The sequence below is a fragment of the Streptomyces sp. AP-93 genome (genome assembly GCF_022808175.1).
Taxonomy (GTDB): Bacteria; Actinomycetota; Actinomycetes; order Streptomycetales; family Streptomycetaceae; genus Streptomyces.
Window position 1 is genome coordinate 305,121 of the sequence record NZ_JALGBX010000003.1, and the last position, 57,671, is coordinate 362,791.

Annotated in this window: 41 protein-coding genes and 1 pseudogene (2 of these 42 cut by a window edge); 8 read left to right on the forward strand and 34 right to left on the reverse strand. The window is 71.6% G+C overall.

Annotated elements, in window-relative coordinates:
• On the forward strand, positions 1–2,163 hold the 3' portion of the coding sequence (locus MTF69_RS07265; protein WP_243331722.1) for a DNA topoisomerase (ATP-hydrolyzing) subunit A. Its footprint begins 294 nt before the window's first position; 2,163 of the gene's 2,457 nt are visible here — the last part of the coding sequence; its start codon lies beyond the left edge, outside the window; it ends in the stop codon at positions 2,161–2,163.
• 105 nt (positions 2,164–2,268) lie between these two features.
• Positions 2,269–4,365 carry a restriction endonuclease gene (locus tag MTF69_RS07270; RefSeq protein WP_243331724.1) on the forward strand — a complete coding sequence of 699 codons (2,097 nt, stop codon included), beginning with the start codon at positions 2,269–2,271 and terminating at the stop codon, positions 4,363–4,365.
• A 16-nt stretch (positions 4,366–4,381) separates the two neighbouring features.
• Here the strand turns inward: MTF69_RS07270 and MTF69_RS07275 are convergent, their stop codons facing one another.
• Together MTF69_RS07275 and MTF69_RS07280 are read right to left on the reverse strand one after the other, a co-directional pair.
• Positions 4,382–5,500, reverse strand: coding sequence for a GTP-binding protein (locus MTF69_RS07275; protein WP_374322407.1), 1,119 nt, complete (start codon positions 5,498–5,500; stop codon positions 4,382–4,384).
• Between the two features lie 11 nt (positions 5,501–5,511).
• Positions 5,512–6,690, reverse strand: a complete 1,179-nt coding sequence (locus tag MTF69_RS07280; RefSeq protein ID WP_243331727.1) for a citrate synthase — start codon at positions 6,688–6,690, stop codon at positions 5,512–5,514.
• Positions 6,691–6,759: 69 nt separating this feature from the next.
• On the opposite strand from MTF69_RS07280, the gene MTF69_RS07285 reads away from it, so the two are divergent.
• A complete protein-coding gene (locus tag MTF69_RS07285; RefSeq protein ID WP_243331728.1) occupies positions 6,760–8,013 on the forward strand; it encodes a citrate synthase in 1,254 nt (417 codons plus the stop codon).
• Positions 8,014–8,059: 46 nt separating this feature from the next.
• Here the strand turns inward: MTF69_RS07285 and MTF69_RS07290 are convergent, their stop codons facing one another.
• The 6 genes from MTF69_RS07290 to MTF69_RS07315 all read right to left on the reverse strand — a co-directional run bounded on the left by MTF69_RS07290 (position 8,060) and on the right by MTF69_RS07315 (position 18,799).
• Positions 8,060–9,667, reverse strand: coding sequence for an alpha-amylase family glycosyl hydrolase (locus MTF69_RS07290; RefSeq protein WP_243331729.1), 1,608 nt, complete (start codon positions 9,665–9,667; stop codon positions 8,060–8,062).
• Positions 9,668–9,748: 81 nt separating this feature from the next.
• A complete protein-coding gene (locus MTF69_RS07295) occupies positions 9,749–10,624 on the reverse strand; it encodes a carbohydrate ABC transporter permease (protein WP_243331730.1) in 876 nt (291 codons plus the stop codon).
• A 14-nt stretch (positions 10,625–10,638) separates the two neighbouring features.
• Positions 10,639–11,547, reverse strand: coding sequence for a carbohydrate ABC transporter permease (locus MTF69_RS07300; protein ID WP_243331731.1), 909 nt, complete (start codon positions 11,545–11,547; stop codon positions 10,639–10,641).
• A 121-nt stretch (positions 11,548–11,668) separates the two neighbouring features.
• Complete coding sequence (locus MTF69_RS07305) at positions 11,669–13,069, reverse strand: ABC transporter substrate-binding protein (RefSeq protein WP_243331732.1); 1,401 nt, start codon at positions 13,067–13,069, stop codon at positions 11,669–11,671.
• Positions 13,070–13,304: 235 nt separating this feature from the next.
• Positions 13,305–14,324 carry a LacI family DNA-binding transcriptional regulator gene (locus tag MTF69_RS07310; protein WP_243331733.1) on the reverse strand — a complete coding sequence of 340 codons (1,020 nt, stop codon included), beginning with the start codon at positions 14,322–14,324 and terminating at the stop codon, positions 13,305–13,307.
• A gap of 182 nt (positions 14,325–14,506) precedes the next feature.
• A complete protein-coding gene (locus MTF69_RS07315) occupies positions 14,507–18,799 on the reverse strand; it encodes a discoidin domain-containing protein (RefSeq protein WP_243331735.1) in 4,293 nt (1,430 codons plus the stop codon).
• A 213-nt stretch (positions 18,800–19,012) separates the two neighbouring features.
• On the opposite strand from MTF69_RS07315, the gene MTF69_RS07320 reads away from it, so the two are divergent.
• Both MTF69_RS07320 and MTF69_RS07325 read left to right on the forward strand, forming a co-directional pair.
• Entirely contained in the window at positions 19,013–20,635 is a 1,623-nt protein-coding gene (locus MTF69_RS07320; protein WP_243331736.1) for a sensor histidine kinase, read from the forward strand.
• Between the two features lie 68 nt (positions 20,636–20,703).
• Positions 20,704–21,396, forward strand: a complete 693-nt coding sequence (locus tag MTF69_RS07325) for a response regulator (protein WP_243331737.1) — start codon at positions 20,704–20,706, stop codon at positions 21,394–21,396.
• Between the two features lie 48 nt (positions 21,397–21,444).
• On the opposite strand, the gene MTF69_RS07330 is transcribed toward MTF69_RS07325, so the two are convergent.
• The 3 genes from MTF69_RS07330 to MTF69_RS07340 all read right to left on the reverse strand — a co-directional run bounded on the left by MTF69_RS07330 (position 21,445) and on the right by MTF69_RS07340 (position 25,867).
• Positions 21,445–23,037 (reverse strand): cation acetate symporter, encoded by a 1,593-nt coding sequence (locus MTF69_RS07330; RefSeq protein ID WP_243331739.1) that lies wholly within the window; start codon positions 23,035–23,037, stop codon positions 21,445–21,447.
• A complete protein-coding gene (locus MTF69_RS07335; RefSeq protein WP_243331741.1) occupies positions 23,034–23,570 on the reverse strand; it encodes a DUF485 domain-containing protein in 537 nt (178 codons plus the stop codon). The genes MTF69_RS07330 and MTF69_RS07335 overlap by 4 nt, the downstream gene beginning before the upstream one ends.
• Before the next feature lie 176 nt (positions 23,571–23,746).
• Positions 23,747–25,867 carry a type IIA DNA topoisomerase subunit B gene (locus MTF69_RS07340; protein ID WP_243331744.1) on the reverse strand — a complete coding sequence of 707 codons (2,121 nt, stop codon included), beginning with the start codon at positions 25,865–25,867 and terminating at the stop codon, positions 23,747–23,749.
• A gap of 446 nt (positions 25,868–26,313) precedes the next feature.
• Here MTF69_RS07340 and MTF69_RS07345 point away from each other — a divergent pair, with 446 nt between their 5' ends.
• Positions 26,314–26,550: a hypothetical protein gene (locus MTF69_RS07345; protein ID WP_112449103.1), complete on the forward strand. Its 237-nt coding sequence runs from the start codon at positions 26,314–26,316 to the stop codon at positions 26,548–26,550.
• Positions 26,551–26,657: 107 nt separating this feature from the next.
• On the opposite strand, the gene MTF69_RS07350 is transcribed toward MTF69_RS07345, so the two are convergent.
• From MTF69_RS07350 to MTF69_RS07415, 14 genes are all read right to left on the reverse strand, one after another.
• The gene (locus tag MTF69_RS07350) at positions 26,658–27,638 is read right to left on the reverse strand and encodes a serine protease (protein ID WP_243331747.1); all 981 of its coding nucleotides are present in this window, start codon (positions 27,636–27,638) and stop codon (positions 26,658–26,660) included.
• A gap of 130 nt (positions 27,639–27,768) precedes the next feature.
• Complete coding sequence (locus MTF69_RS07355; RefSeq protein ID WP_279345467.1) at positions 27,769–29,373, reverse strand: RNA polymerase sigma factor; 1,605 nt, start codon at positions 29,371–29,373, stop codon at positions 27,769–27,771.
• Between the two features lie 483 nt (positions 29,374–29,856).
• Complete coding sequence (locus MTF69_RS07360; protein ID WP_308401371.1) at positions 29,857–30,798, reverse strand: FadR/GntR family transcriptional regulator; 942 nt, start codon at positions 30,796–30,798, stop codon at positions 29,857–29,859.
• Positions 30,799–30,948: 150 nt separating this feature from the next.
• Positions 30,949–32,745 carry an ATP-binding cassette domain-containing protein gene (locus MTF69_RS07365; protein ID WP_243331752.1) on the reverse strand — a complete coding sequence of 599 codons (1,797 nt, stop codon included), beginning with the start codon at positions 32,743–32,745 and terminating at the stop codon, positions 30,949–30,951.
• A 206-nt stretch (positions 32,746–32,951) separates the two neighbouring features.
• Positions 32,952–33,698, reverse strand: coding sequence for an NUDIX domain-containing protein (locus MTF69_RS07370; RefSeq protein ID WP_243331754.1), 747 nt, complete (start codon positions 33,696–33,698; stop codon positions 32,952–32,954).
• A 117-nt stretch (positions 33,699–33,815) separates the two neighbouring features.
• A complete protein-coding gene (locus MTF69_RS07375) occupies positions 33,816–35,801 on the reverse strand; it encodes a glycogen debranching N-terminal domain-containing protein (protein WP_243331756.1) in 1,986 nt (661 codons plus the stop codon).
• A gap of 371 nt (positions 35,802–36,172) precedes the next feature.
• The gene (locus MTF69_RS07380; protein WP_243331758.1) at positions 36,173–37,462 is read right to left on the reverse strand and encodes a DUF4192 domain-containing protein; all 1,290 of its coding nucleotides are present in this window, start codon (positions 37,460–37,462) and stop codon (positions 36,173–36,175) included.
• Positions 37,463–37,604: 142 nt separating this feature from the next.
• A complete protein-coding gene (locus tag MTF69_RS07385) occupies positions 37,605–38,780 on the reverse strand; it encodes a hydroxymethylglutaryl-CoA synthase (protein ID WP_243331761.1) in 1,176 nt (391 codons plus the stop codon).
• A 2-nt stretch (positions 38,781–38,782) separates the two neighbouring features.
• Positions 38,783–39,844: a hydroxymethylglutaryl-CoA reductase gene (locus MTF69_RS07390; protein WP_279345468.1), complete on the reverse strand. Its 1,062-nt coding sequence runs from the start codon at positions 39,842–39,844 to the stop codon at positions 38,783–38,785.
• A complete protein-coding gene (locus MTF69_RS43340) occupies positions 39,841–40,443 on the reverse strand; it encodes an alpha-hydroxy-acid oxidizing protein (protein ID WP_374322410.1) in 603 nt (200 codons plus the stop codon). Before MTF69_RS43340 ends, MTF69_RS07390 begins: the two co-directional genes overlap by 4 nt.
• Positions 40,444–40,944: 501 nt before the next feature.
• Positions 40,945–42,045 (reverse strand): phosphomevalonate kinase, encoded by a 1,101-nt coding sequence (locus tag MTF69_RS07400; protein ID WP_243331765.1) that lies wholly within the window; start codon positions 42,043–42,045, stop codon positions 40,945–40,947.
• 14 nt (positions 42,046–42,059) lie between these two features.
• Positions 42,060–43,118: a diphosphomevalonate decarboxylase gene (gene mvaD / locus MTF69_RS07405; protein WP_243331767.1), complete on the reverse strand. Its 1,059-nt coding sequence runs from the start codon at positions 43,116–43,118 to the stop codon at positions 42,060–42,062.
• The gene (gene mvk, locus MTF69_RS07410; RefSeq protein ID WP_308401375.1) at positions 43,108–44,136 is read right to left on the reverse strand and encodes a mevalonate kinase; all 1,029 of its coding nucleotides are present in this window, start codon (positions 44,134–44,136) and stop codon (positions 43,108–43,110) included. Before mvk ends, mvaD begins: the two co-directional genes overlap by 11 nt.
• Positions 44,137–44,222: 86 nt before the next feature.
• Entirely contained in the window at positions 44,223–45,314 is a 1,092-nt protein-coding gene (locus tag MTF69_RS07415) for a polyprenyl synthetase family protein (RefSeq protein ID WP_243331769.1), read from the reverse strand.
• 353 nt (positions 45,315–45,667) lie between these two features.
• Here MTF69_RS07415 and MTF69_RS07420 point away from each other — a divergent pair, with 353 nt between their 5' ends.
• Positions 45,668–46,774 (forward strand): 3-oxoacyl-ACP synthase III family protein, encoded by a 1,107-nt coding sequence (locus tag MTF69_RS07420; protein ID WP_243331771.1) that lies wholly within the window; start codon positions 45,668–45,670, stop codon positions 46,772–46,774.
• A gap of 38 nt (positions 46,775–46,812) precedes the next feature.
• Here the strand turns inward: MTF69_RS07420 and MTF69_RS43345 are convergent, their stop codons facing one another.
• From MTF69_RS43345 to MTF69_RS07435, 3 genes are all read right to left on the reverse strand, one after another.
• Positions 46,813–47,901: a helix-turn-helix transcriptional regulator gene (locus MTF69_RS43345; RefSeq protein WP_243331774.1), complete on the reverse strand. Its 1,089-nt coding sequence runs from the start codon at positions 47,899–47,901 to the stop codon at positions 46,813–46,815.
• A complete protein-coding gene (locus MTF69_RS07430; RefSeq protein ID WP_243331776.1) occupies positions 47,796–48,818 on the reverse strand; it encodes a hypothetical protein in 1,023 nt (340 codons plus the stop codon). Before MTF69_RS07430 ends, MTF69_RS43345 begins: the two co-directional genes overlap by 106 nt.
• A gap of 152 nt (positions 48,819–48,970) precedes the next feature.
• Positions 48,971–51,121: a RecQ family ATP-dependent DNA helicase gene (locus MTF69_RS07435; protein ID WP_243331778.1), complete on the reverse strand. Its 2,151-nt coding sequence runs from the start codon at positions 51,119–51,121 to the stop codon at positions 48,971–48,973.
• Between the two features lie 362 nt (positions 51,122–51,483).
• Between MTF69_RS07435 and MTF69_RS07440 the strand changes: the two genes are divergently transcribed.
• The gene (locus tag MTF69_RS07440) at positions 51,484–52,113 is read left to right on the forward strand and encodes a hypothetical protein (RefSeq protein ID WP_243331779.1); all 630 of its coding nucleotides are present in this window, start codon (positions 51,484–51,486) and stop codon (positions 52,111–52,113) included.
• A gap of 192 nt (positions 52,114–52,305) precedes the next feature.
• Here the strand turns inward: MTF69_RS07440 and MTF69_RS07445 are convergent, their stop codons facing one another.
• The 6 genes and pseudogenes from MTF69_RS07445 to MTF69_RS07475 all read right to left on the reverse strand — a co-directional run.
• Positions 52,306–52,902, reverse strand: a complete 597-nt coding sequence (locus MTF69_RS07445; RefSeq protein WP_243331781.1) for a hypothetical protein — start codon at positions 52,900–52,902, stop codon at positions 52,306–52,308.
• Between the two features lie 59 nt (positions 52,903–52,961).
• Positions 52,962–53,672: a ribonuclease HII gene (locus MTF69_RS07450; protein WP_243331783.1), complete on the reverse strand. Its 711-nt coding sequence runs from the start codon at positions 53,670–53,672 to the stop codon at positions 52,962–52,964.
• Between the two features lie 123 nt (positions 53,673–53,795).
• A pseudogene (locus MTF69_RS07455) lies at positions 53,796–54,331 on the reverse strand (TetR/AcrR family transcriptional regulator).
• A 329-nt stretch (positions 54,332–54,660) separates the two neighbouring features.
• On the reverse strand, positions 54,661–56,385 hold the full coding sequence (locus MTF69_RS07465; protein ID WP_243331784.1) for a DUF4173 domain-containing protein: 1,725 nt from the start codon (positions 56,383–56,385) through the stop codon (positions 54,661–54,663).
• 173 nt (positions 56,386–56,558) lie between these two features.
• Entirely contained in the window at positions 56,559–57,473 is a 915-nt protein-coding gene (locus tag MTF69_RS07470; RefSeq protein WP_243331786.1) for an ADP-ribosylglycohydrolase family protein, read from the reverse strand.
• A gap of 11 nt (positions 57,474–57,484) precedes the next feature.
• Positions 57,485–57,671, reverse strand: the 3' portion of a protein-coding gene (locus MTF69_RS07475; RefSeq protein ID WP_243331788.1) for a histidine phosphatase family protein. 473 nt of this gene lie beyond the right edge of the window; the window shows 187 of its 660 coding nt (coding positions 474–660); the start codon falls outside the window, past its right edge; it ends in the stop codon at positions 57,485–57,487.

Consider the following 57,671-nt stretch of genomic DNA (forward strand, 5'->3'; position numbering starts at 1 on the left):
CTCGTGCGCATGGCGCAGCCCTTCTCCATGCGGCTCCCGCTGGTCGACGGCCACGGCAACTTCGGCTCCCTCGGCAACGACGACCCGCCGGCCGCGATGCGGTACACCGAGTCGAAGATGGCCGACGCCGCCTCGCTGATGACGGACGGGATCGACGAGAACACCGTCGACTTCGCCGCGAACTACGACGGCCAGGAGCGGGAACCGGTCGTCCTGCCCGCGGCGTACCCCAACCTGCTGGTCAACGGCGCGTCCGGGATCGCGGTGGGCATGGCCACCAACATGGCCCCGCACAACCTCGGAGAGGTCATCGCGGCCGCCCGCCACCTGATCCGCTACCCGGACGCGGACCTGGAAGCGCTGATGCGCTTCGTACCGGGTCCCGACCTGCCCACCGGCGGCCGGATCGTGGGCCTCTCGGGCATCAAGGACGCCTACGAGAACGGCCGCGGCACCTTCCGGATCCGTGCCACGGTGGCCCTGGAGGACGTGACCCCGCGCCGCAAGGGGCTGGTCGTCACCGAACTGCCCTTCACGGTCGGTCCCGAAAAGGTCATCGCGAAGATCAAGGACCTGGTCGGCTCGAAGAAGCTCCAGGGCATCGCGGACGTCAAGGACCTCACGGACCGCTCGCACGGCCTGCGCCTGGTCATCGAGATCAAGAACGGCTTCCACCCCGAGGCCGTGCTGGAGCAGCTGTACAAGCTGACGCCGATGGAGGAGACCTTCGGCATCAACAACGTCGCGCTGGTCGACGGGCAGCCGCTGACGCTGGGCCTCAAGGAGCTGCTGGAGGTCTACCTCGACCACCGCTTCGAGGTCGTGCGCCGCCGCAGCGAGTTCCGCCGCGGCAAGCGGCGCGATCGGCTGCACCTGGTCGAGGGCCTGCTCGTGGCGCTGCTCGACATCGACGAGGTCATCCGGATCATCCGGGACAGCGACAACTCCGCACAGGCCAAGGAGCGCCTGATGGAGCTCTTCTCGCTGAGCGAGATCCAGACCCAGTACATCCTGGACACCCCGCTGCGCCGCCTCACCCGCTTCGACCGGATCGAGCTGGAGTCCGAGCGCGACCGGCTGGCCGGCGAGATCGACGAGCTGACCGGGATCCTCGACTCCGACAGCGAGCTGCGCAAGCTGGTCTCGGCGGAACTGGCCGCGGTGTCGAAGAAGTTCGGCACGGAGCGCCGTACGGTGCTGCTGGAGTCGGCGGGGACGCCGGTCGCGGCGGTCCCGCTGGAGGTCGAGGACACCCCGTGCCGGGTTCTCTTGTCCTCCACCGGGCTGCTCGCGCGCACGCCGAACGCCGAGCCGCTCCCCGAGGAGGAGGGCGGCGCCCGTGCCAAGCACGACCTGATCGTCTCGCAGGTCGTGGCGACCGCGCGGGCGGAAGTCGGCGTGGTCACCTCGTACGGGCGGCTCCTGCGGCTGTCGGTCATCGACCTGCCGCAACTGCCCGACACCCACGCCGCGCCGAACCTGGCGGGCGGCGCCCCGGTCACGGAGTTCCTCTCCGCGCTGGAGGCCGACGAGAAGGTCGTCTGCCTGACCTCGCTGGACGAGTCCGGACAGGGTCTGGCGCTCGGCACCGAGCAGGGCGTGGTCAAGCGGGTCGTGCCGGACTATCCGGCCAACAAGGACGAGCTGGAGGTCATCACCCTCAAGGACGGTGACCGGATCGTCGGCGCGGTCGAGCTGCGCACGGGCGAGGAGGACCTCGTCTTCATCACCGACGACGCCCAGCTGCTGCGCTACCCGGCGGGCCAGGTCCGTCCTCAGGGCCGCCCGGCGGGCGGTATGGCGGGCATCAAGCTCGCGGACGGCGCCAAGGTGATCCACTTCTCTGCGGTGGATCCGGCGCGCGAGGCCGTGGTGTTCACGGTGGCGGGCTCGCACGGGACGCTGGACGACTCGATGCAGTCCGGGAAGCTGACCCCGTTCGACCAGTACCCGCGCAAGGGCCGGGCCACCGGCGGCGTGCGCTGCCAGCGGTTCCTGAAGGGCGAGGACGTCCTGCTGCTGGCCTGGGCGGGCGCATCCCCGGTCCGCGCGGCGGCGGCGAACGGCACTCCGGCCCTGCTGCCGGCCGCCGACCCGCGCCGTGACGGCTCGGGCACGGCGCTGCCGGCCGTGGTCGCGGCGCTGGCGGGGGCCGCGCTGTAGGACGTTCGAGGCGGTTCGGGTGGTACGTCCGAGGGACGTACCACCCGAATGGCGACTAGTGTTTTCCCTCTTGGCACTGGTGGGTGGGGCGGGAGAACAGAGCTGATGAGCCGTCGATCGAGCAACGGACTGATCGGGACCTGGGCGGAGGCGCAGCGCCGGGAGCAGCGGACGCAGCTGATCCAGCAGCGGGAGGCTGCAAGCCGACAGCGGGCGTACGAACGGGACGTGGCCCGGGGTCAGCGCGAGCAGCAGGCCGCCTACAAGCAGCACCGCGAGGCCGAGGCACGGCGGGCCACCGAGCAGCTCGACGCCCGGGTCGCCGCCCTGCAGGGGCTGTTGACGGCGGGCTGCCGGGCCCCGGCGTTCCGGATGGCCGCCCTGGTCCGGCCCGAGCGGCTCGAACCCTTCGACCCGGGGACCCTGGCGCACCCCGTGCCGCTGCCTCAGCTGCACCATTTCCAGCAGCAGAGCAGCGGCTGGACGCTGGGCTCGAACCGGCGAGCGCAGGCGGAACGGGAGGCGCACGCCCGGTACACGCAGGCCTGGCAGACGGCGCAGGCCGCGGAGCAGCAGCGGCGGCAGCAGCTGGCGGAGTACCGGCAGCAGTACGACCGCTGGGCGGCGGAGCAGCTCGCCGCGATCCGCGGACACAACGGCGGGCTCACCGAGCTGGCCGGGGCGCTTCGCGCGGGCGACGCGGAGGCCGCGGTGGAGTACTTCTCGGCGGCCCTGTACGCCTCGGCCGGCTGGCCGCAGGACCTGCCGCGGCAGGTGTCGGCGGCGTACGACCCCGCGCGGCGCCAGCTGGTACTGGACTGGGAGCTGCCCGGGTACGAGGTGGTGCCGGAGGCCAAGTCGGTTCGGTACGTGCCGAGTACGGACCAGGACAAGGAGACCGCCCGCCCGGCCACGCAGCGGCGGGCGGTCTACCGGGACCTGCTGGCGCAGTGCGTGCTGCTGGTGGTGCGCGATCTGTACGCGGCGGACGAGTTCGACGTGCTGGAGTCGGTCGTCGTCAACGGTTTCGTGGACGCCCACGATCCGGTGACGGGGCAGGAGGCGCAGCTCGTGCTCACCTCGGTGTCGGCGGCGCGGCCGGCTTTCGCCGGGCTGCGGCTGGAGCTGGTGAGCGCGGTGGACTGTCTGGTGGAGGGGTTGGGCGGGCAGTTGTCCGCACGGCCGGACCAGCTGGCCGTCGTCCGCCCCGAGCGTCGGCCCGGTGAGGTCGGCGGCGTCGTCCGTCACGGCGGGCACGCGGGCCGCGACGAGGACGAGGACGAGCCGGACCTCTTCGCGATGGACCCGATCGCCTTCGAGAATCTGGTGGCGGAGCTCTTCCGGGCGATGGGCATGGAGGCGGTGACCACGCAGAGGTCGGGCGACGGCGGGGTGGACATCGAGGCGAACGACCCGTCCCCGATCACGGGCGGGCGGATCGTGGTACAGGTCAAGCGCTACCGCAACACCGTGTCCCCCACGGCGGTCCGGGATCTTTACGGCACGGTGCAGGACAAGGGAGCGAACAAGGGGGTGCTGGTCACCACCGCGACCTTCGGGCCCACGTCCTACACCTTCGCCAACGGCAAGCCGCTGGAGCTGGTTCCCGGCGCCGCGCTCGTGGACCTGCTGCACCGGCACGGACTGCGTGGCCGCCTCGGCCCGGGCGCGGCGCCCTCGATCCCGGCCCAGCGGACGGCCGAGCCGGAGCCCGCCGCGGACCACAACGTGCTCGGCATGTCCTGGGCTGGGCCGGTCGCGCTGGACGTGTGCGCGCTGGTCTGCGAGGGCGGCCGGGTGCTGAGCGAGGACCACTTCGTGTTCTTCAACAACCCGAACACCCCGGACGGTTCGGTACGGACCCACGCGCACGCGGCGCCGGACAAGGCGGCGCTCCTGGTCGCCTTCGAGGCGTTGCCGCCGCGGGCCGACCGGCTGGTCCTCGTCGCCGCGATCGACCCCGAGGTCAATCCGAACGCCGACCTGGCGGGCTTCACCGACGCCCGGATCCGGCTGCTGGGGGCGGGCGGCGAGGAGCTGGGCCGGCTGGAGGTCTCCGACGGCCGCGCCGGCGAGACGGCCCTGGTCCTGGGCTCCTTCCGGCGTCGCGCGGGCGGCGACTGGGACTTCGTCGTCGGCGGCAAGGGGTACCCGGGCGGACTGGAGCCCCTGCTGGGCGACTTCGGCATCGAGGTCGCCTGAGCGGCACCGGCTGCGCTCAGAAGTCCTCGGGGTCGGCGTCCGGGTCCGGGTCCGGGTCCTGCTCCGAGGCCGACGCCGACGGGCGGTGTACGTAGCGCAGGACGCCCCACATGCTCTCCGGGGTCCCGCGCCACGGCTCGGGTTCCCGGCAGCTCTCCAGCTCGCGGAGCAGGGCCGGGCCGTCGGTGCCCGAGCCGATCAGGACGAGCTGCGTCAGGCGCGCCTCGCCCCGTCCCCAGGGGTGCGGGGCGAAGCGGAGGAAGCGGCCGACCGCGTGGACTTCGTAGCGCTCCTCGTGGCCGGGGACGCCGAAGTAGACGGAGCCCTTGATCCGGTAGAGGCCGGACGGGCGGCGGTCGAGGAACTCGATGAACCGGCGTGGGCCGAGGGCCTGCTCGGACACGAACTCCGTGCTCGCGTAGGCGGCATGGATGTGACCGGTGTGATCACCGTCGTGGTCGTGGTCGTGGTGATCGTGTGCCTGGGCCAGCAGGTCCTCGAAGGAGAGCTGGCCGCGCGTCTCGGTCCACGGGCGGCGGTCGAAGAGCAGTTCCGGGTCGATCCGCCCGTGGTCGGCGCCGACGACCGGGATCCCCGGTGCGCAGAGCTCGGCGAGCGCGGTCTCGATCCGGGTGCGTTCGGCGGCGTCGATCCGGTCGGTCTTGTTGAGCACCACCAGGTCGGCGACGGCGAGGTGCCGGTCGGTCTCGGGGTGCCTGGCCCGGGTAGCGTCGAACTCCGCCGCGTCGACGACGTGCACCATGCCGCCGTAGCGGACGGCCGGATTCTCGTTGGCGACGAGCATCCGGACCATCTCCTGCGGCTCCGCCAGCCCGCTCGCCTCGATGACGATCACGTCGATGCGGTGGACGGGGTCGGCGAGCTTCTCGAGGTACGCGTCCAGCTCGCTGCCGTCCACGGCGCAGCACAGGCAGCCGCCGCCGAGGGAGACCATCGAGTCGCCGACCTGGCCGGCCACCGACATCGCGTCGACCTCGATGGAGCCGAAGTCGTTGACGACGACCCCGATCCGGGTGCCGCCCCGGTTGCCGAGGAGGTGGTTGAGGGCGGTCGTCTTGCCGGATCCGAGGAATCCGGCGAGGACGATGACGGGGATGCTGTTCACCCGGTCGATCGTAGCCAGCGTCAGCCGAGGGCGGGGACCGGCTGGGGCGGGGTCGGACCGGTGTAGCGGGCGGCCGGCCGGATGATCTTCGAGTCGGCGGCCTGCTCCAGGACGTTCGCGCTCCAGCCGACCACCCGGGCCGCGCAGAAGGTCGGCGTGAACATCTCGCGCGGCAGCCCGCACAGCTCCATGACCACGCCCGCGTAGAACTCCACGTTGGTGTGCAGTTCCCGGCCCGGCTTGAGCTCGGCGAGGATCTCCTCGACGTGCCGCTCGACCTCCACGGCGAAGTCCACGAGCGGGCCGCCGAACTGCAGGGCGATCCCGCGCAGCATCCGCGAGCGCGGGTCCTCGGTGCGGTAGACGGGGTGTCCGAAGCCCATGATCCGGTCTCCCGCGAGGACTCGCTCGCGGATCCAGGGGTCGATCCGGTCCGCCGTACCGATGGCGTCCAGGGTGTCCAGGGCCCTGCTGGGGGCGCCGCCGTGCAGCGGGCCGGAGAGCGCGCCGATCGCCCCGGTGAGGCAGGCCGCGACGTCGGCGCCGGTGGAGGCGATCACGCGGGCGGTGAAGGTGGAGGCGTTGAAGCCGTGGTCGATCGTGGAGATCAGGTACCGCTCGACCGCGCGGGCCCTGACCGGCTCGGGTTCTCCTCCGGTCAGCATGTAGAGGTAGTTGGCGGCGTACGGGAGGTCGTCCCGCGGCTCCACCGGTTCCAGGCCGTGGCCGAGCCGGTACAGGGCGGTGAGCAGGGTCGGTACGGCGGCGCAGGCGGCCAGTGCGTCGGCGGCCCGGCGTTCGGGGGTCAGGTCGTAGACCGGGCGGAAGCCGGCGGAGGCGCCGAGCAGCGAGAGCGCCGTGCGCAGTCCGGCGAGCGGGCCGGAGAGGGCGGTGGCGCGGGCCAGGGCGGGCAGGGCGTCCCGCACCTCGGCGGGGAGCCTGCGCAGCGGGGCGATCTCGGCCGCGAAGGCGGCCCGTTCGGCGGCGTCGGCGGGTAGGGCCCCGCGGAACATCAGGTGCCACACGTCCTCGAAGGTGCGGGTCCCGGCGAGCTCGACGGCGGAGTACTGGCGGTAGTGGTAGAAGCCCTCACGGCCTCGGACGTCACCGAGCTGGGTCTCGGTGACCACGACTCCCGCGAGTCCGCGGGGGCTTTCGGCGGGTCCGGGTGCGGGTGCGGGTGCGACGGTGGTGTTCATGGATCGACCATCCACGATGACTCAATCACTGTCAATGTTGATCGACTCAACATATGTAGGGTGTGTGTCATGAACGACGAGCCCGGTGAGCGAAGGATCGGCACCCAGGAGGCGGCCCGGCTGCTGGGGGTGAAGCCCGCGACCGTGTACGCGTACGTCAGCCGCGGCCAGCTCACGAGCCGCCGCGACCCGGTCGGACGCGGCAGCAGTTTCGACGCGCGCGAGGTGGAGGCCCTGGCCCGGCGCAGCCGGCGCGAGGCGGCGGGGCCCTCCGGCGCCGCCGCCTCCGCCGGGGAGCTCTCCGTACGCACCGCGCTCACCCTCATCGAGGCCGACCGGTACTACTTCCGCGGCGTGGACGCCGTGGAGCTGGCCTCGCGGTACCGCTACGAGGAGGTCGCCGAGTGGCTCTGGACGGGGACCCTGGTGCGCGGGGCCCGGTTCACCGCTCCCCCGGAGTCCCTCGCCGCGGCCCGGCGGGCGGTCGCCGCGCTGCCCGAGCACAGCGGTCCGATCGACCGGCTGCGGGTGGCCGTCGCCGCCGCGGCGGTCGCGGACCCGCTGCGCTTCGACCTGTCCGGGCCGTCCGTACTGGGCTCCGCGCGCTCCCTGATCCCCACCCTGGTCGGCGCCCTGCCCGAGGTGGGCCCGGCGCAGTGGGGCGGGGACGGCCGCCTCTCCCGGCAGCTGTGGCCCCGGCTCTCCGCCCTGGACCCCGATCCGGACGCGCTGGCCGTGCTGGACCTGGCCCTGGCCCTGCTGACCGACCACGATCTGGCCGCCTCGACCCTGGCCGTACGGGTGGCCGCGTCGGCGCGCGCGCATCCGTACGCGGTGGTCTCGGCCGGGCTCGGGGCGCTCGAAGGCCCCCTGCACGGCGCGGCCGGGCGGCTCGCGCACCGGATGCTCGTGGAGGTGCTGGAGCGGGGCGGCGCGGCCCCGGTGGTGGCGGAGTACCTGCGGGCCGGGCGCCGGGTGCCCGGGCTCGGGCACCGGCTGTACGCGGCCGAGGATCCGCGGGCGACGGCGCTGTTCGCGCGGCTGGAGCCGCTGGCGCAGGCCGGTCCGGCGCTGGGTGCGGCGCGCGAGGTGGCAGGGGTGATGGCCCGGCACGGCGGCGGCCTGTACCCCAACGTGGACCTGGCGCTGGCGGTGCTGACGGTCTCCTGCGGGATGGCCCCGGAAGCCGGGGAGACCGTCTTCGCGGTGGCCCGTACGGCCGGGTGGATCGCGCACGCCCTGGAGGAGTACGAGGAGCGCCCGCTGCGGATGCGACCGAGCGGGCAGTACCACGGGCCCCGCCCGCCACAGCCGTTGCCGTGACGGGCGGGATGGCCGTTTGGTTGGTTGGGGCGGTCCGGCTGCGGCGTCAGGTCCGCAGCCAGACCGCCGTGTCCTGCCCGAGCAGCCCGTCCGCATCCAGGGCGGAGCTGCTCAGCAGGAGGCTCGTGTGGGCCGGCAGCGGGACCGGCTCCGGGGACAGGTTGGCCACGCAGACCAGTCCGTCGGGGCGGCTGAAGGCGAGCACCCCGGCCGGCGCGGGCAGCCAGTCCAGCGATCCGCCGCCGAAGCCGGCCGCGGCGCGGCGCAGCCGCAGGGCCGTCCGGTAGAGGGTGAGCATCGAGGCCGGGTCCCCGTCCTGCCGGTCCGCGGCGTACTGCGGCCAGCTCGCCGGCTGGGGCAGCCAGGGCTCGTTCCAGGGCTCGGCGGTCCACGGCAGCGGGACCCTGCACCCGTCCCGTCCGGGGTCGGTGCCACCGGACCGGAAGTGCATGGGGTCCTGGATCCGGCCGAGCGGGATGTCGGCCTCCGGAAGCCCCAGTTCCTCGCCCTGGTACACGTAGACGGCGCCGGGCAGGGCGAGGGTCAGCAGCGCGGCGGCGCGGGCCCGGCGGGTGCCCAGCGCCAGGTCGGCGGGGGTCCCGAAGGCCTTGGTGGCGAAGTCGAAGCCGGTGTCGGCGCGCCCGTAGCGGGTGACCGTACGGGTCACGTCGTGGTTGCACAGCACCCAGGTGGCGGGGGCTCCGACGGGGGCGTGCTCGGCGAGGGTCTCCTCGATGGAGGTGCGCAGCCGGCCGGCGTCCCACGGGCAGCTGAGGAAGGAGAAGTTGAAGGCGGTGTGCAGCTCGTCGGGGCGCAGGTAGCGGGCGAAGCGCTCGGAGTCCGGCAGCCAGACCTCGCCGACGAAGATGGCCCCGTACTCGTCGGCGATGGCCCGCCACGAGCGGTAGACGGTGTGCAGGTCGTCGCGGTCGATGTACGGGTGGACCTCGCCGGGCCACGGCTCGGGCGGGCGGCCGGCCAGGTCGGGCAGGGCCGGGTCCTTGGCGAGCAGGGCGGCGGAGTCGATCCGTACGCCGGAGACTCCGCGTTCGAACCAGAACCGCAGGACTTCCTCGTGTTCCCGGCGGACGGCGGGGTGGTCCCAGTTGAGGTCGGGCTGCTCGGGGGTGAAGAGGTGCAGGTACCACTCCCCGTCCGGTACCCGCGTCCAGGTGGCCGCTCCGTTGAACTGCGAGGGCCAGTCGCCCGGCGGCAGTTCGCCGTTCTCGCCGCGGCCGGGCCGGAAGTGGAAGAGCTCCCGCTCGGGGCTGCCGGGGCCGGCGGCGAGGGCGGCCTTGAACCAGGCGTGCTGGTCGGACACGTGGTTCGGGACGATGTCGACAATGGTGCGGATGCCCAGCTCTCGGGCTTCGGCGATGAGCTTCTCGGCTTCGGCGAGGGTGCCGAAGGCGGGGTCGATGGTGCGGTAGTCGGCGACGTCGTAGCCGCCGTCGGCGAGCGGGGAGAGGTACCAGGGGGTGAACCACAGGGCGTCGACGCCCAGTTCGGCGAGGTAGGGGAGGCGGGCCCGGACGCCCACCAGGTCACCGGTGCCGTCCCCATCGCCGTCGGCGAAGCTCCGTACGTACACCTGGTAGATGGCGGCCGAGCGCCACCAGTCGGAGGCGTTTTCGGGCAGGGGAAAGCCAGCCACGGAGGGGTCCTTTCACTGCGGTCTTTTCACTGCGGTCTTTCACAGAGGGCGGCCGGGCAGGGCGGCGGTGCGGGGTGGTGCTCACCCCTTGAGGGAGCCTGCCGTCAGGCCGCTCATGATGTTGCGCTGGAAGATCAGGAAGATGATGAGCGTGGGCGCCGAGGCCATCGCGAGCGCGGCGACGAGATGGTTCTCGGGCACTCCCCTGGCGAGCGAGTAGATGCCGACGTTGAGCGTCTGCAGGGCCGGGTCGGGGAGGGTGAGCATGGGCCAGAGGAAGTCTTTCCAGACTCCGACGATGGCGAAGATCGACACGACGCCGAGGACGGGCCGGGACATCGGCAGGACCACGGAGCGCAGGGTGTGCAGGGAGGAGGATCCGTCGATGGCGGCGGCATCGAGGATCTCGCCGGGGATGGAGTCGAAGAATCGTTTCAGAAGGAAGATGTTGAAGGCGTTCGTGACCGAGGGCAGCCAGATCACCCAGGGCGTGTTGAGCAGGTTCCGTTCGATGAGCGGCATGTCCAGGACCGTGAGGTACTGCGGGACGACGAGGACGGTGGCCGGGATCATCAGCGTCGCCAGCATCATGCCGAGGACGGCCTTGCCGAAGACCGGGCGGAGCTTGGACAGCGAGTAGGCGGCGGCCACGTCCAGGACGAGCTGGAAGGCCAGGGCGCCGAAGGCGTAGTAGAGGGTGTTGAACAGCAGTCTGGCGAGGTCCATGACCTTCCAGGCCGCCGAGTAGTTCGCGGCGTGCAGGGAGTCCGGCACCACGGTCGGCGGGACCTGGGTGAACTCCGCGGTGCTCTTGAGGCCATTGACGACCATCCAGTAGAGGGGCCCGAGGAAGACGACCGTGAAGCCGATCACGACCACGGCCAGGGCGGTCCAGTAGGCGATCTTGCCCCGGGTGCGGCCGAGCTGGGCCGGCGATATGAGCGTGCGCTCTGACATGTGAGGTGCTCCCGTCAGTTCTCGTTGTCGCGGCTCAGCCGGACGTACACGGCGGAGAAGCCGGCGAGCAGGACGAGCAGGCACAGGCCCAGGGCCGCGGCGCCGCCGTACTGGTTGAAGCTGAAGGCGTACTGGTAGATGAGGACGACGACGGTGGTGGTCGATCCTTCGGGGCCGGCGCCGCCCGTGAGCATGAACGGTTCGACGAACACCTGCATCGTCGCGATGATCTGCATGAGCAGCATCAGCGAGAGGATGAGCTTGGTCTGCGGGATCGTGACGTGCCAGATCTTGCGCAGCAGCCCGGCTCCGTCGAGCTCCGCCGCTTCGTAGAGCTCCCCGGGGACGCCCTGGAGGGCTGCCAGGTAGATCAGGGTCGCGCCGCCCATGTTCATCCAGGTGGAAGCGATGACTACGGAGAGCATCGCGGTATCGGTGGATTGCAGCCAGTCTTGCGCCGGCAAGTGCAGGAATTCCAGAATCCTGTTGAAGACCCCGTAACCGGGGTCGTAGAAGTACTTGAAGAGCAGGATCGAGGCCACCGGCGGCATCATCACCGGGAGGTAGACCAGCAGGCGCAAGTAACCCTGCGCGTGCCGGAATTCGTTGAGCACGATCGAGACCACGAACGGGACGGCGAAGCCGAGGACCAGCGCGAGCCCGCTGAAGAGCAGGGTGTTGCGCCAGGCCTGCCAGAACGCCGGGTCGTTGAAGACGTAGCGGAAATTGTCCCAGCCGACCCAGTGGACGGCTCCGCCCTCGGTCTTCTGGAAGGCCAGCAGGAACTCCCGGACCATCGGGTACCAGGAGAAGAAGGAGAAGCAGAGGACGGCGCCGATCAGAAAGCCGTGGGCCGAGAGGTTCCGCTTGAACGCCCGGGTGAATTCCTCGCGGGAGGTACCGGACAGGGTGGGAGCCGACATCGCCGCTCGCTCCTTGGTGGGTGGGTCGTCGCCATCGATGTGCGGGGTACGGGGCCTGCGGGCGGGTCCGGGCCGGGGAGGCCGCCCGGACCTCCCCCGGCCAAGACGCGCCCCGGGACCGCTACTGGTTGGCCAGTACCTGGTTGACGGCCTTCTCGGCTTCCGCGAGGAGCTGCGCCGAGTCGGCGTCCTTGTTGGTCAGGACTCCCGACATCACCTTGTCGAGGACCTTGTAGACCTCCTGGGCCTTCGCCGGCTCGGCCTTGCCGGCCACCGGGTTGTCCAGGAAGGACTTGAAGTTGGCGACCGGCATCGTGGCGCTGGCGGCCTTGAGCTCGTCGTCCTTGGCCTTGCTGGCGCCGGTGAAGAAGGCGGGCTGCGGAAGCCCGACCGGCAGGCCGTCGGCCTTGGAACGGTCGTACTGGAACTGCCCCTTGCCGACGGAGAGGGTCTTGAAGTTCAGCCAGGCGATCGCGGCCTTGACCTTGTCCGGCGAGCTGCCCTTCTTGATCATGTATCCGTTGCCGCCGGCCAGCGTCGCGGCGCCGCCGGGGATGGGGCCCATGCCGAAGTTCTCGTACTTGCCGGCGAGCTGCTGGACCATGTAGGTGATGTCGTCGGGCGCGGCGAGGAACATGCCGAGCTTGTCCGAGGCCATCTGCTTCTGCAGGTCACCCCACTTGAGCAGCTGGGTCTTGCCCATGCTGTCGTCCTCCCAGCGCATGGCGTGGAGGTTGTCCACGAGCTGCTTGCCGGTCGGGTTGTTGAAGGCCGCCTTGCCGTCGGCTCCGACGACGTCGCCGCCCATGCCGTACATCGCGGCCGTGAAGTGCCAGCCGCCGGTGTTCTCGACGCTGTACTCGCCGTAGCCGGCGGTGCCGTTGCCGAGTGCCGCGATCTTCTTGGCGGCCGCGCGGACCTCGTCCCAGGTGCGCGGGGGCTGGTCGGGGTTGAGGCCCGCCTGCTGGAAGAGCTTGCGGTTGATCAGAAGGCCCATCGTGTAGTTGCTGGTGGGCAGCCCGTAGAGCTTGCCATCCTGCTTCAGGGTGTTGACGACGTTCTTGTCGATGTCGTCGATGCCCGGAACGGTCTTGGCCCTGACGTACGCCGAGATGTCCTCGGCGCCGTCGTTGTCCAGGACCTGCTTGAGGTCGGTGAAGTAGGCGTAGAAGACGTCCGGCTGGGACTTGGCCTTGAGCATCGCCGTGAACCGCGGGGGCTCCAGGCACTGGCCGGGGGTGGAGCGGCCGTCGATCGTGACGTTCGGGTAGGTCTTGTTGAACCCCGCCACGTCCTCCTTCCACTGCTTGAGCTCGGCGGCCTTCGCCGCCGGCGGCATGCAGTCGATGGAGAGGGTGACCTTGGTCTTCGGGTCGAGCGGCGCGGAGGCGTCCGTGGAACCGCCGGACGGCTGGTTCTTGGTGTCGTCCCCGCTGCTGCTCGTGCCACAGGCCGCGAGGGCGGTGACGGCGAGCGCCGAGACGAGGGCGGTCGCGGTGGTGCGGCGGATGTTGGTTCTCATCGGTGGTCCCCTTCGAGCATCGAGCAGGAGGCTTGGGGCGTGTAAGGAGGCGAGCGCGGCACACTCAACCACCACCTACAGATGAACGCAATATCTCGCGCAGATTTCGCAAGAGATTGGCAGCAGAGCGCCGGACGGCTCGGATGGGGAACGCAAAACAGGGCCCCGAAACGTCAGCGGGACGTTTCGGGGCCCTGTGGCTGGGGGCCGGACTCGGTGGGAGCCCGGCGGGGCGCTACGCCGGACGGGGGCGCGGCACCTGCGCGGTGGAGCCCCGCACGACGAGCTCGGGCTCGAAGAGCAGCTCTCCGGGCTGTACGGCGGCCCCCTGGATCTGCGCGGTGAGCAGCTCCACGGCAGCCCGGCCCATGGCCTCGATGGGCTGCCGGACAGTGGTCAGCGGGGGCTCGGTGCAGTTCATGAAGGCCGAGTCGTCGTACCCGACGACGGAGACCTCGCGGGGCACGTCCAGCCCGCGGCGGCGGGCCGCCCGGATGGCCCCCAGGGCCAGGGGATCGCTCGCGCAGATGATGCCGGTCACCCCGCGGTCCAGCAGCCTCGAGGTGGCCGCGTGGCCGCCCTCAAGGGAGAACAGCGCCCGCTCCACGTGTGCGGCGGGCAGCTCGGTGCCGGCCGCCGCGGCGACCGCCTGGGCGGCCACCAGCTTGCGCAGGGAGGGGATGTGGTCGGGCGGGCCCAGCACCAGGCCGATGCGCTCGTGGCCGAGGGAGGCCAAGTGGCGCCAGGCCTGTTCGACCGCGACGGCGTCGTCGCAGGAGACGCACGGGAAGCCGAGGTCCTCTATCGAGGCGTTGATGAGCACCACCGGGACCTTGCGGTCGTGGAGCAGCCGGTAGTGCTCGTGCGGGGCGTCGGCCTGCGCGAAGAGCCCGCCGGCGAAGACGACGCCGGACACCTGCTGCTGGAGCAGGAGCTCGACGTAGTCGGCCTCGGAGACCCCGCCGGTGGTCTGCGTGCAGAGCACCGGGGTCAGCCCCTGCTGGGCCAGCGCGCCGCCGATCACCTCGGCGAAGGCCGGGAAGATCGGGTTCTGGAGTTCCGGCAGGACCAGGCCGACCAGCCGGGCGCGTTCGCCGCGCAGCTGGGTGGGGCGCTCGTAGCCGAGGACGTCCAGGGCGGTGAGCACGGACTGGCGGGTCGCCTCCGAGACACCCGGCTTGCCGTTGAGCACCCGGCTGACCGTTGCCTCGCTGACCCCCACCTTCTTCGCCACTTGAGCAAGTCGTCGCGTCATGAGCGCAAGAGTAGCGCAAACAATGCAAGTTCCTTGCAGTTCGATTACGGCCAGTTTGGCCCATCGGAAACCGGCGCGGAACCCCCCGCGCCCCACCGGTCCCATCGGGCCCCGGGGCGGCGAGCGGCGGGGCACCCCGAAGGGATGCCCCGCCGCCCTCGTGCCCTGCGGTACGCCGCCCGCTACGGCAGCTGGTTGATCCTGAACGTCGAGGTCGTGTTCCGCACGTCCACGGCGTTGTCGCTCATCCGCAGGTTGTGGAACGTGACCTCACCGACCGCCGGGCCCTGTCCCGCCTCGGGCATCTCGTTGGCCCAGAGACCGAAGCCGGACTTGGCGTCGAAGGCGTCACCGCTCTTCTTCGCCCCCGTGATGGTGATGTCGCGCAGGATGGTGTCCTTGATGGGATTGACCGGCTGGCCTCCGATGTACTGCGTCTGGAACATGATTCCGCTGTACGTCGGATCGACAATGTCCACGTTGTTGATGCGGATTCCCTGGAACACCTTGGACGCGGAGAAGATCCAGATTCCCGGGAAGGTCTGCGCCCCCCAGAAATGGCCTCCGGCCCGGACGATCGAGATGTTCTCGAAGAGCGTCGGGTCGGTCCCGAATCCGTTCATCGGATACCCGAAGTCCAGCGAGCTGATGGTGATGCCCGAGTAGACGAGGATGTCGGCGATGTAGATGTTGCGGAAGGTGTTGTTGAAGCCGCCGTAGACGGCGACACCGGCCGCGCGCCAGGTGAGGATCGCGCTCAGGTTCTCGTAGACGTTGTTCTTCATGTCCGCGCCGCCCGCGTCGATCGCGGAGAACAGCGCGAAGCTGTCGTCACCCGTGGAACGCGCCTCGATGTTGGTCACGAGGTTGTCCGTGCTGCCGTTGGTCATGTTGATGCCGTCGGCGAAGGTGTCGCGGATCCGCGAGTTCTTGATGGTGATCCGGTCGGTGTTGGCGCCCCAGTAGAGGCACACCTGGTGTTCGTTCCAGATGTTGTCGATGGTCATGTCGGTCACGTTGGAGAAGTCGAAGACCTTGCCCGGACCGTCGATGCGCGAGGTGTAGTTGCCGAAGTAGGCGAAGCCCGTGAAGGACGAGCCCTTCGCGGTGCCCTCCGCGCGCCAGCCGTTGTCGGTGTTGTCCTGCGAGGACGGGGCGTGGAAGCGGGTGAACCACGGTCCGGCTCCGACGACCTGCACGGCCTTCCCGTACACCTGGAACTTGCTCGCCGTGCCGTAGTCGCCCGGCGGCAGGTAGACGCCCACGAGCTTGCCCGTGGTGTCCATGCGGACCTTGTCCAGGGCGTTCTGCACGTCCTGGTGGGTGAAACCGGCGGGCACCGTGTAGGTCGCCGGGTCGGGGTTGGGGATCACCGCGGCCTGTTCCAGGCTCACGAAGTCGATCGCGTAGGTGGTGGTGTTCGCCGCGTCCTTCTGGAGGCGGATCTTGCTGCCCTGCGGGACGGTCTCGCCGAGGAGGATGTTGGCCTCGTCGTAGATGTGCCGCGGGGCTCCGGCGCTCGGCGCGTTGCCCGGCCCGGCCTCGGCCCCGTAGAGCCAGGCGTACTTCGAGGTCAGCGGCAGGGCCTTCTTGAGGACGCCGTTGACGTAGACGTTGATGGTGGAGTCGATGCCGCCACCGCTCGGGGCGTCCGGGATGGAGAAGCGGGTGACCAGGGTGTTGGTCGGGGCGCGGGTGGTGAACTCGACGTACTCGCCCGTCGCGTCCAGATTCACGGCCTTGCGGCCCGAGGCCTCGCCGGCGATGTCGCCGACGGTCCGGTTGGGGCCGACGACGGCCGCGCCGCCGCCGACCACGCCGTCCTCCGCCTCGTAGGTGTCGTAGGGCATGTTCGCCCCGCGGCCGACGAAGAAGGGCTTGGTGGAGGTGTTGTTGGCGCGCTTGACCGGCAGTTCGTTGGCGTCGTCGGCGAGGACCACCTTGACGGTGTACTTGCCGTTGGCCGCCGTCCAGCTGCCGAGCGCGATCGGCGGCGAGGAGGCACCGGCCGCGAGCGCGCCGCTGAAGGATCCCGTCAGGGTACGGACGGTGGCGCCGCCCGCGTCCTGCAGGGTGAGGGTGACGTTGTGGGTGCCCGCGGCGGCGGCCACGGTGCCCTGGTTCTTGACCGTGACGGAGAAGTCCACGGACTGGCCGGCGGACGGGGCGCTCGGCGACCACCCGACGGACGAGGCCACCAGGTCCGAGCTGTCGACGGGGCGGACCACCAGCGGAGATCCGGTGAGGCTGTTGTTGGTGTCGTTCTGCTCGATGACCGTGTTCGCCTCGTCGACGATCGCACTCAGCGGGTAGCTGCCCGCGTCCCGCGGGCCGATGCCGGCCGTGACGGTGGCCGTGGCGCCGGCGGCCAGCGCGGGCACGTTGGCGGAGGCGATCTTCGAGCCGCCGAGCTGGAAGGAGACGGAGGTCGCCGGCGCCGGGGCCGGGCCGCTGTTCTTGACGGTGGCGGACAGGGCGACGGAGTCCGACTCGACCGGCGTGGCCGGGCTGGCGCTCACGGCGGTGACCTGGAGATCCGGGTTGGGCGCCGCGACGCCGATGACCTGGAACTCGGCGATCTGGCCGTTGGAGGAGCCGGTGTTGGAGGTGAAGCGCAGCTGCACGTCCGCGACCCGGGCGTTCACCGGGATGGTGACGGTGTTGGAGCCGGAGGCCGGGTTGAAGACGTAGTCCTTGGCGGCCACCAGGCCGGTGACGCCCGAGGCGCTCTGTTCGCGGCCGAGGACCTGGATGTTCTGGGTGCGGGTGCCCCAGCTGCTGTCCGGGTTGAGCTTGAGGACCAGGCGGTCGACGTCGGCGTTGGAGCCGAGCTTGACGGTCAGCGTGCTCGGGTAGGCGCCGCCCGCGCCCTCCCAGTAGGTGGCGGTGCTGTTGTCGTTGGCGTTCTCCGCGACGAAGGTGTGGATCACGGAGGAGCCCTCGATGGGCTTGCCGACGGCCAGGTTGGAGCCGCCTGTCCCTCCGCTGCCGTTGCGGGTCACGGAGTTGCTGTCGCCGGAGCGGTTGCCCGCCGCGTCCTTGGCCCGGACGAAGTAGCTCACGGTGGCGGTGGCCGGCTGTGTGTCCGTGTGGGTGGTGACGTTGCCCGCGACCGTGGTGAGCAGCACGTTGTTGGCGAAGACCTCGTACCCGCTGACGCCGACGTTGTCGGTGGAGGCCTGCCAGGCCAGCTTGATCTGGCCGGAGGCCGGCTCGGTGAAGGCCAGGGCCGCCGGGGCGGTCGGGGCCTGGGTGTCGCCTGTGTCGCCGACGCGGGTGACGCTGTTGCTGTTCGCCGACTGGTTGCCGGCCGCGTCCTTGGCCCGGACGTAGTAGGTCACGCTCGCGGAGGCGGGCTGGGTGTCGGTGTAGGTGGTGACGTTGCCCGCGACGCTGGTGCGCAGCTGGTTGTTGGCGTAGACGTCGTAACCGGTGACGCCCGTGTTGTCGGTGGCGGCGTTCCAGGTCAGCTTGATCTGGCCGGTCGCGGGCTCGGTGTAGGCGAGCGCCGTCGGGGCGGTCGGGGCCTGGGTGTCGCCGGTCGTCGGGCCGTAGACCTCCAGCTCGGAGAGCTGCCCGCCGGGCTGCACGGAGTTGGCCGATATCCACACCCGCACGTAGCGGGTGGTGGTGGCGTCGAAGGTGACGGTCACCGCGTTGGCGCCGGCGGCGTTGAACTCGTACGTCTTGGACGCCGTCAGGTCGGTGTGGTCCGTGCCGTTGGCGCTGCCCTGGATCTTGAGGGTCTGGGTGCGGGCGCCCCAGTTCTCGGGCAGCTTGAGGACCACGCGGTCCACGCGGACCGAGGAACCCAGGTCGGCCTGGAGCCACTGGGGCATGGCGTTGTTGACGCTCTCCCAGTAGCTGGCGGCGTTGCCGTCGCCGGCATTGCCCGGCACGTAGACCTGGGTGTTGCTGCTCGCGGTGAAGGTCTTGCCGAGGGCCAGGTTGGTCCCGGAGTCACCCGGGGCGCGGACCTCCAGCTCGGAGAGCTGGGCGGCCTGCCACCCGGTGTTGGCGGTGATGTCGATCCGCACGTACCGGGCCTGGGTGGCCGGGAAACCGATGGTGACCACGTTTCCGGCGCCCTGGCCGAAGGTGTACGTCGCCGAGCTCACCAGGGTGCTGAAGCTGGTGCCGTCGGCGCTGCCCTGGACGGACAGGGTCTGGTTGCGGCTCTCCCAGGAGGCGGGGAGCTTGAGCACCACCTGGTCGACGCGGGTGGTGGCTCCGAGGTCGGTCTGCACCCATTGCGGGAAGGTGCTGCCGGCGCTCTCCCAGTACGAGGACTGGTTGCCGTCGGTGACGTTGCCGGCGGTGTAGCCGCCGTTGGTACTGCTCGCCGTGGCGGGCCTGCCCGCCGAGACGCTCGGTCCGCCGGCGGCCACGGCGGTGAGAGCGGGCCAGCCCAGCATCAGCAGGGCCGTGCTGATCAAGGCGGCCAGGGTCCGCCATCTCCAGTTGTGCCTTCTCATATGTCCTCGTCCCTCGACATGAACTTTCTGAACCATGGGAGATAGGAATTTGCAGGGTGCCGTGCGAGAGTTGCAGAGCTTTGACGAGTCGTCTACATCTCTGACCGCACTTTCATGCCGTCATCTCTTGCGCAAGCTGGGCGCAAATAACGCAAGCCATTTGCGTGAGAGACCCACATTCCACTTACGCCCGAATCGCCCTACCGTTCCTAGATGCGGTTCCTCCACATGAGGGCTCGGCGCCTCGGGCTCCCCCGACGGGCCGCCTCCCAGATCCTGCTGACCCAGCTGGCCATCGCCGCCGGGGTCCTCGCCCTGGCCACCGGCCTCTTCCTGGCCCCGCTGAGCGCGCAGCTCGACGACCAGGCCATGCGGCGTGCCCTGGCCATCGCCCAGAGCGCCGCCGCCGACCCCGCCCTGGCCGCCGGCCTCCTCGGCTCGGCTCCCTCGCCGGACAGCCCGGTACAGGCCTCGGCGGAGCGGATCCGCTCGGCCACGGGCGCCGAGTACGTGGTGGTCCTGGACCTGGACGGCATCCGCCGCTCGCACCCGAGCCCCGACCGCATCGGACGGCCCGTCTCCACCGACCCCGGCGACGCCCTGGCCGGCCGCGAGGTCATGGAGATCGACGAGGGCACCTTGGGCCGCTCCGCACGCGGCAAGGTCCCCCTGCTCGCCGCCGACGGCGAGATCATCGGCGCCGTCTCCGTCGGCATCGCCTACGACAGCGTCCAGGGCCGCCTGCTGGGCGCCATCCCGGGCCTGCTCGCGTACGCGGGCGGCGCCCTGGCCGCGGGCGCCCTCGCCGCCTACCTGCTCTCGCGCAGGATCCACCGGCAGACCCGCGACCTGGCCTTCTCCGATATCGCGGGCCTGCTCGCCGAACGCGAGGCGATGCTGCACTCCATCCGCGAGGGCGTGATCGCCCTCGACCGGGCCGGCCGGGTCCGACTGGTCAACGACGAGGCGGCCCGGCTGCTGGGCCTCGCGCCCGACGCCGCCAGCGCCGTCGCGGGGCGCGCGCTGGACGAGGTACTCGGCGCGGGCCGCACCACCGACGTCCTCACCGGCCGGGTCACCGGCCGCGACCTGCTCACCGTCCAGGGCAGCCGGGTCCTGGTCGCCAACCGGATGCCCACCGAGGACGGCGGAGCCGTGGCCACCCTGCGCGACCGCACCGAGCTGGAACACCTGGGCCGCGAGCTCGACTCCACCAAGGGCCTGATCGACGCCCTGCGCGCCCAGGACCACGAACACGCCAACCGGCTCCACACCCTCCTCGGCCTGCTGGAACTGGGCCTCTACGAGGAGGCCGTGGAGTTCGTCACGGAGGTGGTCGGCGTGCACCGCAGCACCGCCGAACAGGTCACCGAGAAGGTGCACGACCCGCTGCTCGCCGCCCTGCTGATGGGCAAGGCCACGGTCGCGGCGGAGCGCGGGGTCCCCCTGAGGCTGGCGGATTCCGCCCTGCTGCCCGACCGCCTCGTCGACCCGGGGGGTCTGGTCACCATCCTCGGCAACCTGGTCGACAACGCACTGGACGCCGCGGTCGGCTCGCCGGCGCCGCTGGTCGAGGTCGACATCCGGGCGGACGGCCGCACGGCGGTCCTGCTGGTCCGCGACAGCGGCCCCGGCGTCCCGGTGGCGCGCCGCGAGGAGATCTTCACCGAGGGCTGGTCGACCAAACAGCCCCAGGCCGGCGCCCACCGCGGACGCGGGCTCGGTCTCGCCCTGGTGCGACGCCTGGCCGAGCGGCAGGGCGGCACGGTCCGGGCCGGCGAGGCAGCGGACGGAGGGGCGGAATTCTCCGTCGTACTCCCGGAGGCCCTGCGATGAACGATTTCAGCGCACTCAGCGCATCCGGCTCGTCGGGCTCGTCGTCGGGCTCGTCCGGCACTTTCGGCGTGTTTGACGTATTGGTCGTCGACGACGACATGCGTGTTGCCCGGATCAACGCGGCCTACGTGGCCAAGGTTCCCGGCTTCCGCGTGTCGGCCCAAGCCCATTCGGCGGCGGAGGCGCTGGCCCTCCTCGACTCACGCCCGGTGGACCTGATCCTCCTCGACCACTACCTCCCCGACGAGAACGGCCTGGACCTGGTCCGGCGCCTGCGCGAGCGCGGCCACCGCACCGACGTGATCATGGTGACGGCCGCCCGCGACCTTGCCACCGTCCAGGCCGCGATGCGCCTCGGCGCCCTCCAGTACCTGGTCAAGCCCTTCACCTTCGCCGGCCTGCGCACCCGTCTCGAGGCCTACGGTGCCCTGCGCCGCACCCTGGACACGGGCGGCGAGGCCGAACAGGCGGAGGTGGACCGGATCTTCGGCGCCCTCGCCGCGGCCGGCGCCGACGCCCCGAGCGACCTCCCCAAGGGACACTCCCCCACCACCGCCGACCTGATCCGCGGGATCCTGCGCGCGGCCGAAGGCCCGCTCTCCACCCAGCAGATCGCCGACCGCGCGGGCATCAGCCGCCAGACCGCCCAGCGCTACCTCAAACTCCTCGACCGCACCGGCCGCGTCACGCTCGCCCTGCGCTACGGCGAAACGGGCCGCCCCGAACACCGCTACGCCTGGCGCCCGCCCACCACGGGCTGACGCCGGCCGGCGGCCGGCCGGTCACGGCCCCCCGCCGCCAGGTCGGCCCTACACCGCCCCGGCCCCGGTCAGCGCGCGGACCTCGGTCTCCGCGTGCCGCCGCTCGTCCGGCTCCTCCGCCGAGGTCACGGTGCCCAGCCAGCCCGCCAGGAAGCCCAGCGGAATGGACACGATGCCCGGGTTCTGGAGCGGGAAGAGCTGGAAGTCCACGCCCGGGAAGAGGGATTCGGGGCTGCCGGACACCACCGGGGACAGGGCCACCAGCAGCACGGCCGGGACCAGCCCCCCGTACACCGACCAGACGGCGCCCCGCGTGGTGAACCCGCGCCAGAACAGCGAGTACAGGAGCACCGGCAGGTTCGCCGAGGCCGCCACCGCGAAGGCCAGACCCACGAGGAAGGCCACGTTCAGGTCCTGGGCGAGCAGCCCCAGCGCGATCGCCACCGCCCCGATCCCGACCGCCGCCACCCTGGCCACCGCCACCTCGCTGCGCTGCCGGGCGTGGCGGCGCTTGAGCGAGGCGTACAGGTCGTGCGCGACGGAGGCCGACGAAGCGAGGGTGATCCCCGCCACCACCGCGAGGATGGTCGCGAAGGCGATGGCCGCCACGAAGGCGAACAGCACCGCGCCTCCGGTCGAGTCGGCCCCGCCGCCCAGGAAGGCCGCGAGCAGCGGAACCGCCGTGTTCCCCGAGGCGTTGGAGTCCCGGACCTGATCCGGCCCGAGGAGCGCCGCCGCACCGAAGCCCAGCACGATGGTCATCAGGTAGAAGCCGCCGATCAGCCCGATCGCCCACACCACCGACCGGCGGGCCGCCCGCGCGGTGGGCACGGTGTAGAAGCGCGACAGGATGTGCGGCAGCCCGGCCGTGCCCAGGACCAGGGCGAGCCCGAGACTCATGAAGTCGAAGCGGGCCGTCCAGTCACCGCCGTACTTGAGCCCGGGGCCCAGGAACCGGTCGCCGTGCCCGCTGCGCTCGGCGGCGGTGCTGAGCAGCTGGTCGAAGTTCCCGTGGAAGCGCAGCAGCACGAGCACCGTCAGGGTGATCGCCCCGCCCATCAGCAGCACGGCCTTGACGATCTGGATCCAGGTGGTGGCCCGCATGCCACCGAAGGACACGTAGATCACCATGAGGGCGCCGACCCCGATGACGGTCAACGTCCGTGCGGTCCGGCCCGAATCGGCGAGCAACAGGCCCACGAGGCTGCCGGCGCCGACCATCTGCGCAATGAGGTACAGCACGGACACGACCACCGACGAGGTCCCGGCGGCGATCCGCACCGGCCGCTCGCTCATCCGCGCGGCGACCACGTCGGCGAGGGTGAACCGGCCGCAGTTGCGGACGAGTTCGGCGACGAGGAACAGGACGACCAGCCAGGCGACGAGGAAGCCCACCGAGTACAGCAGGCCGTCGTAGCCGAAGAGGGCGATGAGGCCGGAGATGCCGAGGAAGGAGGCGGCGGACATGTAGTCGCCGGCGATGGCGAAACCGTTCTCCATGGGCGAGAACAGCCGCCCGCCCGCGTAGAACTCCTCTGCCGAACCGTGCCGGTTGCGGCTCACCCAGGTGGTGATGCCCAGGGTGACGGCGATGAAGACGCTGAACAGGAGCAGCGCCAGGGTCTGGTGCTCGGTGGTCACCGGCCCGCCCCCCGTGCGCGGTTGCGCTCCCCGGCGTCCGCCCGGCGGACCTGCTCCTGCTCGAAGACCGTCCAGCGCAGGTCCAGCGCCGCGCGGTCGCGCCGCAGCCGGGCGTGCCGGGCGTAGGCCCAGGTCAGCAGGAAGGTGCTGAGGAACTGGCCGAGGCCCGCGAGCAGGGCCACGTTGACGGACCCGAACACCGGCCGGGCCATCATGCCGGGCGCCGTGGTGGCGGCGATCACGTAGGCCACGTACCAGAGGAGGAAGCCGGCGGTCGCGGGGACGACGAACCTCCGGTAGCGGCCGCGCACCTCCTGGAAGGCGGCGCTGCGCTGCACTTCGAGGTAGATGTCGGACGCTGCGCGCGCGGGCGCGCCGCCGGGGCCGGAGTTCGGGGGTGACGTTTCCGCTCCGCCCCCGGCCGCTCCGAGGGCTCCGTCGCCGGCGCCCTCGCCCCAACCGACGGCCAGCGCGTCGTACCAGGGGTCGTCCAGCCGGATCGTTCCGGCATCACGACCTTCGTGCTTGTCCACCGAACTCTCCTTGTCCGCCGCCGCAATGGCCGCGTGCCCACAAGGATGTGCGGGAGGGACGGTTTCCGGACTGGTGTCCCGGTGCTCTTCACTCCATCAGGTGATGGAGTGAAGAGCACGGGTGTGCCAGTACCCCGGAAGTGCCACCGGAGGTCCCCCGGTGGCTCCGGGTCCGCTCAGGCGTCGATCCGCGAGCGGTCCAGGGTGGCGGCGGAGCTGGTGATGAACTCCTTGCGCGGAGCCACCTCGTTGCCCATGAGCAGGTCGAAGACCGACTCGGCCGAGTCCAGGTCGCCGATGTTGATCCGGCGCAGGGTGCGGAAACGGGGATCCATCGTGGTCTCCGCCAGCTGGTCGGCATCCATCTCGCCGAGGCCCTTGTAGCGCTGGATCGAGTCCTTGTACCGGATGTTCTTGCGCTGGTACTCCAGCAGGGTCTGGCGCAGCTCGCTGTCCGAATACGTGTAGACGTACTTGTCCTGGCCCTTCTTCGGCTGGACGAGCTCGATCCGGTGCAGCGGCGGCACCGCGGCGAAGACCCGGCCCGCCTCGACCATCGGGCGCATGTAGCGCTGGAAGAGCGTGAGCAGCAGGCAGCGGATGTGCGCGCCGTCCACATCGGCGTCCACGAGCAGGACGATCTTCCCGTACCGGGCGGCGTCGATGTCGAAGGTCCGGCCCGAGCCGGCTCCTATGACCTGGATGATCGCCCCGCACTCGGCGTTCTTGAGCATGTCCGAGACCGAGGACTTCTGGACGTTGAGGATCTTGCCCCGGATGGGCAGCAGCGCCTGGAACTCGGAGTTCCGGGCGAGCTTGGCCGTACCGAGCGCCGAGTCCCCCTCGACGATGAAGAGCTCGCTGCGCTCCACGTCGTCGCTGCGGCAGTCGGCCAGCTTGGCGGGCAGCGAGGAGGACTCCAGCGCGGTCTTGCGGCGCTGCGCCTCCTTGTGCTGGCGGGCCGCGATCCGGGTCCGGGCGGCCGCGACGATCTTCTCCATCACGGAGCGGGCCTGCTGCTTGTCGTCCCGCTTGGTGGAGGTCAGGAAGGCCTTGAGCTCCTTGGCGACGACGGCCGCGACGATCCGGGTGGCCGCCGAGGTGCCGAGCACCTCCTTGGTCTGGCCCTCGAACTGCGGCTCGGCGAGGCGGACGGTGACGACCGCCGTCATGCCCTCCATCGCGTCGTCCTTGACCACGTCGTCCTCGGCGACCCGCAGCAGCTTCGCGGAGCGCAGCACCTCGTTCACGGTCTTGGTGACCGAGCGCTCGAAGCCGGAGATGTGGGTGCCGCCCTTGGGGGTGGCGATGATGTTCACGAACGACTTCACGTTCGTCTCGTACCCCGTGCCCCAGCGCAGGGCGATGTCCACGCCGAGCTCACGGGTGACCTCGGTGGGGGTCATGTGGCCGCGGTCGTCGAGGACCGGGACGGTCTCCTTGAAGATGCCGGTGCCGGTCAGGCGCAGGACGTCGCAGGCCGCCTTGTCCTGGGCGAGGTACTCGCAGAACTCGCTGATGCCCCCGTCGAAGCGGAAGGTCTCCTCGGTCTTGCCGGCCCCTTCCAGGGCCCGCTCGTCGCGGACCACGATGGTCAGGCCGGGCACGAGGAAGGCCGTCTGGCGGGCGCGCTGGTAGAGCGTCTCCAGCGTGAGCTTGGCGTCCTTGAGGAAGATCTGCCGGTCGGCCCAGTAGCGGATCCGGGTGCCCGTCTTGCCCTTGGCGATCCGCTTGCCCTTGCGCAGACCGTTGGCGGGGTCGAAGGGGCTGTCGGGGCCCTGCTCGGTGAACATGCCGGGGACGCCGCGGCGGAAGCTGATGGCCTGCGTCGCGCTGCCCCGGTCGACCTCCACGTCCAGACGCGCCGAGAGCGCGTTGACCACGGAGGCGCCGACGCCGTGCAGGCCGCCGGAGGCCGCGTACGACCCGCCGCCGAACTTGCCGCCGGCGTGCAGCTTGGTCATGACGACCTCGACGCCGGAGAGGCCGGTCTTGGGCTCGACGTCCACGGGGATGCCGCGGCCGTTGTCGCGGACCTCCACGGAGGAGTCCTCGTGGAGGATCACCTCGATGTGGTCGCAGTACCCGCCCAGGGCCTCATCGACGGAATTGTCGATGATCTCCCAGAGGCAGTGCATGAGGCCTCGGCTGTCGGTGGAGCCGATATACATGCCGGGGCGCTTGCGGACGGCCTCGAGGCCTTCGAGGACGAGCAGGTGCCGCGCGGTGTAGTTGGAGCCGTCCCGGTCTGCTCCGGTCAGCAGTGCGCTGGAAGGCACGGACGTGTCGGCGGTCACGCAGTTCGCTCCTCGCTGAATTCTTTTTCTGGCCCGGTCGGGCGCAGTGGTGGCTCGGCTGCCGCTGGAAGGGTACCGAGCCCTGGTAGAGCCGATGCAACGCCACCCCAGCCCCTTCGTCAGCCTAGTGCAGATCCGCACGCATGTTCGATCCTCCGTGGGGGTGAAGCAAACATCACGTTCCCTTCCGCGCATGAACCATTTAGTGTTCGGGCACGTCCTCATCAACAACCGGCACTCAGCCGGAGAGGGCAGAACTGCGACAAGCGAACGACCTGACAACGCGAAACCGTAAAGCAACGCAATACGGCTCCTTCGCCGCCAACCGGCAACGGCCGGCCAGCTTCGGAAGGAAGTTTCGAGGAAAAGCCGAGAGCGGGAACGTTTTCGGCCTGGTTGGATGTTGACCCTGGTACGACAGCTCGTCGAGCTAGAGAAGAGGCGACGTGACTACTGTTCTGACACCCGCGACCCCGCTGACGGCCGCTGACCGATGCGACCGTTGCGGCGCCCAGGCATATCTGCGCGTCGTCCTGCTGAGCGGCGGTGAACTGCTCTTCTGCGCCCACCACGGTCGCAAGTTCGAGCCGGAACTCAAGAAGATCGCCGCGGAAATACAGGATGAGACCGAGCGGCTTACGTCCGCTCCGGCGGCCAGTGCCGCCGAACCCGAGGACCGCTGACACAAGGCCTACACCTCGCATCCGACGAGCCAGGACCGGCGAAGCCGGTCGACGGGCGGTACCTCTGCGACCCAGAGGCACCGCCCGTCCTCATGCCCGGACGGGGTTCACCCCGTCCGGACGGGGTTCAGTGCTTCGGCGCCGGGCCGGTCCCCGGCCGCGAGGCCCCTCCCGGGCCCCTGAGCGGGGCGTACGTCCATCCCCAGGACTCCTCGGGCACCAGGACGGCCCAGGTCCCCCCGGGCCGTCTCCGGGCCGCTCGCGGAGTCGGCGACGAAGTCGATCAGCGGCGCGATCCGCGTGTACACCCCCGGGCTGTCGGCGCGCCCGCAGCCGCGCCCCCAGGACACCAGTCCGATGAGCCGGCCCTGGGCCACCAGCGGGCCGCCGCTGTCCCCCTGGCAGGCGTCCTTGCCGCCCGCGCGGTCCCCCGCGCACACCATGGAGTCGGCCCGGTACTGACCGTCGGCGTCTCCCGGGTAGGCCCGCCCGCACACCTCGTCCGACAGCACCGTCACCCCGGCGGCCCGCAGCCCGTAGGCGTAGTCGCCGAAGCCGCTCGTGTCGCCCCAGCCGTACACGGCGGCCTCGGTTCCGGCCCCGTACGCCGGATTCCCGAGGCCGGCCATCGGCAGCACGCTCTGCGCGGCCACGGCTTCGGCCAGCTCCAGGACGGCCAGGTCGCCTGCATTGCTGCCCGGGTCGTAGGCCGGGTTCACCCGGGCGGAACGCACCGCGATCTCCCGCCCCTCGCTCGCGCGCAGCTCCGTACGCCCGGTGATCACCCGGAAATCGCGGACGGAGTCGACCGGGCCCCCCAGGACCTGACGCCCCAGGCAGTGGGCCGCGGTCACCACCTTGGTCGGGGCGACGAGGACGCCCCCGCAGAACTGGCCGCCGCGCGTACCCCCGAACCGGTCACGGCTGGCGAGGGCCACGACCCACGGGGCATCGGCCGCCTTCACCGGCCTTCCGCCGATCACCACGCTGTCCGCGGCCGCTCGAGGCGCCTGGGAGAGCGGCGCCGCCGCCGCTCCCGCCGCCAGGGTCAGCGCTCCCGCCAGGACACGGGCAAAGGGACGACGCATGAGGCCTCCTGACTCCGAGTGTGCATGACTCCACTCAGAGTGGGACGCCCGGTGGCCGTGCGCACCCGCGCGGCCACCGGCGACGACCTGCGGCGAACCCCTCGCCGCGCCCGGTCCGGACCGGTCCGGCTCAGTCGAGGTAGTCGCGCAGCACCTGGGACCGGGACGGGTGACGGAGCTTGGACATGGTCTTCGACTCGATCTGGCGGATGCGCTCACGGGTCACCCCGTAGACCTTGCCGATCTCGTCGAGCGTCTTGGGCTGGCCGTCCGTGAGGCCGAAGCGCATCGAGACCACGCCCGCCTCGCGCTCGCTCAGCGTGTCGAGCACCGAGTGCAGCTGCTCCTGCAGGAGCGTGAAGCTCACGGCATCGGCCGGTACGACCGCTTCGGAGTCCTCGATGAGGTCTCCGAACTCGCTGTCGCCGTCCTCGCCCAGCGGGGTGTGTAGGGAGATCGGCTCACGGCCGTACTTCTGGACCTCGATGACCTTCTCGGGGGTCATGTCGAGTTCCTTGGCCAGCTCCTCCGGGGTGGGCTCGCGGCCCAGGTCCTGGAGCATCTGGCGCTGGACGCGGGCCAGCTTGTTGATGACCTCGACCATGTGCACCGGGATGCGGATGGTGCGGGCCTGGTCGGCCATGGCCCGGGTGATCGCCTGCCGGATCCACCAGGTGGCGTACGTGGAGAACTTGTAGCCCTTGGTGTAGTCGAACTTCTCCACGGCGCGGATCAGACCCAGGTTGCCCTCCTGGATCAGGTCCAGGAAGAGCATGCCGCGGCCGGTGTAGCGCTTGGCGAGGGAGACCACGAGGCGGAGGTTGGCCTCCAGCAGGTGGTTCTTGGCCCGGCGGCCGTCCTCGGCGATGATCTCCAGCTCGCGCTTGAGCTTGGGCGCCAGCTTGTCGGAGTTGGCGAGCTTGTCCTCGCCGAAGAGTCCGGCCTCGATGCGCTTGGCGAGCTCGACCTCCTGCTCGGCGTTGAGGAGGGGCACCTTGCCGATCTGCTTGAGGTAGTCCTTGACGGGGTCGGCGGTGGCGCCGGCCACGGCGACCTGCTGGGCGGGGGCGTCGTCCTCGTCGTCCGAGATGACGAAGCCCTTGCTCTCGGCGCCTTCCTCCTCGTCCTCGGACTCGGCCTTGGCGGCCCCGGGACCCTCGTCCGTGGTCTCTTCGTCGCCCGCGTCGTCGGCGTCCTTCTTGGCGGCGGTCTTCTTCGCCGCCGTCTTCTTGGCCGTGGCCTTCTTGGCGGGCGCCGCCTTCTTCGCCGCCGTCTTCTTCGCCGCGGTCTTCTTGGCGGCGGGCTCGGTCGCGGTCCCCTCCGCGAGGGCGTCGGCGTCGGCTTCGACGGGGTCCGGCTGCGCCGCCCCGGCCTCCGCGTCCGCTACGGCCGCGGCGGGCCCGGCCGCTGTCTTGGCCGCCGCCTTCTTGGCGACGGGCTCGGTGGCCGTCCGCTTGACGGGGCTCTTCGCTGCGACGCTCTTGCGGGTGGTGCGCTTGGGCGACTCCGCGGCACTGACCATCAGCGTCACACCCTCTTCCTCGAGGATCTGGTTGAGGCTGCGCAGAACATTCTTCCACTGGGTCGCAGGAATCTGGTCAGCCTCGAAGGCCCGACGCACGTCATCGCCGGCGATCTGCCCCTCGGCCTTGCCCCGCTCGATGAGCGCCATCACAGACTCGGAATCGGCGATCTCCGGCGGGAGCGTACGGGATGTGCTGGCCGACACGAACAACCTCTCGGAACGATGGAAACGGCTTCCGACCCCGGCCTGGTGGTGTTGGACCGGAGCCGACGACCACCGACTGGGGATGGGCCGGGGGCGCGGGCAGGGGCCGGGGAGCTGCACAGCACCCGCAAGGGCTGCTGTCTTCCCTCCGTCGGCCATCACCTCTTAGGTCATCGCGTGACCTCGCAGAGCGTTACGCCCAATCTTCGTGGCCCGAGTCACACCCCGTTTGGTGCCATGCCGGTCATACCGGTATTTCTGCACGTCCGGCGTGTCCGAACACGCCCCGTTTCGCGGGCCGGACGACTCCCCGCAAGCGCAGTCCCGGCAGCCCCGGACCGGAGCCGGGAACCGGCCGGGGCGCTCAGGACCCCGACGGGGAGCCGGACTCCGCTGCCGCCGGACCCTCCCCGGACCGGGTCCGGGGGTGCCACTGGGGACCGGCGGCCCATCGGCAGATCCACGCCCGCACCCGTGCGCTGCGGCCCGTCAGTGCTCGCGCGGGGCGGGAACCACGCGCTCGACCTCCGGATGCACCGTCAGGAGCTGGCGCATGGCGTTCTCCGCGCCGATCGCGTCACCGGCGGCGAGGGCCTCGACCATGCGCGCGTGGTGCGCGACACAGGTCTCGCTGGGACGGTCGCAGGAGGTGACGGGACTGCCGGACACCTGCAGGGCGGCGGAGACGATGCCGGAGAGGTGCTCCAGCATGCGGTTGGCCGCGACCTGGATGAGCAGGGCGTGGAACTCGTTGTCCGCACGCGCGAAGGTGATCGAGTCACCCTGGCCGAGGGCGTGCCCCATGATCTCGACCATGTCGGCGAGGCGCTGCTGGATCTCCGGGCGGCCGTGGCCGGCGGCGAGGCGGGCGGCGAGCGGCTCGATGGTCCAGCGGAGCTCGCCCAGCTCGCGGCGCTGGTCGTCGCGCTGCGGGCCGAAGGCGCGCCACTCGATGATGTCGGGGTCGAGCAGGTTCCAGTCGGCGACCGGGCGGACCCGGGTGCCGACGTTGGGGCGGGCGCTGACGAGGCCCTTGGCCTCGAGGACCCGCAGCGATTCGCGGACGACGGTACGGGAGACCTCGAAACGCTGCCCGATCTCCTCGGGGACCAGCGGGCGGTCCGCGCCGAGGTCGCCGGAGACGATCATCTGGCCGAGCTGCTGGACGAGTTGGCCGTGCAGTCCGCGGCCGCGGCTGCCCGCGGCGCGGCGGCCGACCCGGCTCAACTCGACGTCGGATCCGTCCCAGCGGGGCACTCCCACCCGGTCGGCCCCCGAGGCCTCCGGGTAGGGGTAGCGGTCGAGTTCGCCCGCGCCGGCGAGGCCGGAATCGGCATGGCGGGCGGCGGTCATCATGGTGTGCGCAAGGGTACTCACGAATCCTTTGTCGGCCTTGTCTCCGCGACCCTTGAGGTCTTTGGTGAAAAGCACACGAAAGGGTGATCGGTGCCACCTACGCAATTGACGACTTATCGTAAAGAACCGGGCCTTTTGCGGGGAGTTGCGGTCCGCCGGGCTTGATGTGGACCACAACGGTCCCGTTGGGTCCGGACCGGCGCCGGAACGATCACCAACGATCCCTCACAAACGGACGCGGCCGCGCAGTCCTGTGAACCCATAGGCGCACAACAGGACCATCAGCGACAACACCAGGGCGGTGCCGACCGGTTGGGCCATCACCCGGATCGCCCCGAGGACCACCCTGTCCGCCTCCGGCGGCCACTGCGCCCAGGCCAGGCCGCGCAGCCGCTCCGCGAGTCCGGAGACCGGGTACGCGGACGGGCCGTCCAGGGCCTTGCGCACCAGCGGTACGACCATCACCGGTACGGCGAGCACCGCGGCCAGGCCGGCGGAGGCGGACCGGAAGACGCCGGAGGCCAGGACTCCGGACCAGGCGCAGCCGATGAGCAGCCCCGCCCAACTCGCGGCCGGGGAGACCCACTCCGCGGGGGTGCGAAGCGGCCCACTGCCGAACACCAGTGTCAGGGCGGCGGCGTCGGCGGTCACGGCGAGGGCGCCGAGCAGCAGCGCCATGGCGGCGCTGACGCCGAGTTTCGCCGTGAGCAGCCCGAGCCGGCGCGGGACGGTGCCGCGGTCGGCGGCGAGCGCGGGATAGCGGTACTCCTCGCCGAAGGCCAGGGCTCCGAGCAGTCCGGCGCCGAGCGCCGCGGGCGGCAGCGGGAGCAACTCCGGCCAGGCGGCCAGCAACCGGTTCTGCGGGGTGTGGCCGACCCGGGCCAGGACCAGCGCCGTGACGACGGAGACGGCGACGACGAAGGCGGCGGTGAGTACGGGGGTGGCGGTGCCGAAGAGCCGGTGCAGCTCGTAGCGCAGTGGCCGCAACGGGCCGCCGAGCCGGCGGACGGCCGAGGCGGGCAGCCCTGCGCGTGCGGGGCGGGGCCGCTCCGCGACGCCCGCTCCGGGGGCGGCCGGCGTTCCGTCTGCGGCCGCGGCGCGGGCCTCGGATCCGGCGCGGTCCCGGGCGCGCGGCAGTGACGGCGGCGCTCCCGCGTCACCGGTCTCGTCGGCGAGCTGGTGGACGAGCACGCCGTGCCGGAAGGCGGCCTCGCCGACCTCGGCGCAGTTGCTGCCGTAGACGGACAGCCGGCTGCCGCTCTCCTCCACGATCTCCACCGTGCGCTGGGCCGCCCGAGCTTCCCGGCCCAGTACGTCGGCCAGCCGGGCGGCGTGCGGGGTCCGCACGGCGACCCGCGGCCGGAGCCGGGTCCGGGCGAACTCGGCGGCGTCCTGGTCGGCGACGAGCCGGCCCGCCTCGATGCTCACGACCCGGTCCGCGCTGCGGGCGGCCTCCTTCGCGTCGTCGGTGGTGAAGAGCACCGCGCCGCCGAGGGAGGCGTGGCCGCGCAGCAGGCCGTGCAGCCAGCTCCGCTCGCGGGGCGAGAGCCCGGCGGCGGGCTCGTCGAGGAGGAGCGTGCAGGGGTCGGCGAGCAGGGCTGCGGCCAGCGCGACCCTGCGCTCCATGCCGAGCGAGAGCGAACCGAGCCGCTCGTCGCGCAGTCCCGCGACGCCGACGACCTCCAGCATGGCGTCGGCCCGCGCGGCCGGCACGCCCGCGGCGGCGCAGAGCATTCGCAACTGGCCGCGCACGGTGCGCGAGGGGTTGCCGGGGAGATCGCCGAGGAGGACGCCGACCTCGCGGCCCGGGTGCGGGATCCGGTGCAGGGGGCGCCCGCGGAAGTAGGTGACTCCGCGGCCCGGTTCGAGTTCGAGCATGAGTCGCAGCGCGGCGGTCTTGCCCGAGCGGGGCTCGCCGAGCAGTGCGGTCACGCTTCCGGGGCGGGCCTCGAAGGTGAGGTCGTCCACGAGGGGAGGGAGGTTTCGACGGGGGGTGCTGGTGAGTCCGATGGCCTGGAGCATCGCTTCTCTCGCGGGGGGTGAGACCGCTCTGCGGCAGGATGAATACCGCCAACAAGATAACGCGATATGTCCGATTTAAGGCGCAGCTCGTCCCGAGTCGCGCTCGTGTCGGCGCCGAGGCCGTTGCCCACGGGGGCGCGAGCCCGGCTATCGGCCGGGACACCGGCCCGGGTGGCGCCCCGGGGTGGGGGCGGGGCGCCTGGGTCTCAGACTTCCGGGCGCAGCATCGGAGGATTGAGCAGGGTTGCCCCGCCGGCCCGGAACAGCTGGGCGGGACGGCCGCCCTGACGCGTCGTCGTCCCCCCGGCCGGCACCAGGAACCCGGGGGTGCCGGTGACCTTGCGGTGGAAGTTGCGCGGGTCCAGGGCGACTCCCCAGACCGCTTCGTAGACCCGGCGCAGCTCGCCGACGGTGAACTCGGGCGGGCAGAAGGCGGTGGCCAGCGAGGAGTACTCGATCTTCGAGCGGGCCCGCTCGACCCCGTCGGCGAGGATCTGCTCGTGGTCGAAGGCGAGTCCGGCGCCGGTCTGGCCGTCCGTGGACAGCAGCTCGTCGACGGGGGCCCAGCGGGCGCTGTTGGCATCGCCGCCGGCCCGGGGCGCGGGCAGATCCGGAGCCAGCACCAGGTGCGCCACGCTGACCACGCGCATGCGCGGATCCCGCTTGGGGTCACCGTAGGTCGCCAGCTGTTCGAGATGCGCCCCGTTGCCCACGTCCGGAGCCGTCGGGTCGTGGGCGCAGAGGCCGGTCTCCTCGGACAGCTCGCGGGCGGCGGCCGCCGACAGGTCCTCGTCCCCGCGCACGAAGCCGCCGGGCAGCGCCCAGCGTCCCTGGAACGGCTGCTCACCCCGTCGGATGACCAACGCGCAGAGCGCATGGCGCCGCACGGTGAGCACGACCAGGTCGACGGTGACGGCGAAGGGCGGAAAGGCCGACGGGTCGTAGGGCGACATGCCGCGATCATAGTCGTCTGCCTGACGATAAACAGAGCTTTGGAGATCTTCGGACCCCGGAACCGGCCACGGAAGCGGAAGCCGCGGCCCGATCCGGCCCGATCGGCAGGACGTCCCCTACCCGCCCAGTTGCAGCGCATCGGCGGCCTCCTCCACCATGCCCAGGCCCAGCCGGCTGATCCGGACGGCGAAGGGTTCCCCCGAAACCCGCAGTCCCGAGAGGCGGAGCCCGCCGAGCGGAGCGCCGGGGAGGGGTACGAGGGCGACCGTGCCGGCGGGGGCGTCCGGGCGGATCCCGGCCAGGGCGGTCAGTACGTGGATCCCCGCGGCAGCCGCGACCGCCGCGGGCCGGCAGGCCGCCGGATGCGGAAGCGGAGCGCTGCCCACCGTGCGCTGCTCGGCGGCGTACATCTCCGGGAGGCGGTATCCGAAGCCCTCCGCCGCGTCCAGCAGGCCCCGCAGCAGCCCCGTGGCCTCCTTTTCGAAGCCCGCCTGGGCCAGGCCCGCCACGGCGACCGCGCTCTCGTACGGCCGTACCGCGCCCGAGCGGTACCCGAACGGGTTGTGCCCCGGCTCGCGGACCGCCATGCTCCGCAGCCCCCAGCCCGAATCCATGGCGGGGGCTCCGAGCAGCCGGGCCAGCTGCTCGGCACGGACCCGGTCGAGCAGCCCCCGCGCGAGCCGGCCGCCCCCGAGCAGCCCGGTGTCCAGCAGGTGGGCGGCGGCCCCCGTCAGCCGGGGCAGGGGCCGCCCGTCGGGATGCAGGGCCGCCGCGGGCCGGCCGCCATCGGGGCCGTCGACCCAGAACCGGGCTGCGAACCGCTCCCGCAGCTCGGCGGCCCTGTCCCGCCACTCCTCGGCTCCGGGCCGGCCGCACCCGGCGAGCAGGTCGGCCCCGAGGAGCGCGGCACGATGGGCGTGGGCCTGGGTTTCACAGCGCCGGGGTCCCGGATCGGGATCGGCCAGGAAGCCGTCCTCCCCGAAGGCGCCCCGGATCCACTCCAGGCACCGCTCGGCGGCGGGGAGCAGCTGGGCCACCTCCGCCTCGGGCATCCCCCAGCGCCGGGCTTCGGCGAGGACCGCGGGGAAGGCGAGCGTCGCCTCGGTCCCGGTGCATCCCGGGGGCAGCTGGGGACCGGCCCCGCGGAGCGGTCCCGGGATCTTCCCCGCGTCGGCGCCCCGCCCCCCGGTCTGGGTCCGGGCCAGGATGCGCAGGGTCGCGGCGGCCAGTCCGGTGCCGAGCGGGAGTGCCATGCGGGCGGCCCACAGGGACTCCGCCGGGGCCAGCCCGAGCCGCCACGGCACTCCGGCCGCCGCGTAGCTGTCGGCCGGTTCCTTCGGGTCCCTGAGCAGCAGCGCGCCCAGGTCCTGCACGCTCGTGCGCAGCCATGCCTCGGCCCGCGGGTCGTCTCCCTCCGCGCGGGCCTCGGCGGACAGCGGATTGGCCACCTGTCCGGCGGGGGCGCGCGCCCCTCGGTCCCGGGTGGTCCGCAGCTCGATGGTGCGGGATTCGCCGGGGCGCAGTTCGAGCTGCCAGCGCAGCAGCCCGGCCGAGGCCAGCGCGTCGTCCGGCGGCGGCTCCGCCGCGGTGACGGCCTGGGCCTCGCCGTTGGCCCAGCGCAGTCCGGCGGCGTGCACCCCGGCGGGGAGCTCCGGCCCGGCCCGGCCGGCGGCCACCTCGGCCAGATCCGCCAGGTCGGTGCCGAGCGAGACCTCCACCGGGATGCGCAGGGACCGGCCGGTGAAGCTGCGCAGGGTGATCCGCTCGGTGCCGTCGGCGTGCCGGATCCGCTCGACTCCGACGTCGGGATCGGGCCCGGGCTCCGCTCCGGTCCGCACGGTCCCGGTGAAGGAGGCCCGGTCGGCGCCGAGACTGCGGGCCTGGACCGCGACCGGGTCCCGGCCGCCGACGCGCAGCACGCAGCGGGACAGCAGCCGGAGCCCGGCGCGGTAGATCCCGTCGGCCCCCCGCCCGGTGAGCTGGCCGTGCTCGGGCGAGATGACCAGGCACGGCGCGGCGACGCAGATGACGGCACCGTGCACGGGCGGCAGGTCGGCCCTGCGGGAGGGGGCTACGCGGGCGGGGGGTACGGGGTGGGACATGGGTCGCCTTGTCTGCGCTCCGGGTGGATCGGCTGGGCGGCGGCGCGGCCGGGTCCCCACCACCCCCCAGCGCAACGCCCCGGCCCCCGCCCGGGTCACGGGCCCCGGTGGGGGCTGCGCCCGGCGGAGCACCGGCCTTCGCGGGGGCCGTCGCCGCAGAACCGCTCGCGCCCCTTCCCGCAGAACCGCTCGCGCCCCTTCCCGCAGCCACCCCCGGAGCACGGACCCACAGCCCTCGCCCCGGCCACGCCCCCGGCCCGCACAGCCGACCCCGGCCCGGCCCCGGACCCGCCCCCTGTCGCTGGCTCCGTCCCCACTCCGGACCCGGACCCGACCCCTGTCGCCGCCCCCGCCCCGGCCCCGTCCGCGCTTCACTGCTCGCTCCCCGCGGTGCTGCCGGACTCGCGGCGGCTGCTCGTCCTGCCCGGGCGGCCGGGCGGCCTGGTGACGGCGCCTGCGCGCCGGGGTCCCGCGGGCAGGCGCCCGCGGCGCGGCTCCCGTCGCCGCCGCTCCTCCCGCAGGCACTCCCGCAGCCCCTCCGGGTCGATCCCCTCGTTGCAGGCGTGGTGGAGCAGCTGCGCGAAGCGGTACCCGTCGTCCGCCCGCAGGGCCAGCCCCAGGGCGATCCTGGCCGTCGGCTCGTCCCCGGTGGACCAGGAGACCCAGCCCGCCAGGGTGAGGGGAGCCGCCGCGTGCTCCCCGTAGGCCCCCACGCAGCGCCGGGCCAGGGCCCGCCACAACCGCAGGGCGGGTGCCGCCTCCTCGCCCTCCATCCACTCGGCGGCGATGTCGCGGATCTCGCGGTCCTGGAGCCCGAGGATCAACGAGGCGGCCTCGTCGTGGCCCAGCAGCGCGTCGTCCCGGGCATCGGCACCGGAGCCGCCTTCGGCCGGCGGGGCGAGGGTCATGCGCTGGATCAGCGCACGGGCGAGCAGGACGGTCTCGGCCCCCACCTCCTCCCGGGTGGCCCCGTCGAGGATCTTCGGCACCAGCGCGACGGCCGCACGGTCCAGGGCGCCCTCCATCTCGTCGGCCACCGTCCCGCGCAGCGGTGTCAGCCGGTGCTCGATCTCCCGGAGGGAGCCGCGTACCTGGAGTCCGGCGAAGGTGGCCGCGGCGGCCATCACCGAGGTGCCGGGCACGGCCAGCGCACTGCCCTCGGCGGGGCAGCACCGCTCGTCCGGGCAGCAGTAGGACCAGTACCGCCCGGCGGAGAGGCACAGGGCCTCCAGTACGGGGACGTCCAGAGCCCCGCAGGCCAGCCGGATCCGCTGGGCGAGCGGGCGCAGCCTGGTCATCACCCGCTGCGCGCTGTCGCCTCGGTCCGGGTCCTGGCAGAGGAAGACGATGATGCCGTCGGGCCTGGCTCCGCGCCGCACACTGCCGCGGATCAGACAGTCGGCGACCTGCCGGGCGGTGTCCTCCCATTCCTCGGGGGCGGCGGGGATGCCCACCCGGAGCCGGCCGCCGAAGCGGCCGGCCTCCCCGTGGACCGCGACCATGACGAGGGAGTCGCTCGGGTGGAAGCCGAGCATGTAGGGCAGCGCGTCGGCCAGTTCGGCCGGACTGCGCAGGGTGATCCGGGAGGCGTCCACGCCTCCGGACGGGCTGGTGGACGAGGGGTCGGACGGGGTGCGTGCTGCTTCGTGGTTGTTCGTCATGTCCCGAAGGTCCCGTGTCCGACCGAATCCGGAAACCCCTGTGGATAACTCCCGAACCGGCGCCGAACGGACAACGGCATGGTGCCGACGGCGCCCCGTGGCGCCGTCGGCACACGACGACGATGCGTATGGACGATGCGTATTACCGCACCTCGTAGACCCGCTTGTGCTCGAACAGCCCGGCCAGCCTGTACGGACCGGTGGTTTCCCTCGGCGCCGGATGGTCTCCGCCGTCGACGGGAAAGGCCTGCTCGTGGCGTTCCCGGTAGTCGGCGTAGCCGATGTCCCGGCGCCGGGCGATCGCCTCGCGATGCTGCTCGGATCGCAGGTGCGACCGGTAGCCCGGGACGGGGATGCCGGCGAAGAACTCGGCGACGCTGCCGGACCCGTAGCTGAGCAGGCCGATGGCCTGGCCGGTCAGGTCGTCGGCGTTGTCGAGCAACGCGGCCAGTGCGAGGTACACGGATGCGGTGTAGCTGTTCCCGATGGCCTCGTTGTAGGTCGTCGTCTGCCCGATGGCGCGGACGACTTCGTCCTCGTCGACTTCCTGTCCGCAGGTCTCGAGCAGGTGCCGGTGCGCCTTGTAGGCCATCTTCGTGAACGGCTGGTGATAGCAGAACGCGGCGAACTCGCCGAGGGGACGGCCGCCTTGCTCGGCGTAGTCCTTCCACGCGCCGTCCATCGCCTGCAGGTACGCGGAGACGGACTCCTTGCCGTCGACCAGGGCGGTGGTGAGATAGTTCGGCCGCCAGAAGTCCATGATGTCGGCGGTGAACACCCCCGACGGTTCCTCGATGCGCACCAGAGCGGGATCCGCACTGATCAGCATGGCCACCGCCGCGGCCCCCTGGGTGGCCTCGCCCGGCATGTCCAGCTCGTACTTCGAGACGTCGCTGGCGATCACGAGGACCTGCTGCGTGGGATCGCGGTGGACGAGGCCGATGGCGAACTGCAGGGCCGCGGTCCCTCCGTAGCAGGCCTGCTTGAGCTCGACGACCCTGGTGGCGGAGGGCATGGCCAGGAGCGAGTGGACGTGTATGCCGGCTGCCTTCGCCTGATCGACGGACGACTCCGTGGCGCAGACGACGGTCCGGATCCGGTCGGCGCCGTGCCGGGCGAGGATGGGGGCGGCAGCGGCCGCGGCCATCGTCACGATGTCCTCATCGGTGGCGGGCACGCTCATCGACCGCTGGCCGATGCCCACGTGGTACTTGCCCAGCTCGGTACCGTTGTGAGCGGCCAATGTCTCGTGTGTCAGGGCGAACTGGCCCGTGGCGAAGGAAAGGTCGTGGATTCCGACCGCGAGTTCCCCGGGCATCTCTACCGTCCGATCTTCGTGGTCGTGTTCTTGCGTTCCAATGCGACGTGCGCCCGCATGAGTTCGCCCGGATTGGTCTGCGCCGCCATGAGGGAGAGCTCGCCGCACAGCACCGTCGAGGCCACCATGACCGCGAGCCGCCGTGCGTTCTCGCCGGGCTCGCGCTCCTCGCGGCAGCCCAGGCGCGCCAGGTTCTGCTCGACGAAGGCGAGTCCCTTTCCGTTGCCGACCGTTCCGACGATCAGGTTCGGCAGCGTGCAGGAGAAGTACAGGTCGCCGTCCCGGTCCTCGGCCACGGTCACGCCCTGTGAGCCTTCGACGATGTTGGCCGCGTCCTGGCCCGTCGCCAGGTAGAACCCGAGCAGCATGTTCGCGTAATGGGCGTTCGCCGAGCGGATTCCACCGGCGAGCAGGGTGCCGATCAGGTTCTTGCGCACGTTCAGCTCGGCTATCGCGGCGGCCGAGGTGTGCAGCACGTCACGGACGATCTCGCGCGGTACGAGCAGCTCGGTGACCACGTTCTTGCCGCGGCCGAGAATGCCGTTGATCGCGGTGGCCTTCTTGTCGGTGCAGTAGTTCGCGGAGATCGAGCCGTACGAGATCCCCGGAATGGCGCCCAGGATGTGCGTCAGGAGCGCATCCGCGGCCAGCGTCGCCATGTTGTGGCCGGAGGCGTCGCCGGTGCTGAACTCGAACCGGAGGAACAGCAGGTTGGCCACGATCTCGTGGCGGAAACCGATCAGTTCGACGAACCGGCCGCAGGTGCGCACGACCGCGCGCAGCTCGTCGAACCGCGCGTCGACTTCGAGCGCCGCCAGGTACGCGGTCTGCGCGTCTTCGGCCGTCACCAGTACCGAGCGCGTCATCCGCTGGTCGATGAGAGTGGCGACGATTCCCTGCTCGACCAGCATGGAGATCTTCGCTCCGCGGCCGACGGAGGGCCACAGGGGCGACTCGTACGTGGCGAGCGGCACTTCGGTCTCGGTGGTCGCCACGTTCCCCGAGATCCTCAGGGGTCCTACCCATTTCATGGGAACGCCGGCTACCGCGTGCGTGTCGTTCATCGGGTGCCTCCAACCGTCTCGTGAGCGGTGTCGTAGGAGCGGGAGCGGGATCGGGAGCGTGTGGCCAGCCGGTGGGTGTCGATTCCCCGGTCGGCGCAGAACGCGCGCAGGTCGCCGTGGACGAGCACGTCGCACCGGCTCAGATCGGACGGGGTGCGCGCGCCCAGAGCGGTCATCAGGGCTTCCACCTGATCGAGCCACGTGGTGATCTGGGCGATCAAGGCGGACGGGCCGCCGTCGAGAACGGTCCGGAGGAACCCTCCGGACACGCCTACGGCGGCAGCGCCGAGCGCCAGTCCGCGCACCACGTCGAGCGGGTTGCGGACCCCGCCGGAGGCCAGCAGCGGGATGGCGGCGTTCTGGGAGTCCAGCAGGCAGGCGGGAGCGGACTGGCCCCAGCCGCCCAGGTAGGAGTAGTCGGCGTGCTTGCGCCGGTCGTTCTCGATGCGCGCGAAGTCCGTGCCGCCGCGTCCGGCGACGTCGGCGACGCGCACGCCCATGTCGCTCAGCGCCGATATGGTCTCGCGGCTCAGGCCGAAGCCGACTTCCTTCACGATGACCGGTACGTCGGCGCCGACGGCGTCCGCGATCTGCTCGATCTGCGGTCCAGGAGGAGAACGACCGGTCGCCCTCCGGCATGACCGTTTCCTGGATGACGTTGAGGTGGATCTGCAGCGCGTCCGCCTGCAACAGGTCCACGGCCCGTCGTGCCTTCTCGACGGAGGCGTTGGCGTTGACGTTCGCCATGACGAACCCGTCCGGGTTCTCGCGGCGCAGCACGCTGAAGGTGTCGGCGACGGCCTCGTCGGCGAAGTACGCGCTCATGGAGCCCGTCGCGATGGGCACGCCGGTCTCACGGGCGGCGATCGCGAGATCCCGGTTGATGGCGCCCGTCCGCACGCTGCCGCCGGTCATCGCGTTGATGTACAGCGGCACCTTCCATTCCAGGCCGCCGAACCGCGTGACCAGCGAGGCATCGGACCGGTCGATGCCGGCCAGGGCATGGTGGACGAAGGACACGTCGTCGAACTGGTTGTATCCGCCCAGGTGGCGTTGTTGCTCGGCGGCGAACCGCACGTGGTCGTCCTTGCGCTCAGCGATCATGCTGCGCTCCCTTTCGTCGACTGGAGACGGATCGGCACGGGGAGCACCCCTGCGGCGGCCCATCCCTTGCGCAGGTGCGAGATCTGCTCGTCCGCCGTGGCGTCCAGCAGCGCGATGCCGCAGTCGCCGCCCCCGGCGCCCGACGGCTTCCCCGCGCCTCCGACGGCCTCGGCCGCGTCGCACAGCGCGGTCAGTGTGGTGGTGAAGATTCCGAGCCGGACCTCGTCGTCCAGTTCGGCGAGCATCCGGCGGGCGCCCCTGACCTGCCGCAGCAACGCGGGGCCGTCACCCCGTTCGAGTGCGCCGGCCGAGGCGCGCACACAGGCGTCGCTGCGCTCCACGAAGGTCCGCTGCGACGTGCTGCCCTGCCAGGCGCGCTTGCCGAGGCTGCCGACCAGGGCCGTGGTGCTGGCGGGCCGGCCGGTCCAGCCCACCTCGAGCGTCAGACCGCGGGGCGCCGGCAGCCGTCGCACCCCGAAGCCCGGCCACGGCGCGCGGATCGACTCCCCGATCCCCCGGCGCCGCATCATGCCGAGCACGGCGGTTCGGTCGGGCGCGTGGTATTCGATCCAGCCGCCCCAGACGCTCGCGGCGAGATCGCCGCCAGAGGAACCGGCGTCGAGCCGCACCGACGCGAGCATCGCCAGCCGGAACCGCTCGTCGTGCGACAGCTCCAAGCCGTAGTACGCGGCTACGGCGGACACCGTGGCGACCGTCACCGCGCCGCTCGATCCCAGGCCGAGTTTGGTTCCCTCGTGGTGCAGGCGACTGCTGATCGAAACGTGGACGGGGGGTGCGGACAGCCCCTGCTCGGCCACCAGCCCGTCGACCACTTCGATCGCCGACACCACGTGGGTGAGACCGTCCCGCACCCGCCGTTCGTCGTCCTCGCCGAGTGCGGCGAGGACGCCGCCACCGCGCCGCAGTCGCGCCTGTTCCGGGCAGAGGTCGGAATCGATCACGACGTCGGCGCCGTGGGATGGCGACACCGTGACGTCGACCTGCCGATCGACCGCTGCCAGGATCGCCGGGTGGCCCGGCTGCACCACCGCGTACTCGCCGACGATGAAGAGTTTGCCCGGCGCTTGCCGGCTCACTGTTCTCGTACCGGTCACTGCTCTGCCGCCGTCAGCAGCCTGGCTCCCGGCCCGCGCCGGGCGGTGAGCACCGAGCATCCGGGGGCGGCGGCCAGCAGCGTTTCGGCGACCCGGGGCGCGGCCTCGGGGTGGCAGAGCACCTTGACGTTCGGTCCGGCGTCCATGGTCGCGTAGGCCGGTACGCCGTCCTTGCGGAGCTGCAGGACACCGTCGAGCACGGCCACCGTGGCCGGTGACAGGTAGCGCACCGCCGGCCGCGCGGCCAGCATCGTCGCGTGCATGCCGAGGGCGTTGCGCTCCGCGATCTCCCCCACCGCTTCGAGGTCTCCACGGAGCAGCGCCGCACGCATGTCGGTCAGGTCGCCCTTGCTCGACGTCGCCCAGGCCTGGTAGAGCGGAGAGGTCTCGACGGTCCGCCGCATGGCCGCACGGCTGGACACGGCCTTGGGGCCGGCGTTGACCAGTGCGACCACCAGGGCGGGGTCGAAGTCCGGAAGGGGCACCGGCTCGGCATAGGAGCTGAGGTCCGCGGCCTCGCCGACGCCCTGGCCCGCGTGACACAGCGCGAAGCCGCCGAAGATCGACCGGGAGGCCGACGCGGACCCGCGACGGGCGAGGCGGGAGAGGGCGGTGGGATCGAGATCCAGCCCGTACGCGGCGGTGGCGGCGACGGCCAGGGCGGCGAACCCACTCGCCGATGACGCCAGCCCCGCCCCGGTGGGGACGGCGTTGCGGGTGTCGACGGCTGCCCGTTCGCTCCGCCCGGCCAACTCCCGTACCAGGTCCAGGAAGACGATGACGCGCTCCCGCGGTTCACCGTCCGCGGGCTTTCCGTCGAGGATGACGCTGTCGGTCTGCGCCTCGGGGGCGAGCCGGACGGTGGTGTTCGTCGGGAAGACGTCCAGGGTCATCGACAGGCTGTCGACGTACGGGATGACGAGTCGCTCGTCGCGCTTCCCCCAGTACTTGATCAGCGCGATGTTCGGATGGGCGACGGCGGTCGACCCGTGGCCGAGGAGACTCCCCTGCGGTCCCGCCAGTCCCGCAGGCCCCAACTTGTGGTCAATCAGCATGGTTTACGAACCTTCCCATCGGGACTACCCAGGTACGGACGGCGCCGGCTTCGTGGAGGCTTCGCACGGTCGCTTCGGCCTGCCGCGGCTCTGCGGCCAGCGCGATCACGCAGCCCCCCAGCCCGCCGCCGCTGATCTTGGCGCCGAGGCTGCCGGCCGCGAGCGCGGCATCGACCAGGCCGTCGATCCGGTCCGTACTGAGCCCCATCTCGTGGAGCAGCGTGTGGTTTTCTGTCATCCGCGCGCCGAAGTCGCTCGATCGGCCGTGCGCGAGGTCACGTGTGGCGGCGCGGGTCAGGCGCGACACTCCGAGGACGAAGTCCGCCTGGGTTTGCGCGTTGCGCTGGAACTTCCGCCACAGGAGCTCCACCGCTTCCTTCGTACTGCCGCTGACACCGCTGTCCGCGATGACGAACAGCCCGTCGAAGTCGTAGGGCCGGCCTTCGCCGGCGTGGCCCCCGGTGTGCTCGGAGGGACGTGCGGGGGCGTGCCCCGGCATGGGAACGGGCAGTTCACGGGCAGTGCCGGAGTGGAAGAGGAGCGGAGACGTCGCACCGGTGGCGAGCGCGTCGATGCCGCTCGACCTGCCGTGTGCCACCTTCTCGGAAGCCTGCACGAGATCGAACACCTCGCGGGCCTCGAGCCGGCGGTCGAAGAGGTCCGCGAGGGCCAGCACGGCCGCCCGGGCGCACGCGGCGCTGGAGCCGAGCCCGCGGCCCTGCGGGATGGCGCAGTCGATGATCACGTCCACACACGCGTGGCCGTCGACGCCCGTCATCGTCTTGAGGTCCGGGAGCAGGCGCCGCAGGCCGTCCGCGGCAAGCGGTGTCACCGCCCCGGACCCCCGGCCGGCCAGTGCGGAGGAGACCCTGTCCGCGCCTTCGTCGGAACACCGCAATCGCTTGGCGGTCGCGGTCACCGTCAGTTGTGGAACCGGAATCGCGAGTGCCGGTGCACCATAAACGACGGCGTGCTCGCCGAGCAGAATTGCTTTTCCGTGGGCGCGTCCACAACCGATGCGGCCGTATTCAACGTCCGGATCACCTGTGGAAACGGTGCGGCCGGCGAAACGGCCGGCGAAAGCGGGTGAATTCTTTGGTGTCATCATCGGGCTCGCTGCGTCGCATTGACCGCCATGGCGGCGAGCTGGTCCTTTGCCGGGGTGGTGGCACTGCTGGCGTCCAGTACGGCCATGGCCCGGTCGGTGCGGTGCGCGATCTGCCGCTCGATGTCGTCAACGGCGCCGACATTCACGAATATGTCCCGCAGGGCATCGATTTCAAGGCCGGAAAGGTCGGTTCCTATCTTCGCCCTGAGGAACCTCGCCGCATCCGGATCACGTTCGTCCGCATGCTTGAGCGCCGTCGCGAGCAGCACCGTTCGCTTGCCCTCCCGAAGGTCGTCGCCCGAGGGCTTGCCCGTCACCGACGGGTCGCCGAACACGCCCAGCAGGTCGTCCCGGAGCTGGAACGCGATCCCGATGTCCACCCCGAAGGCCCCGTAGGCCGCGACCAGGTCCGCCCCGGCGCCGGCGATCGCGGCACCGAATTGCAGCGGGCGCTCCACCGTGTAGGAGGCCGTCTTGTACTGGTTGACGCGCAGCGCCGAATCGATGCTCTCGTCGTCGCTCGCCTGGTTGATCACGTCGAGCAGCTGGCCGTACAGGACCTCCGAGCGCACCGCGGACCACACCGGTCCGATCCGGGCCTGCGCGTCCGCCGGCAATCCCGATGCGCGGACCATGACGTCGGACCAGGTCTGGGCCAGGTCCCCGACCAGGATGGCGGTGCCGGTACCGAAGGCGTCGGGGTCCCCGGAGAAGCGCCGCGCCCGATGCCGCTCGGCCAGGGCCACGTGCGCGGCGGGATGACCGCGGCGGGTGTCGGACGCATCGATGATGTCGTCGTGTATCAGGGCCGACGTGTGCAGCAGTTCAAGTCCCGCGCAGGCAGTCAGCACCGCCGTGGCGCCCGGATCGTGCCGGTCGCCGCCGGCACCGATCCAGCCCAGCCAGGCGAAGACCGGCCGGACGCGCTTGCCGCCGCGCAGAACGTAGTTCTCCAGCTCGGCGACCACGGCCGCGAAGTCCTGGCCGAGCGCGTCGGCTTCGGCCCGGCGCTGGCCGAAGAAGTCACTGATCACGGCGTCGACGGCAGCCGCATCCACGGATGCCGTCCCGAGATAGCTGACGGTCATGCTCTCATCTCCCGGTCGAGGTGACGGTCGCTCTCATAATCAATCCCGCAATCAATCCCGTAATCAATCTCGCACTCGCACGAATTCACCGAGATCACGTCACCCGACTCCGGGCTGCCAGCCCTTTCCGAAGAGACATCGGCCTCGCCGATTTCCGCAGAAGCCCATTCATGCATGCCCCTGAGCCATCCCACACCTGATCAGCATGCTTCGATGTCAGCCAGGGCATGCCGCTCTGCCCACTACTCACGCGAGTAGTGCCAACAGGTAGGGGCCGTATACGACGAGCAGGATCCCACCCAACCGAGTGAGACATTCCGTGTCAGCGAAATGCGGGAGCATAACGTGCCACGATGAGATACCCGCTCCCATCAACACCGATCCTCACCACGGGAGTCACCATCCGATCCATCCGATCCATCGGAATCCTCGGTACCGGCGCGTACCTCCCCCCGACCGAGGTCTCCAACGACGAGATCGCCGAACGGGCCGGCGTCACGGACGAATGGATCGTCCGCAAGACGGGAATTCGGAGCCGCCGCCGGGCGGATCCCGGCCAGGCCACGTCCGACCTCGCTGCGGCGGCTGCCATCCGGGCCCTCGAGCAGGTGGGTGTCGACCCCGGGGAACTCGCCTACATCGTCGTCGCCACGTCCACGCCCGATCACCCGCAGCCGTCCACGGCGAGCATCGTCCAGCACCGGCTCGGGGCGATGAACGCGGCGGCCTTCGACCTGAACGCGGTGTGCAGCGGTTTCGTCTACGCGCTGACGGTCGCCGAACGGATGCTGCGCACCGAGCCGGGCGAGCGCTACGGACTGGTCATCGGCGCGGACATCTACTCGCGGATCCTCGACTACTCCGACCGCCGGACCGCCATCCTCTTCGGTGACGGCGCCGGGGCCGTCGTCCTCGGCCCGGCCCCGAACGACCGGGGCCTATTCGCCAGTTCACTGATCACCCGGGGCGACCAGCACGAGCTGATCAGCGTCCAGGCCGGCGGCAGCCGGATACCGACCACCGCCGGGACACTGGACGAGGGCCTGCAGTACTTCCGGATGGATGGCCGGCGGGTCCGGGAGTTCGTGCAGGACAACCTCCCCGGGGCCGTCACGGATCTGCTGGCCGGCGCGGGGCTGGCCCCGCAGGAGGTCCGCCATGTGGTCGCCCACCAGGCGAACGCGGTGATGCTCAAGGAGGTCTGGCCCTCGCTCGGACTGCCCGGGGCCAGCTTCTACTTGGCTTTGGAGTCCTACGGCAACACCGGCGCGGCCTCCGTACCCATCACCCTCGACCTCGCCCACCGGGACGGCGCCCTCTCCGACGGAGAGGTGGTCCTGCTCACCGGCTTCGGCGGCGGCATGTCGGTGGGCTCGGCCCTGACCCGCTGGCTGCCCACCCGGCACGCCCGGCCGCCCCGGAATTCGGCCTACGCCGCTGCCCCCGCGCAGTCGAGGTGAGGCACCCCGTCCCGCCCGACCGTGCGAGGGCCCGTGATCTACTCGGCTTCGATCGAATAGATCGCCGCTCTGCTCGAATAGCTCGCGGCTCCGCGTGCCAATTCGACACGGGTGTTGATGCCCAACTTCCTGTAGATCTTCCTGAGGTGGTAATTCACCGTATGCGCCGACAGGTGGACCCGTTTGGCGATCTGCTGGTTCGTCATCCCCGCGCTCACCAGGTAGGCGATGCGTCGCTCCATGTCGGAGAGACCGGACCAGCAGGCGGAATTGAGCGGTGACACCATTTCTTCGGGCTTCGCCGGCGAGGGATCCGAAGGAACCCCATCCGCGTCCTGCCTGCGGGCCGGGACTTTCGCACCGTAGGTCTTGGCGAGTTCCTCCGTCGCCAGGGCGACCGAGAGCGGGTCCGGCGACTGCGCGATGATGCGCGACAGTACGGCCGGATCACCGGCCACCAGAGCGTTCGCGTGCAGGGCGCTGAGGCCGAGCACGGAGATGCCGGGGTTGTCACCCGCGAGGCCGTCCACCGTTTCGAGCACGCTGTGCTTGAGGTTGGTGTCACCCACGTCCAGTGCGAGACGGACCAGGAAGGCGGCGGCAGCCGGATCCTCGATGTACAGGCTCCGCTGCGTCGGCATATGGCTGTACTTGTCGGAGAACAGCTCGACAGCCGCCCTCGGACCCTCCCTTTTCACCGCGATGCGCACGTCGGTCCAGGCGTACTGCGGAGAATAGAGGACCGCCTGATCCGTCTCGAACTCGCCCTGCACCCGCTTCAGGCAATCGGTCGCCGCGGCCAGGTCTCCCTTGTAGAGGAAGATGGTGCTGAGCACCGAGTACGCAAGGGGCCGGAGTCCGGGAACGGCGTCCCGATCGGCCGCGGCAGTCGCCAGCTCCGCCTGTTGGCGAGCATCCCCGACCCGTCCGGCCTGGAGGAACAGCCGGGCCCGCATCGCCGCGAGTACGGCGTCCCAGGCGCGTGTGCCCAGTTCGCGCAGGCCGGCTTCGGCGTCATTGATCAGCGACTCGGCCTTTTCGAATTCGCGCAGGTTCGCGACCTTTCCGGCCAGTGCGAGCTGGAAGTGGAGGCGCCACACGGGATCCGCCTTGTCGCTGTACCGCACCGCGGCACGGCCCGGCTGAGCCCTTCGCCCAGTTCCCCGGCGCGCCAGCGGGCGTTGGAGAGCGCCGTCAGCGCCATCAGCGAGGCAACGTCACCCGGCCCGGCTCCCTGTTCCCTCAATATCCTGGCGGAACGCTTCTCCGCTTCTTCCATGCCGAGCAGGGAGTACCCCAGGATCACGGAGGCTTCCGCATCGAGCCGGGCGGAAGCCGAACTCGCGGGGCTGGAGAGAACGCGCTCCGCGACACGAATTCCGACGGTGGCCTTTCCGTCCATGATCAGGCTGTGGGACTTCGAGTAGACCTCTCCGGATTCACCCGCGACCTCTTGGAGCGGGTCAGCCGGACGGTCGGCCATCCAGAGCGGGTGCCCGGTCACCCAGAATTGCCGGTCGTGTGAAGCGGTGCGATTCCTGGAGTGCCCCATCGCCTCGCGCTGCAAGGCACCCCGCGCGGGAGCGGGAATCGATTCGACGACCCCCGCCAAGAAGAAATCACTCTTGAAGACGAGTTGTTTTTCCGCCGCAACGACGAAACCCGAGGAAATCGCTTCGTCCAAGGAAGAAAGCAGGCTGGCCGCGGATTTGTCCAGCATTCTGGAGACATCCTCCAGCATGAAGGATCTGCCCAAAACTGCCGCAATCTTGAGGAATCGCTGGCAGTCCATGCTGAGATCACCGAGCCGGCGCTTCACGAACGCCACCACACGGCCCGGGACCCGCCGCTCCGTCAGCCCGACCGTTCCGCCGTACTCCCTTACCAGCCCTTCCTCCACGAGCCCTGCCGCACATTCGGCAAGCAACCGTGAATTCCCGCCGGCATCCGCCGTGAAGTCGAGCAGCCCCTGGTCCGGTTCACCCCCCAGGATGTCCCGCAGGATCTGTTCGTCGGCAGATTCCATGAGCAATTCCGTTGCCATGACCCCGGCTACCCCCGTATGTAGTCCGGCGCGCCACAACCCGCACGCCCTCCTGCGAGGATCTTACGAACCATTGTCCGGTCTTGACTTGGCGAACACATGAGCTGGTGCATTATGCACACCGGGCCGGCCGCAGGGGGCGTCCAAGCACCTCACCCCGCCAGGGCGAGGGTCAGGGGGAGCACCTGGTCTGCTCCGCTCTGGCGCAGGAGACGTGCGCCCACGGCCAGCGTCCAGCCGGAGTCGGCGTAGTCGTCCACGAGCAGGACCGGTCCCGGGGTGGCGGCCAGGGCTGCGGCGAGTTCGTCGGGGACGGTGAACGAGGCGGCCAGGGCGCGCAGCCGCTGGGCGGAGTTGCTGCGGTGTGCGCCGTACTCGCCCGCCTGCGCGGTGTAGGCGAGGCTGCCCAGCAGCGGAAGCCGGCCGACCCGGGCCAGGCCCTCGGCGAGTGAGCCCACCAGCTGGGGGCGGGAGCGGGAGGGCATGGCCACGATCCCCACGGGCCGGGCCATCGAGCCGCCGGCCCACCCACCCGGCGAACGGGCCCAGTCGGCCACCACCGTCACCACGGCCGCCAGGACGTCGTCCGGAACAGGCCCGTCTGCGGCCCGCTCCGACAGGAGCGGGCGCAGCCGGTTGCCCCAGCCGATGTCCGACAGGCGCCCGAGCGCGCGCCCCGTGGCCGCCTGCTGGCCCACGGGGATACGGCCCTTGAGGTCGACGCCGACCGCGGGCATGCCCGAGGGCCACATCCGGCGGGGCTCGACCTCGACACCCGGGCGGTCCAGCTCACCGGTCGCCGCATCGAGGGCCCCGTGGGACACGGCGGGGTCGAGCCAGGGCCCGGCGCAGGTGTCGCAGCGGCCGCACGGGCTCGCCTTCTCGTCGTCGAGCTGGCGCTGCAGGAACTCCATCCGGCACCCGGTGGTCGCCACGTAGTCCCGCATGGCCTGCTGCTCGGCCTGCCGCTGCCGGGCCACCCACTCGTACCGCTGCGCGTCGTAGGTCCACGGCTGTCCGGTGGAGGTCCAGCCCCCTTTCACGCGCTTGACCGCACCGTCCACGTCCAGGACCTTGAGCATCGTCTCCAGCCGCGAACGCCGAAGGTCCACCAACGGCTCCAGCGCCGGCAGCGACAACGGCCGGCCGGCCTGCTCCAGTACGTCCAGGGTCCGCCGGACCTGCTCCTCGGGCGGGAATCCCACGGACGCGAAGTACGCCCAGATCGCCTCGTCCTCCTTGCCCGGCAGCAGCAGCACATCGGCGTGGTCCACGCCGCGCCCCGCACGGCCCACCTGCTGGTAGTAGGCGATCGGGGACGAGGGAGAGCCCAGGTGCACCACGAACCCCAGGTCAGGCTTGTCGAAGCCCATCCCCAGCGCGGAGGTCGCCACCAGCGCCTTCACCCGGTTCGCGAGCAGATCTTCCTCGGCCTGCAGCCGGTCGGCGTTCTCCGTCTTCCCCGTGTAGGAAGCCACCGGATACCCGCGCTGCCGCAGGAACGCCGCGACCTCCTCCGCGGCCGCCACCGTCAGCGTGTAGATGATCCCCGAGCCCGGCAGATCCCCCAGCCGCTCCCCCAGCCATGCCAGCCGGTGCGCGGCATTCGGCAGCTCCAGCACCCCCAGCCGCAGGCTCTCGCGGTCCAGCGCGCCGCGCAGAACCAGAGCGCCCCCGCCTCCCGTGCCCAGCTGCTCGGCCACATCGGCCGTGACGCGGGCGTTGGCCGTCGCGGTGGTGGCGAGCACGGGCACGCCGGGGGCGAGCTCGGCGAGCATGGTGCGCAGCCGGCGGTAGTCGGGGCGGAAGTCATGCCCCCAGTCGGAGATGCAGTGGGCCTCGTCGACCACCAGCAGACCGGTCGTGGCCGCGAGCTTGGGCAGCACCTGCTCGCGGAAATCCACCGAGTTGAGGCGCTCCGGGCTCACGAGGAGAACGTCGGTCTCGCCCCGTTCCACCTCCCCGTAGATCGTCTCCCACTCCTCCGGGTTGGCCGAGTTGATCGTCCGCGCCTGGATCCCGGCCCGCGCGGCGGCATCGACCTGGTTGCGCATCAGCGCGAGGAGCGGCGAGATGATCACCGTCGGGCCCGCGCCGCGACGGCGCAGCAGGGCCGTCGCCACGAAGTACACGGCCGACTTGCCCCACCCCGTACGCTGCACCACCAGCGCCCGCCGGCGCTCCTCCACCAGGGCGGACACCGCCTGCCACTGGTCCTCCCGCAGCCGCGCCGAACCCCCTGGGGCACCGACCAGCTCAGCGAGGATGGCATCGGCTTCAGCGCGGAGCTCCAGGTTGTCCATGCCCCCATGCAACCCGATGCCACGGACAATCGGCCAACTCACCCAGCGTGACCGTCCGGCCCACGAGCCGTCCGCCCCGGCGCCCGACCGGTGCGACGGACGGCCGCCAGGGCGGTGTTTCCCCTGGTGCCGGCGCCCCGGCCTGGACCGAATGAGTCATCTTCGGCGTGGCGGGGCATGGATATGAACGGCATACCGGCGAATTCCGGTCGGCGGCTCCAATTGCTCGTTGCCGCATGCTCACGGGCCACGCGAGAATTGTCTTGCTCCCGCTCGGCTCGACGGCGCTCTCCTGGGCCGTGCCGCGGCGCGCCCGCACTCCAGCTGTGCCCGTTCGCGGGCGTGTACCCGAAGGGAGGACCGTGACCTTCGGATTCGCCCCGCCCTCGACCACGTCCCTGACCACGGCCACCGGCGGCGCCAGCCGGCACGGCAGGCTGCTGGAACCCTCGGAGTGGACGGCGTCGGGCGTCCCCCTGCTGCGCAATCCGCGCGAGGTCGTCAGCGGACTGCACTCACGGCACGGCCCCGTACCGTCCACGGCGGTGATCGCCGTGCTCGGACCCGAGGAGCGGCTCGTGGCCAGCGCCTCCTTCGTTCAGCGCTCCACCGCGGCCGACGGCTGGGAGTACCGCAACGCGCTGCTCTCCCGGTTGCGCCGGGTCATTCCGCACGACCTGCGCCGGCGGACCCCGGTACGGACCGCCGTGCTGTTGTTCTGCCGCGACGGCGACGAGCACTGGACCGAGGAGGACGGCGCCTGGATGTGGGGGCTGCGGGACGCCTGCACCCTGCACGGGCTGCGCTGCGGCGCGTACATCACGCTGACCCGGGGCGGCTGGCAGGTGCTGGGCGAAGGCCGCGGCGGCCGCAGCCCCAGCTCGGACTCCCGGCCCGAGCGCCTCGGCGATGTGCCGTCCGAGTTCGCCCCGGTCGCCCTGCGCAGCGGCGGCGGAGCCGCGGAGGCCCAGCGCCGCACCGCCGCGCGCTGAGCCCGCACTGCCGGCCGCAGGCGGAGCCCGCAGGGCCCCGTACCCGAGAACGCGGAGCCAGCAGGGCCCCGTACCCGGGAACGACCAACGGCCGTACACCCGGAAACGGGCGTACGGCTGGTCAGGCCTCGGACTTCGGCAGGGCCGGCCACCGGCCCGCCCCGCCCCTCGACCGTGCGGGAGTACGGGGCGTCAGACGCCCGCCCCCAGCACGGAGTTGATCTGCTGCGGCTCGCCGCACACGATCAGGAGCGCACCGGCTCGCGCGAGCGCGACCGGCAGGGCTCCGGCGGCCGCGGCGGCCGGTCCGCCGTTGGCCGCGAAGACCACGACGGGACGGCCCGCGGCGCGCTGGACCTGCGCCGCGTCCGCGTAGAAGACGTCGTCCCGGGCATCGTGCAGCGCCCAGTACGCGGCCTCGCCGAAGGACAGCTCGTGCGCTGCCCAAGGGTGCGGGTCGCCGGTGGTGAGCACCAGGATGTCACCGGGCGCACGCCCGGTGTCGAGCAGCAGGTCCACGGCCTCTTCGGCCGCGTCCAGCGCGCCCTCGGCGGATGCCGGGATCAGCTGGACCTGCGGTACGGATGCCGAGACCGAGGGGGCGGTGGCGGCTACGGGAACGCCGGCGGCCTGAGGTTTCCGCGGGGCGGGCGGCGCGGGCCTGGGGGCGGGACGCGGACCGGGTACGGGGCGGGGGGTCTGCGCGCTGCGGCTCGCGGCCGGCGTGACGCGGGGACCCTGGGCACTCTCGTGAATCTGAGGCTCCTCGGGGGCGGGGTTGAGAGGCATGAGCTGATATCTATCAAACACCGGTGCGAAACGTACCGGTTGGTGGCACCTGCGTGCGATCAGAAATCGAAGCCGAGTTGGCCTCCGTTTTCCAGCTCCATCGATTCCTCGCTGCGCCGCACCTTCTTGAGGTGGCTCCAGCGGGGCAGCGCGTCGAGGTAGGACCAGGAGAGCCGGTGGTACGCGGTCGGACCCTGATCCTCGAGCGCCGCCCGGTGCACGGGCGAGGGATATCCGGCGTTGGCGGCGAAAGCGAAGTCCTCGATTCCGCCACCCTGTTCACCGATTTCGGCCATCATCCGGTCGCGCCGGACCTTGGCGATCACCGAGGCCGCGGCGACGGCGACGCAGGACTGGTCGCCCTTGATCACCGTCCGGACCTGCCACGGCGCACCGAGGTAGTCGTGCTTGCCGTCGAGTATCACCGCGTCGGGCCGCACGGGCAGCGCCTCCAGGGCGCGCACCGCGGCGAGGCGCAGGGCGGCGGTCATCCCGAGCTCGTCGATCTCCTCGGGGGACGAGTGGCCCAGGGCGTAGGCCGTGACCCAGTCCTCCAGGACGCCGACGAGCGCGTCACGGCGCCTGGGGGTGAGCAGTTTGGAGTCGGTGAGTCCCGCGGGCGGCCGGCGCAGACCGGTGATCGCCGCGCAGACGGTGACGGGACCGGCCCAGGCCCCTCGTCCGACTTCGTCGACCCCGGCGATGACCTTGGCGCCGGTGGTCGCTCGGAGGGAGCGTTCGACGGTGTGAGTGGGTGCTTCGTACGGCATGGCGCCAGCAAGGTTACGCCGCCCCGAGCCGCCTGCACACCCCGCCCCCTCCCCGCCGCGCCGCCGCCCCCTCCCCGCCGCGCCACGGACACCTCCGCGCCGTGCCACCCACCCCGCCCCGTCTCACACCCTGAGCAGCGGAACCATCACCCCGTCGATCATCTCGGCGATTTCCACGGCCACCCATTCACTCCCGCACACTTTCGCGCGGTACATCATCAGCGCCGGGATGACCTCGACGAGAAGCGGACCGATCGCGTCCGCACGGACGTCTCCCCGCTCGATTCCGCGGCGCACCAGCTCACCGATCAGCCCGTGCGCCGGTGCGTACAGCCCGCCCCGGACCAGGTCGCGGAACCGCTCCGCATGCGTGTGATCGCACTCGTGAATCACCGTACGCAGCGCCTGCCCGGCCCGCGCCCCATGACGTCCCGCATCCGCACGCACAGCGCGAACAGGTCCTCGCGCACCGATCCCAGGTCCGCGATCCGGCCGAGCGGCGGCAGCGGCGTCCGCAGCGCCTCGGCCACCAGGTCCGCCTTCGAGGGACGGCGCCGGTACAGCGCGGCCTTTCCCGTCTGCGCTCCCGAGGCGACGCCCTCCATGGTGAGGGCGTTCCAGCCCGTGGTGCTCGGCTGCTCCAACGCGGCATCGAGAATCGCCCGTTCGAGTTCGGATCGGCGGCTCGCTCGGCCTGTCCATCCTGGTCACCGTCTTCGGCACCGCCGGCCGCGACGAAGCCGCCCGTCAGGTCCCGGACTTCGGGGCGCACGCCGGCCAGGGACAACTGGAGGCGTTCCTGCAGTCATCGCCGCCGTGCCGATGGCGGCGATCGCGCTCCTCACCTCGCTGCTGGTGATCCGCGTGCGCGCGAGCGACCTGGAGGCCCTGAACGGAGCCGCCGCCAAGGCCGGTCCGGCCGCCTGAGCACGCAGTCCCGTACGAGGGTCCCGGCGCGGGAAACGTCCGCGCCGGGGCCCGCACGACCCTAGTACTCGACCCGGCTCCCGAAGGTCCCCAGGCTCTTGCACTGCTCGTACGAAGCGCTCACCCCGCGCTCGCTCAGGATCTGCCGGGCCCGGCGCTCCCCCAGGCTCGTCGCGTACCAGGGCCTGCGGCCGGCCTCCGCCAGGTCCCCGGCGATCCCGCGCAGGGCGCAGGAACGCCGGGGCTCGGGCAGCCGGTCCAGGGCGGGTACCGCGTCCGCCGACAGGGACTGGAAGTAGGCCAGATCGATCTTGCCGTCCCGCTCGTAGCGCGTGACGTTGCCCTCCGCGATCATCCCGTCCGGGGACATCAGTCCGAAGGCCAGTACGGCCGCCACGGCGCTCCCCGCGACCGCGCGGGGCAGCCAGCGCGCGCCGAACAGCCCGCCGGCCATGATCAGTACGATGACCAGACCGAGCCACAGCTCCACACCGGCGACCGACAGGCGCAGCCTGGTCAGCCCGTACGCGTCCACGTACAGGTCCATGCGGCGGAGCGCCGAGGCGACGACCACGAGGGTCAGCACGCAGAGCGTGCCGAGCACGACGCGCACCAGCCGCCGGTCGCCGGCTCCGTCGCGCGGGGCCCAGCGAAGGGCCAGCGCGATGACCGCAAGGGTGAGCAGGGTGGCCCAGAGCAGCTGCCAGAAGCCCTGGCGCGCGTACTCGGCGTAGGTGAGGCCGGTGGCCTCCAGGACCTTGCGGTAGCCACCGAAGAGGACGGCGAGCTGGACGGCGTTGAAGGCGGCGAAGAGCAGGTTCAGCACGATGAGCGGAAGGGCCCACTCCACCCGGGAGCGCGCCTTCCCCGGGCGCACCGCGATGCGGTCCCAGCGGGAGGGGGCGGCGGCCGCGCGGGCCACGGCGATCGCGACGAGGAGGCCGAGCGCGAAGAGCAGGAAGCGCACCGGGCCGCCCATGCCGCTGATGTCGGGGGTCAGCCCGCTCAGCAGGTCCGCGAAGGCGGCGTCGGCGGAAGCGAACAGGGTGCCGAAGAGCGCCAGCAGGACCACCGCCACCACGACGGACTTCGCCACCGGCAGCCAGCGCTCCCGGCGCCCCTCGCCGCGCGAGCGCAGCCCGCTCCAGACCCAGCGCACCCCGAGGACGGCGGAGTCGAGGAGGCCGACCGGCCCGAGCAGGATGCCGGGCCAACTGCGGCTGCCGTGCAGGGCCAGGGCGCCCGTCAGGAGCGCCGCGAACAGGGCCGTCACGGCAGGCCAGGCGGAGGCGCGCAGGGCGGGCACGGCGAGCAGCACGAGGCAGCCGAGCGCCCAGAGCGCGGTCCACGGGCGCAGCCTGCGGCCGGCCGCTCGGGCGGCCGCGTAGGCGGCGAGCAGCGCCGGGACCACCGCGAGCAGCAGGCCCGGGCCCAGCCCCTCGCCGAGGAGCAGGGAAGCGGCGATGCCGGAGGCGAGTACGGCGCCCAGCACGACGGCCGGTACGGGTCCGACGGCGGCCGGGCGCGCGGCCTCGGCCCAGGCGAGCGGGGCGATCGACCAGGCACCGGAGGCGGCGCGCTCCTTGCGCAACTGGTGGATTCGCCAGACCTTGGGATCCCATCCGGGCGGCGCGGGCGGCGCGGACCCCGCGCCGGCCTCCACACCCGCGGCCCCCGCGGCGTCCGCCGTCCCGGCCTTCTCCGCACCGGCGTTCTCCGCACCGGCCTTGTCCGCACCGGCGTTCTCCGCACCGGCCTTGTCCGCACCGGCGTTCTCTGCTGACATCGGGTTCCCCTCCCCTGTCGGCCACCCCTGCCGTCGGGCGGGGGTGGCGAAGCCGACAGAGTAGGCCGGTCACCTGCAGTTTTGAACAGGATCAAAAGATGCCTGTGGCAGGACCGTGACAAACGGAGGGGTGCGAACCGGCACGGACCGCCGCCGCCACCCCCGATACCCCACTACCCCGCCGACTCCGGCAGCCAGGCCGGCAGCGCCTCGGTACGGGCCAGCCAGGCCTGCGGCAGCACCGCGTCCCCGCGTGCGCCCAGCACTCCGCCGACGATCGCGCAGGTGGTGTCCACGTCTCCGCCCACCTGGGCGGTGGTCCAGAAGGCCCGTTCGTAGTCGTCCAGGCCCCGCGCCGCCGACCACAGGGCGAACGGCACGGTGTCGTGGGCGCTGGTGCGCCGCCCGCAGCCCAGTACGGCGGCGACGGTGGTCGCGTCGCCGTAGTCGAGCATGTCGCGCGCCCGCCGCACCCCGGCGCCCACCGCGCTCTTCGGGACGAGCGCGATCACGCCGTCCAGCAGGTCGGCGGCCTTGGGCGGCCCGGCCGGATCGGCCGCCAGCGCGGCCGCGGCGGCCACGGCCATCGCGCCGCACACCGCTTCGCGGTGCTGGTGGGTGGTGTAGGCGGAGATCTCCGCCTGGTGCGTGGCCTGCTCCGGGTCGTCGGCGTACCAGGCGCCCAGCGGGGCGACCCGCATGGCAGCGCCGTTGCCCCAGGAGCCCTGGCCGTTGAAGAGTTCCGCGGCGAGCGTGCGCCAGTCCGCGCCCTCGCGGATCAGGCGCAGCATCCGGTTCACGGCGGGCCCGTAGCCGCGGTCGAAGTCGTGGTGGTGGGCGAAGGAGGCGGCCAGGGCGTCCTGGTCCACCCGGCCGTGCCCGGCGAGCACGGCCACCACGGAGCAGGCCATCTCGGTGTCGTCGGTCCACTGCCACGGATCGCTGCCGGCGGGCAGCTCGCGCCGCTTGAGCAGCGGGTAGTTCACGGGGACGAAGTACTGGGAACCCAGTGCGTCGCCCAGGGCCAGCCCGCGGAGGCTGGCCATGGCGCGTGCGTAGCGCCCTTCGGGGGAGGAGTCAGCGGTCATCGCGCGTCACTCTAGCCGTCCAGGTCATAAGGCTCGGGTGTGGTCCACCGCTCAAACGGGCGGTCCATCCGGTACCGGCCGTCGGACCCCAGCAGGAGCACCCGGTATTCGCCGTTGCCCGGGTTGGAGAGGGCCTCGAACTCGGCCACGGACCAGTGGAACCATCGCATGCAGAACAGTCGCATCGTCAGGCCGTGC

Coding starts and splice junctions, on each gene's coding strand:
- MTF69_RS07470 (WP_243331786.1), bottom strand. CDS start 57,473: ATGACCGCTGACTCCTCCCCCGAAGGGCGCTACGCACGCGCCATGGCC.
- MTF69_RS07380 (WP_243331758.1), bottom strand. CDS start 37,462: ATGACGAACAACCACGAAGCAGCACGCACCCCGTCCGACCCCTCGTCC.
- MTF69_RS07390 (WP_279345468.1), bottom strand. CDS start 39,844: ATGAACGACACGCACGCGGTAGCCGGCGTTCCCATGAAATGGGTAGGA.
- MTF69_RS07365 (WP_243331752.1), bottom strand. CDS start 32,745: ATGCTCCAGGCCATCGGACTCACCAGCACCCCCCGTCGAAACCTCCCT.
- MTF69_RS07430 (WP_243331776.1), bottom strand. CDS start 48,818: ATGGCAACGGAATTGCTCATGGAATCTGCCGACGAACAGATCCTGCGG.
- MTF69_RS07305 (WP_243331732.1), bottom strand. CDS start 13,069: ATGAGAACCAACATCCGCCGCACCACCGCGACCGCCCTCGTCTCGGCG.
- MTF69_RS07385 (WP_243331761.1), bottom strand. CDS start 38,780: ATGCCCGGGGAACTCGCGGTCGGAATCCACGACCTTTCCTTCGCCACG.
- MTF69_RS07320 (WP_243331736.1), top strand. CDS start 19,013: ATGCGGTTCCTCCACATGAGGGCTCGGCGCCTCGGGCTCCCCCGACGG.
- MTF69_RS07285 (WP_243331728.1), top strand. CDS start 6,760: ATGAACGACGAGCCCGGTGAGCGAAGGATCGGCACCCAGGAGGCGGCC.
- MTF69_RS07465 (WP_243331784.1), bottom strand. CDS start 56,385: ATGTCAGCAGAGAACGCCGGTGCGGACAAGGCCGGTGCGGAGAACGCC.
- mvaD (WP_243331767.1), bottom strand. CDS start 43,118: ATGCTGATTGACCACAAGTTGGGGCCTGCGGGACTGGCGGGACCGCAG.
- MTF69_RS07295 (WP_243331730.1), bottom strand. CDS start 10,624: ATGTCAGAGCGCACGCTCATATCGCCGGCCCAGCTCGGCCGCACCCGG.
- MTF69_RS07310 (WP_243331733.1), bottom strand. CDS start 14,324: ATGACGCGACGACTTGCTCAAGTGGCGAAGAAGGTGGGGGTCAGCGAG.
- MTF69_RS07420 (WP_243331771.1), top strand. CDS start 45,668: ATGAGATACCCGCTCCCATCAACACCGATCCTCACCACGGGAGTCACC.
- MTF69_RS07375 (WP_243331756.1), bottom strand. CDS start 35,801: ATGTCCCACCCCGTACCCCCCGCCCGCGTAGCCCCCTCCCGCAGGGCC.
- MTF69_RS07315 (WP_243331735.1), bottom strand. CDS start 18,799: ATGAGAAGGCACAACTGGAGATGGCGGACCCTGGCCGCCTTGATCAGC.
- MTF69_RS07370 (WP_243331754.1), bottom strand. CDS start 33,698: ATGTCGCCCTACGACCCGTCGGCCTTTCCGCCCTTCGCCGTCACCGTC.
- MTF69_RS07350 (WP_243331747.1), bottom strand. CDS start 27,638: ATGCGTCGTCCCTTTGCCCGTGTCCTGGCGGGAGCGCTGACCCTGGCG.
- MTF69_RS07270 (WP_243331724.1), top strand. CDS start 2,269: ATGAGCCGTCGATCGAGCAACGGACTGATCGGGACCTGGGCGGAGGCG.
- MTF69_RS07300 (WP_243331731.1), bottom strand. CDS start 11,547: ATGTCGGCTCCCACCCTGTCCGGTACCTCCCGCGAGGAATTCACCCGG.
- MTF69_RS07450 (WP_243331783.1), bottom strand. CDS start 53,672: ATGCCGTACGAAGCACCCACTCACACCGTCGAACGCTCCCTCCGAGCG.
- MTF69_RS07435 (WP_243331778.1), bottom strand. CDS start 51,121: ATGGACAACCTGGAGCTCCGCGCTGAAGCCGATGCCATCCTCGCTGAG.
- MTF69_RS07445 (WP_243331781.1), bottom strand. CDS start 52,902: ATGCCTCTCAACCCCGCCCCCGAGGAGCCTCAGATTCACGAGAGTGCC.
- MTF69_RS07280 (WP_243331727.1), bottom strand. CDS start 6,690: ATGAACACCACCGTCGCACCCGCACCCGCACCCGGACCCGCCGAAAGC.
- MTF69_RS07415 (WP_243331769.1), bottom strand. CDS start 45,314: ATGACCGTCAGCTATCTCGGGACGGCATCCGTGGATGCGGCTGCCGTC.